Annotated in this window: 43 protein-coding genes and 1 riboswitch; of the genes, 27 read left to right on the forward strand and 16 right to left on the reverse strand. The window is 51.0% G+C overall.

From position 1 onward, the window contains the following. Window positions 1-71 precede the first annotated feature (71 nt). From ACTBZS_RS04815 to ACTBZS_RS04860, 10 genes are all read left to right on the forward strand, one after another. Window positions 72-5,270 (forward strand): DEAD/DEAH box helicase, encoded by a 5,199-nt coding sequence (locus ACTBZS_RS04815; RefSeq protein ID WP_463043430.1) that lies wholly within the window; start codon window positions 72-74, stop codon window positions 5,268-5,270. Beyond that, complete coding sequence (locus ACTBZS_RS04820; RefSeq protein ID WP_463043431.1) at window positions 5,267-8,056, forward strand: helicase-related protein; 2,790 nt, start codon at window positions 5,267-5,269, stop codon at window positions 8,054-8,056. Before ACTBZS_RS04815 ends, ACTBZS_RS04820 begins: the two co-directional genes overlap by 4 nt. A gap of 24 nt (window positions 8,057-8,080) precedes the next feature. Beyond that, on the forward strand, window positions 8,081-11,710 hold the full coding sequence (locus ACTBZS_RS04825) for an Eco57I restriction-modification methylase domain-containing protein (protein ID WP_463043432.1): 3,630 nt from the start codon (window positions 8,081-8,083) through the stop codon (window positions 11,708-11,710). Next, a complete protein-coding gene (locus ACTBZS_RS04830; RefSeq protein WP_463043433.1) occupies window positions 11,710-13,119 on the forward strand; it encodes a DUF3696 domain-containing protein in 1,410 nt (469 codons plus the stop codon). The genes ACTBZS_RS04825 and ACTBZS_RS04830 overlap by 1 nt, the downstream gene beginning before the upstream one ends. Then, window positions 13,100-13,633 (forward strand): hypothetical protein, encoded by a 534-nt coding sequence (locus tag ACTBZS_RS04835; protein ID WP_463043434.1) that lies wholly within the window; start codon window positions 13,100-13,102, stop codon window positions 13,631-13,633. Before ACTBZS_RS04830 ends, ACTBZS_RS04835 begins: the two co-directional genes overlap by 20 nt. Window positions 13,634-13,636: 3 nt before the next feature. Continuing rightward, a complete protein-coding gene (locus ACTBZS_RS04840; RefSeq protein ID WP_463043435.1) occupies window positions 13,637-14,341 on the forward strand; it encodes an RNA ligase family protein in 705 nt (234 codons plus the stop codon). After that, window positions 14,313-15,083, forward strand: coding sequence for an HNH endonuclease (locus ACTBZS_RS04845; protein ID WP_463043436.1), 771 nt, complete (start codon window positions 14,313-14,315; stop codon window positions 15,081-15,083). Before ACTBZS_RS04840 ends, ACTBZS_RS04845 begins: the two co-directional genes overlap by 29 nt. A gap of 124 nt (window positions 15,084-15,207) precedes the next feature. Next, window positions 15,208-16,470: a glutamate-5-semialdehyde dehydrogenase gene (locus ACTBZS_RS04850; protein WP_463043437.1), complete on the forward strand. Its 1,263-nt coding sequence runs from the start codon at window positions 15,208-15,210 to the stop codon at window positions 16,468-16,470. After that, entirely contained in the window at window positions 16,467-17,750 is a 1,284-nt protein-coding gene (locus ACTBZS_RS04855; RefSeq protein ID WP_463043438.1) for a DUF3422 family protein, read from the forward strand. Before ACTBZS_RS04850 ends, ACTBZS_RS04855 begins: the two co-directional genes overlap by 4 nt. A gap of 35 nt (window positions 17,751-17,785) precedes the next feature. Then, window positions 17,786-19,774, forward strand: a complete 1,989-nt coding sequence (locus ACTBZS_RS04860; RefSeq protein ID WP_463043439.1) for a methyl-accepting chemotaxis protein — start codon at window positions 17,786-17,788, stop codon at window positions 19,772-19,774. Between the two features lie 48 nt (window positions 19,775-19,822). On the opposite strand, the gene speB is transcribed toward ACTBZS_RS04860, so the two are convergent. The 4 genes from speB to ACTBZS_RS04880 all read right to left on the reverse strand — a co-directional run bounded on the left by speB (window position 19,823) and on the right by ACTBZS_RS04880 (window position 22,688). Then, a complete protein-coding gene (gene speB / locus ACTBZS_RS04865) occupies window positions 19,823-20,785 on the reverse strand; it encodes an agmatinase (RefSeq protein WP_460431193.1) in 963 nt (320 codons plus the stop codon). Between the two features lie 42 nt (window positions 20,786-20,827). Continuing rightward, window positions 20,828-21,205, reverse strand: a complete 378-nt coding sequence (locus ACTBZS_RS04870; RefSeq protein WP_460431194.1) for an oxidoreductase — start codon at window positions 21,203-21,205, stop codon at window positions 20,828-20,830. Between the two features lie 68 nt (window positions 21,206-21,273). Then, window positions 21,274-22,035 (reverse strand): class I SAM-dependent methyltransferase, encoded by a 762-nt coding sequence (locus tag ACTBZS_RS04875; protein ID WP_463043440.1) that lies wholly within the window; start codon window positions 22,033-22,035, stop codon window positions 21,274-21,276. Window positions 22,036-22,217: 182 nt separating this feature from the next. Further along, a complete protein-coding gene (locus ACTBZS_RS04880; RefSeq protein ID WP_463043441.1) occupies window positions 22,218-22,688 on the reverse strand; it encodes a Spy/CpxP family protein refolding chaperone in 471 nt (156 codons plus the stop codon). 194 nt (window positions 22,689-22,882) lie between these two features. On the opposite strand from ACTBZS_RS04880, the gene cydP reads away from it, so the two are divergent. The 5 genes from cydP to ACTBZS_RS04905 are packed head-to-tail and all read left to right on the forward strand — an operon-like array spanning window position 22,883 to window position 26,210. After that, window positions 22,883-23,071 carry a cytochrome oxidase putative small subunit CydP gene (gene cydP, locus ACTBZS_RS04885; RefSeq protein ID WP_463043442.1) on the forward strand — a complete coding sequence of 63 codons (189 nt, stop codon included), beginning with the start codon at window positions 22,883-22,885 and terminating at the stop codon, window positions 23,069-23,071. After that, window positions 23,064-24,617 carry a cytochrome ubiquinol oxidase subunit I gene (locus ACTBZS_RS04890; protein ID WP_463043443.1) on the forward strand — a complete coding sequence of 518 codons (1,554 nt, stop codon included), beginning with the start codon at window positions 23,064-23,066 and terminating at the stop codon, window positions 24,615-24,617. The genes cydP and ACTBZS_RS04890 overlap by 8 nt, the downstream gene beginning before the upstream one ends. Window positions 24,618-24,632: 15 nt before the next feature. Beyond that, window positions 24,633-25,781, forward strand: a complete 1,149-nt coding sequence (cydB, locus tag ACTBZS_RS04895; RefSeq protein WP_460431199.1) for a cytochrome d ubiquinol oxidase subunit II — start codon at window positions 24,633-24,635, stop codon at window positions 25,779-25,781. A 17-nt stretch (window positions 25,782-25,798) separates the two neighbouring features. Continuing rightward, window positions 25,799-25,930, forward strand: a complete 132-nt coding sequence (gene cydX / locus ACTBZS_RS04900; protein ID WP_463043444.1) for a cytochrome bd-I oxidase subunit CydX — start codon at window positions 25,799-25,801, stop codon at window positions 25,928-25,930. Beyond that, window positions 25,923-26,210, forward strand: a complete 288-nt coding sequence (locus ACTBZS_RS04905) for a cyd operon YbgE family protein (RefSeq protein WP_463043445.1) — start codon at window positions 25,923-25,925, stop codon at window positions 26,208-26,210. The genes cydX and ACTBZS_RS04905 overlap by 8 nt, the downstream gene beginning before the upstream one ends. A 60-nt stretch (window positions 26,211-26,270) precedes the next feature. Here the strand turns inward: ACTBZS_RS04905 and thiC are convergent, their stop codons facing one another. After that, window positions 26,271-28,181: a phosphomethylpyrimidine synthase ThiC gene (thiC, locus tag ACTBZS_RS04910; RefSeq protein ID WP_460431202.1), complete on the reverse strand. Its 1,911-nt coding sequence runs from the start codon at window positions 28,179-28,181 to the stop codon at window positions 26,271-26,273. Window positions 28,182-28,249: 68 nt separating this feature from the next. Next, window positions 28,250-28,352, reverse strand: a riboswitch (TPP riboswitch). A gap of 198 nt (window positions 28,353-28,550) precedes the next feature. Here thiC and hmpA point away from each other — a divergent pair. The 3 genes from hmpA to ACTBZS_RS04925 all read left to right on the forward strand — a co-directional run bounded on the left by hmpA (window position 28,551) and on the right by ACTBZS_RS04925 (window position 31,276). Beyond that, on the forward strand, window positions 28,551-29,756 hold the full coding sequence (gene hmpA / locus ACTBZS_RS04915) for an NO-inducible flavohemoprotein (RefSeq protein WP_463043446.1): 1,206 nt from the start codon (window positions 28,551-28,553) through the stop codon (window positions 29,754-29,756). A 59-nt stretch (window positions 29,757-29,815) separates the two neighbouring features. After that, complete coding sequence (locus tag ACTBZS_RS04920) at window positions 29,816-30,277, forward strand: RrF2 family transcriptional regulator (RefSeq protein WP_463043447.1); 462 nt, start codon at window positions 29,816-29,818, stop codon at window positions 30,275-30,277. A 150-nt stretch (window positions 30,278-30,427) separates the two neighbouring features. After that, entirely contained in the window at window positions 30,428-31,276 is an 849-nt protein-coding gene (locus ACTBZS_RS04925) for a transporter (RefSeq protein ID WP_463043448.1), read from the forward strand. Between the two features lie 118 nt (window positions 31,277-31,394). On the opposite strand, the gene ACTBZS_RS04930 is transcribed toward ACTBZS_RS04925, so the two are convergent. Genes ACTBZS_RS04930 through cobT form a run of 3 tightly spaced genes read right to left on the reverse strand, consistent with a single transcriptional unit; the run spans window position 31,395 to window position 33,831 of the window. Continuing rightward, on the reverse strand, window positions 31,395-32,168 hold the full coding sequence (locus ACTBZS_RS04930) for an adenosylcobinamide-GDP ribazoletransferase (RefSeq protein ID WP_463043449.1): 774 nt from the start codon (window positions 32,166-32,168) through the stop codon (window positions 31,395-31,397). Beyond that, a complete protein-coding gene (locus ACTBZS_RS04935; protein WP_463043450.1) occupies window positions 32,156-32,764 on the reverse strand; it encodes a histidine phosphatase family protein in 609 nt (202 codons plus the stop codon). The genes ACTBZS_RS04930 and ACTBZS_RS04935 overlap by 13 nt, the downstream gene beginning before the upstream one ends. Beyond that, window positions 32,761-33,831: a nicotinate-nucleotide--dimethylbenzimidazole phosphoribosyltransferase gene (gene cobT, locus ACTBZS_RS04940; protein ID WP_463043451.1), complete on the reverse strand. Its 1,071-nt coding sequence runs from the start codon at window positions 33,829-33,831 to the stop codon at window positions 32,761-32,763. The genes ACTBZS_RS04935 and cobT overlap by 4 nt, the downstream gene beginning before the upstream one ends. A 226-nt stretch (window positions 33,832-34,057) precedes the next feature. On the opposite strand from cobT, the gene ACTBZS_RS04945 reads away from it, so the two are divergent. Together ACTBZS_RS04945 and ACTBZS_RS04950 are read left to right on the forward strand one after the other, a co-directional pair. Further along, entirely contained in the window at window positions 34,058-34,222 is a 165-nt protein-coding gene (locus tag ACTBZS_RS04945) for a rubredoxin (RefSeq protein WP_022654759.1), read from the forward strand. Window positions 34,223-34,401: 179 nt separating this feature from the next. Then, entirely contained in the window at window positions 34,402-34,965 is a 564-nt protein-coding gene (locus tag ACTBZS_RS04950; RefSeq protein ID WP_463043452.1) for a hypothetical protein, read from the forward strand. An 8-nt stretch (window positions 34,966-34,973) separates the two neighbouring features. Here the strand turns inward: ACTBZS_RS04950 and ACTBZS_RS04955 are convergent, their stop codons facing one another. After that, window positions 34,974-35,687, reverse strand: coding sequence for a 16S rRNA (uracil(1498)-N(3))-methyltransferase (locus ACTBZS_RS04955; protein ID WP_460430637.1), 714 nt, complete (start codon window positions 35,685-35,687; stop codon window positions 34,974-34,976). Between the two features lie 115 nt (window positions 35,688-35,802). Between ACTBZS_RS04955 and ACTBZS_RS04960 the strand changes: the two genes are divergently transcribed. Next, window positions 35,803-36,597, forward strand: a complete 795-nt coding sequence (locus ACTBZS_RS04960; RefSeq protein ID WP_460430636.1) for an inositol monophosphatase family protein — start codon at window positions 35,803-35,805, stop codon at window positions 36,595-36,597. A 9-nt stretch (window positions 36,598-36,606) separates the two neighbouring features. Continuing rightward, complete coding sequence (locus tag ACTBZS_RS04965; protein WP_463043453.1) at window positions 36,607-38,754, forward strand: sensor domain-containing diguanylate cyclase; 2,148 nt, start codon at window positions 36,607-36,609, stop codon at window positions 38,752-38,754. Here the strand turns inward: ACTBZS_RS04965 and ACTBZS_RS04970 are convergent. Continuing rightward, window positions 38,717-39,607: a pseudouridine synthase gene (locus tag ACTBZS_RS04970; RefSeq protein ID WP_463043454.1), complete on the reverse strand. Its 891-nt coding sequence runs from the start codon at window positions 39,605-39,607 to the stop codon at window positions 38,717-38,719. The genes ACTBZS_RS04965 and ACTBZS_RS04970 overlap by 38 nt on opposite strands. Continuing rightward, entirely contained in the window at window positions 39,589-39,786 is a 198-nt protein-coding gene (locus tag ACTBZS_RS04975) for a Lar family restriction alleviation protein (RefSeq protein ID WP_463043455.1), read from the reverse strand. The genes ACTBZS_RS04970 and ACTBZS_RS04975 overlap by 19 nt, the downstream gene beginning before the upstream one ends. Before the next feature lie 117 nt (window positions 39,787-39,903). Here ACTBZS_RS04975 and ACTBZS_RS04980 point away from each other — a divergent pair, with 117 nt between their 5' ends. Next, window positions 39,904-41,352 carry a M48 family metalloprotease gene (locus ACTBZS_RS04980; RefSeq protein ID WP_463043456.1) on the forward strand — a complete coding sequence of 483 codons (1,449 nt, stop codon included), beginning with the start codon at window positions 39,904-39,906 and terminating at the stop codon, window positions 41,350-41,352. A 53-nt stretch (window positions 41,353-41,405) separates the two neighbouring features. Here ACTBZS_RS04980 and ACTBZS_RS04985 read toward each other — a convergent pair whose 3' ends face one another. From ACTBZS_RS04985 to rpmH, 5 genes are all read right to left on the reverse strand, one after another. After that, entirely contained in the window at window positions 41,406-43,391 is a 1,986-nt protein-coding gene (locus tag ACTBZS_RS04985; protein ID WP_463043457.1) for a TonB-dependent copper receptor, read from the reverse strand. Between the two features lie 152 nt (window positions 43,392-43,543). Further along, window positions 43,544-45,202: a membrane protein insertase YidC gene (yidC, locus tag ACTBZS_RS04990; protein WP_463043458.1), complete on the reverse strand. Its 1,659-nt coding sequence runs from the start codon at window positions 45,200-45,202 to the stop codon at window positions 43,544-43,546. Window positions 45,203-45,221: 19 nt separating this feature from the next. Further along, a complete protein-coding gene (gene yidD / locus ACTBZS_RS04995; RefSeq protein ID WP_081642694.1) occupies window positions 45,222-45,431 on the reverse strand; it encodes a membrane protein insertion efficiency factor YidD in 210 nt (69 codons plus the stop codon). Next, on the reverse strand, window positions 45,407-45,769 hold the full coding sequence (rnpA, locus tag ACTBZS_RS05000) for a ribonuclease P protein component (RefSeq protein ID WP_460431038.1): 363 nt from the start codon (window positions 45,767-45,769) through the stop codon (window positions 45,407-45,409). The genes yidD and rnpA overlap by 25 nt, the downstream gene beginning before the upstream one ends. 5 nt (window positions 45,770-45,774) lie before the next feature. Then, window positions 45,775-45,909, reverse strand: a complete 135-nt coding sequence (gene rpmH / locus ACTBZS_RS05005) for a 50S ribosomal protein L34 (RefSeq protein ID WP_022653334.1) — start codon at window positions 45,907-45,909, stop codon at window positions 45,775-45,777. A 332-nt stretch (window positions 45,910-46,241) separates the two neighbouring features. On the opposite strand from rpmH, the gene dnaA reads away from it, so the two are divergent. The 4 genes from dnaA to ACTBZS_RS05025 all read left to right on the forward strand — a co-directional run. Then, window positions 46,242-47,651 carry a chromosomal replication initiator protein DnaA gene (dnaA, locus tag ACTBZS_RS05010; protein ID WP_463043459.1) on the forward strand — a complete coding sequence of 470 codons (1,410 nt, stop codon included), beginning with the start codon at window positions 46,242-46,244 and terminating at the stop codon, window positions 47,649-47,651. Between the two features lie 45 nt (window positions 47,652-47,696). Beyond that, a complete protein-coding gene (dnaN, locus tag ACTBZS_RS05015; RefSeq protein ID WP_460431040.1) occupies window positions 47,697-48,809 on the forward strand; it encodes a DNA polymerase III subunit beta in 1,113 nt (370 codons plus the stop codon). Window positions 48,810-48,896: 87 nt separating this feature from the next. Continuing rightward, the gene (gyrB, locus tag ACTBZS_RS05020) at window positions 48,897-51,290 is read left to right on the forward strand and encodes a DNA topoisomerase (ATP-hydrolyzing) subunit B (protein WP_460431041.1); all 2,394 of its coding nucleotides are present in this window, start codon (window positions 48,897-48,899) and stop codon (window positions 51,288-51,290) included. 174 nt (window positions 51,291-51,464) lie between these two features. Then, window positions 51,465-51,746 (forward strand): Rpn family recombination-promoting nuclease/putative transposase (locus tag ACTBZS_RS05025; RefSeq protein ID WP_463043460.1); only part of this gene is annotated, 282 nt, incomplete at its 3' end.

Genomic DNA, 51,746 nt, shown 5'->3' on the forward strand with positions numbered 1-51,746 from the left:
ACAATATAGTTAAAGAGTATTCTCTTTTTTCAAAAAGTTTTGTTCGTATTGCTGCTCATGATATCCAGAAAGTGGTTGCTGAATCATCTGTTAATGGACGCTATTGGCCAGAACCCCTCGTCCAAATCAATCCAAACTATCAGCGCAAGGGGACGGTGCAGCAGTTGGTTGCGGAAGGCGTTTTGCACGGTGCTTGTGCAGATCTCTTTCAAGTGGGCAAAGCCGAGGGGTGCCCCCAGCCGCTGCATCTTTATGCGCATCAGATGCAAGCATTGGCCAAGGGCCAAGCAAAACAGAGCTATGTGGTTACAACGGGCACTGGCTCTGGCAAATCACTCTCTTTCTTCATCCCGGTCATTGATCGGATATTGAAGGCAAAAGAAAAGGACAAAATCGCACGAACCCGCGCCATCGTGATCTATCCGATGAACGCCCTGGCGAACAGCCAGCTCGAAGAACTCGATAAATTCCTTTATGGCTATCCAGTAGAACAAAAGCCTTTCACCGTAGCGCGGTATACCGGGCAGGAGTCAAAAACTGAACGTGATGCGATAGCAAACAACCCGCCCGACATCCTGCTCACCAACTTCATGATGCTTGAACTGATCCTGACTCGTTTTGACGAGGTGGATCGCCGCGTAGTGGATCATTGCCAAGGTTTGGAATTCCTAATTCTCGACGAGCTTCATACCTACCGTGGCCGTCAAGGGGCCGACGTTGCATTGCTGGTGCGTCGGCTACGAGAACGTTTACAGGCCGATCGCCTAGTTTGTATTGGTACATCGGCCACTATGTCGAGTACGGGAAGTCTGACTGATCGCAACAAAACAGTGGCAGAGGTAGCTAGCAAGCTTTTTGGTACGTATATCTCTGAGCAAGACATCATTGGTGAAACGCTTGAACGAGTGACAGATCCATCGATGGATGTTGCTGCTGTGCAGGCAAGTTTGGCAGAGGCAGTTACCCGTACCCTGTTTGAATGGAATGACTTTAAGGCATTTCAGGTCGATCCTTTAGCGATCTGGGTTGAATTGAATCTTGGTATTGAATTACCTAGCAACGAGCCCCCTCGCCGTGCAAAGCCAATGACTATTCAAGCTGCCAGTGAAAAATTGGCTAGAGATGCTGGCTGCGAAATTGAGACCGCACGAACCGCTCTACAGCAGTTCCTAGTCGCTGCACATGACATCAGAACACCTCAAGGACGGCCACCTTTCGCGTTCAAATTGCACCAGTTTATTAGCGGTCCGGGTAAGGTTCTCACCACGCTTGAAGGGCAGGGCATTCGTCATGTCACATTAGATGCTCAGCGTTTTGCACCAGGCCGGCAGGAAGAAGGCGCTCAACTCTATCCTGTCCATTTTTGCCGAGACTGTGGACAAGAGTACCTACCGGTTTGGCAATCAAAACGGCAGCCAATAAGTTATACACCGCGCGAAATTGATGACATTAGCGCAGAAGATAACGAAGACGTTTTTTATGGCTTTCTGTGTCCTGCCACCTCGAATTTGTCCTATCGTGGCGATCTTGAAACTCTGCCAGAAACATGGCTCGATCTGAGTCGCGACCAACCTAAGATCAAACAGAACTACAAAAAAGCGATGCCATGTCCCATTCAGGTTGATGTTCAAGGCAAGCAGGGACAAGGTGAATCATTTTGGTTCATTCCCGGGAAATTCCGCTTTTGTCTGAACTGTGGGCAACTGCATGAAGCGCACGGTAAAGATATTAACCGTCTGGCAAGTCTTTCAGGCGAGGGACGTTCATCTGCTACCACCATTCTGACATTAAGCGCATTGCGCCAACTCTTCGAAGACACTGAGCCAACGAACGGCCAACCTGATCCGCGCAAGTTGCTTGGGTTTACCGACAACCGGCAAGATGCAGCGCTACAGGCAGGGCATTTCAACGATTTTATTTTTTTGCTGACTTTACGCGCCGGTCTTATTGGTGCTTTGCAAGACAATAATGGCGTATTGTCTGAAGAACAATTATCGGATGCTGTTTTTAAAGCACTGGGCTTTGATCGAGTTGATGAGAGCATTTTGGTTGAATACCTACGCACCCCCAAGCTCATGGGGTTCGCGCAGAAAGAGGCACAACGCACCTTGCGTTATATTATTGCGTACCGTCTGTTGCGCGATCTCCGGCGTGGTTGGCGATTCAATAATCCTAACTTGGATCAATTAGGTTTACTGGCAATCAACTACCGCCATTTGGATGAGTTTTGTGCCGATAATGCTGTGTTTGCCAACACAAAAAATGGCACATTGGCTACTTTGAATGCTTCACATCGAGAACAGCTGTACCGACTGGTTTTCGATACGATGCGTCGAGGGCTTTGCCTTGAGACGCGCTATCTCAACCCCGACGAACAAGACAAGGCTCGAACCAGCGCCTTCGCATACCTCAATGATCGTTGGGCCTTCTCCGCAGATGAACAACTGGAAACCGCGAAATGTCTCATCCTTGGTAAACGACCCCAATCTAATAAAGGCAAATCAAGAACAGACTTGATCACTGGTGGGCCTCGGTCGCGCTTGTTACGCGATGTGAAAGCCGCCCCGTTCTGGAAAGAAACCGCTTTTGCTGGACAGGTTGCAAGCTGGAAAGATTCAGAGTGGGTTGAATTAGTCGAAGCCTTACTGCAGGCTGCTATGCTTTATGGCTATGTGCAGAAGCAGGCGCTTGATCAACAATTGGTAGGGTGGCGCCTGAATGCTGCTGTGCTTGATTGGGTGTTACCCAATACCTTAATGAATGAAGAAGATTCCCGTACTAATCCATTCTTCCGTTCCCTCTATTGGAATATCGCTGAGTTACTGCGCCAGCAAAATCATCCACTCTTCGATTTTGAGGCGCAGGAACACACAGCCCAAGTTGAGGCTGGACGACGTCAGCTACTTGAACAACGTTTTCGTTATACCGACAAGGATCGTAAGGAATGGGCAGAGAACCCTGCACATGAAGTGCCCCTTGAGCGATTACCTGTGATGTTCTGTTCGCCCACGATGGAACTGGGCGTTGATATTTCTGCACTCAATACCGTATATCTGCGCAATGTTCCGCCTACACCAGCCAATTATGCTCAACGCAGTGGTCGTGCGGGTCGCTCGGGCCAACAAGCTTTGGTGATTACCTACTGTGCATCGTTAAGTCCGCATGATCAATGGTTTTTCCAACACGCCAGCGATATGGTGCATGGCATTGTACGTGCCCCGACATTGGATCTAGCCAATCGTGATTTGGTCGAGAGCCATCTACAGGCGGTATGGCTGGCTAATACGCAGATTGCTCTTGATGTCAGTATTTCCCCTATGCTCGATCTTGATCAACCAGAAAAGCCATTACTTAAGTCTTACCATGATGCGCTAAACGATCCAGACGTGGCCCAACGTGCTCAGAAAAGTGCGATGCGTGTCATTGCCCAATTACAGGATGAATTGACTGGGAGTGATTGGTTCAAACCCGATTATGTCCAGAAAGTGATTGAACGAGCGCCTCAAGCTTTTTCCGAGGCACTTGAACGTTGGCGTGTGTTGTTCGATGCCACCCGCACGCAAATGAAGATGGCTGACCAGATTATTAGAAGCCATACGGCATCGCACAGTGAGCGCCAGAATGCACAACGTCGTTACGGGGATGCTGCACGGCAATATGCCGTACTGCTGAAAACAGGCAATAGCCAAAATAACGATTTTTATACCTATCGTTATCTCGCCAGCCAGGGTTTTCTACCTGGCTACAACTTCCCACGTTTGCCTCTAATGGCATGGATTCCTGCACACGCAGGGGCATCTGCTAATAGCAAGAATGATGAGGGCAGCATGGTCAGTCGCCCGCGCTTTTTGGCTTTGTCGGAGTTTGGCCCGCGCAGCTTGATTTACCACCAAGGGCGTATGTATCGCGTGGTGCGTGCCAAACTGAATGTCGGCTCGGCTGATCATATTTCTGGCAACAGCCAACTTGCCACCCTCTCCTCGCGGGTTTGTAGTCAGTGCGGCTATGGTCATCTAGGCACGCTCGGCGGTGGCGAACCCTTGGACAATTGTTGTGAAAACTGTGGTGCACTGCTGACTGACCATGATTGGGTGCGTGAGTTGTATCGTATTGAAACGGTTGAAACAGTCGCTGTAGAGCGAATTTCTGTCAATGATGAAGACCGCCAGCGTCAGGGATTTGAGTTGCAAACTACCTATCGTTTTCTGCCCGGTCCCGATGGCATGATTCAACAGCGCAAAGCTGAGGTGAAGCAAGGCGAGGAAATATTAGCTGAGTTGACTTATGCGTCTGCGGCACGTTTGTGGCGTATCAATCGTGGCTGGCGCCGGCGCAAGAACAAAGAGCAACTGGGGTTTTACATCAATCCCATCACCGGCACTTGGAGTAAACAGGATGAACCGGGCGGTGATGATGCCGACGGCACAGATGAAGGTCTTGTCGATAAAGTACCAAACCAGCGAATTGTTCCTTTTGTTGAAGATCACCGCAATTTGCTGATTTTGGCACCCATACATCCCTTATCAATTGAGGCGATGGCTACTTTGCAAGCTGCGCTCAAACGTGGTATCGAGATGACCTTTCAAATTGAAGAATCCGAGCTGGTTGCTGAACCGCTTCCTAGAATAGACCAGCGTCGTGCGCTGATGTTTTATGAAGCTGCCGAGGGGGGGGCTGGTGTGCTCACACGCATCGCCAGCGATCCCGCCAGCTTGGCGCAGGTTGCCAACAACGCACTCAAACTGCTGCACCACAACGCTCCGCAGGGGGCATGGAAGCTTGAGGACTTGCCTGCGTTGGAGCAAACCAATGATCTAGGTAACCGGATTTGTGAAGCGGGTTGCTATCAATGTTTGCTTTCCTATTTCAACCAGCCTGACCACGAGAATATCAACCGGCGCAATATCGATGCACTGAAGGTATTGGTAGCGTTGGCTAATGCTGAAGTGAAGCCGAAATCAGTTTCTCCAGCAGTGGCCGAAACGATACCAAAAAATGATCGTTTTCAGCACTGGCTTGATACTTTAACCACAGCAGGTTTACGCCTTCCTGAGGCTACACAAGTTCCTGTCAACGGAGGGACTGCCATTGCTGCTGGCCAATACAAGTCTGCTCGTGCATTGGTGTTTCTTGATCATATTGACCCTGATACGACTGCCCTGATGACCGATAAGGGCTGGCAAGTGCTGAACTTCTCCGACCCATCGCAATGGCAAGCGCAGTTTGCTGCGTATCCCGATGTGTTCGGCAACCATGAGAAAACACAATGACCCAGCTTGAACACGATTTCATGCCCGGCAACCTGGTTCGTGCCCGTGGGCGCGAATGGGTAGTGCAAAGCGAATCCCGCCGTGACTGGCTGCGCCTGCGCCCGCTCGGTGGCGCGGACGATGACACCATCGCCCTGATCCCTGAGCTCGAGCTGCAGCCCGTTGAACCTGCCACCTTTCCTTGGCCACAGCCCGAACAGGCAGGCAACCATGCGGCAGCATTGCTGCTGCGGGATGCCTTGCGCCTGAAGCTGCGGGCGGGCGGCGGCCCATTCCGTTCGTTTGGCAATATCGCCGTGGAGCCGCGTGGTTACCAGTTGGTGCCCTTGTTGATGGCGCTACGCCTGACCACCGTGCGACTTCTCATCGCCGACGACGTCGGTATCGGTAAAACCATCGAAGCCGGGCTGATCGCTCGTGAGCTGATGGATCGTGGCGAGATCGCCAGCCTCGCGGTGCTTTGCCCGCCGCACTTGGTTGAGCAATGGCAAAGCGAACTGGAAACCCGCTTTAACTTGCAAGCGGTTGCGCTGACATCGGCGTCGGCCGCGCGCATCGAACGCGACATTCCTCATGGCGTCAGCCTGTTCGATCACTACCCGGTCGTGGTGGTGAGCCTTGATTACATCAAGAGCGAGCGTCACCGCGAACACTTTCTGTTCATCGCACCGGAGTGCGTGATTGTTGACGAAGCCCACACCTGCGCCAGCAGCGGTGCCGGCAAACAACTGCGCTTCGAGCTATTGCAGCGCTTGGTCAAGGATGACGAGCGGCACCTGATCTTGCTCACCGCCACCCCTCACTCCGGTGACGAGGCGGCTTTTTATAACCTGCTGTCCTTGCTCGATCCGCGCTTTGTCGCACTGCAGAACAGAACCTCTGCCAGCGATCCGCTCCGCCAAGAACTGGCACGGCATTTTGTTCAACGTCGTCGTAAAGACATCGCCGAATGGCAAGCCGAAACCGGTGATGGCCGTGGCTTTCCCCGCCGCATGAAGACCGAGGTCACCTACAAACTGAGCGGGGACTGGGGTGCCTTCTTCGATTCAGTGCAGGACTATTGCCGCGAACTGGCTGAAAACATTGAGCGCGAAGGCGAAGGCCGTGGTCGCCTCATCTGGTACGCCACGCTCGCCCTGTTGCGTTGTGTCGCCTCGTCACCTGCCGCCGCCGTCAAAGCACTGACCACACGATTGGATGGCAGCTTCGACAGCATTCACTTGTTGGCTGATGAACGTTTACACGATGGCGAAACTGATGATCTGGACAGCAACGATTTAGAGCCACCGGCGCAACTGGAAGAAGCCAGTCGTCTGTTGACGTTGATTCAAGAAGCACAGCGTCTTTCTGGTCAAGCTGGAGACCCTAAGCTAGCTACGCTGATTTCTCACATTGCAACACTGCTGAAAGACGGTTATCACCCCGTTGTGTTTTGTCGCTACATTGCTACTGCTCACTATGTTGCCGAACACCTACGCAAAGTATTTCCCAAAGCCACTATTGAATCTATCACGGGTGAATTGATGCCCGAAGAGCGGCGTGAGCGAGTCGAAGCAATGGAAGAGGGCGAACCACGCATTCTGGTGGCTACCGATTGCTTGTCAGAAGGTATTAACCTGCAACATCTGTTTACCGCTGTCATTCACTACGATTTAGCTTGGAATCCCACCCGTCACGAGCAACGGGAGGGCCGAGTTGATCGTTTTGGCCAGCAGGCAGCCGAGGTGCGTTGCACCATGCTCTATGGGCAGGATAACCCTGTGGATGGGTTTGTGCTGAATGTGATTTTGCGCAAGGGCGAAACCATCCAAAAAGAGTTGGGTGTGTTGGTACCGATGCCGGAGGACGAAGCCCGCATCAATCAGGCGCTGGTCAAAGCGGCACTCATGAAGCGCAGCGACAGCCGTCAACCGGCTCAAGGCAGTTTTGATTTTGGTGAGCCAGAGCGTATTCTCGCGCCGCTACAAGCCCAGTGGCATGATGCACTAGAGAAAGCCAAAGCCAATCGCACCGTCTTTGCCCAGCGTCGGATTCGGCCAGATGAGGTATTACCAGAATGGCAAAAACAGCAGGAAGCATTAGGTACCCAAGCCGACGTCCAGCGTTTTGTACAAAGTGCCTGCACCCGCCTCAATGCCCCGCTGGAACCTACACGAAAGCAGCAGTATCGCTTTTTGCCGCAGCACTTGCCCGAAGCTCTGCGCCAACGACTGGCCGATGACGGCATCGACAAACCCCTGTTGCTCAATTTCAATGAGCTACACCGCAGCCACCCGCTGGTCTGTGTGTTGGCTGAACATCTGCTGGAGACCAGCCTAGCCACCGATGGCCAAAGCGCTGGCATTGCCGCACGCTGTGCCGCCACCCTCACTGATGCGGTCGAGGTGGTTACCATCATTTACCTGCTGCGCTTGCGTCATCAATTGGGCTATGTGCGCCGCCGCCAACCTTTCCAGATGATGGCCGAAGAAACCGTCGCGCTGGCTGTTGTTGGCCGCAACAATCCGCAATGGTTGAGTGACGACAGCGTCAGCCGTCTGCTCGAATGCAAGCCCACTGGCAACCTGCCACCAGAAACCATCCAACGCGAAATCCGTACCGCGCTGGACTTTCTGCAAAGCCACCCACAGCAATTGCAAACCTTGGCTACTCAGCGTGCCGAGACGCTACTGGCCGACCATCAGCGAGTACGACAAGCTGCCCGTGATGTGGGGCAATACAGCGTCAAGGCGTGTTTACCTGTGGATGTGATGGGCGTGTATGTGTTGCTGCCTGACGAGTTGTAACCGGCGGCCACAAGAGATAAGAACATGAGAAAACTCCGTAAAAACCAAGCCGCGCTCAACCTGCCAACCTTGACGCTTGAAGGTGGCTTGTTTCTGCCCGATCAGTTAGAAAAAGCCGCACTCGGTAGCGCACAATGGCAAACCGAAGCTGACTACAGCATACCCAAGGGGCTCAAGCTTAAAGACGACTATAGCCGTGCCTTTCAGATTGCTTGTGCTCAGTGGAGGCATTTTGCTGCCCAACTTGAGCGAACAGATATCAATGCCGCTGAACTGACACATACCTTTGTGAAGGAACTGCTGCGCGACGTCTTCGGCTATACCAACTTGCAGCCTTGCACCGGCATCGCCTTGGGTGAAAGACATTATCCGATCAACCTAATAGCCGGCAGTGTACCGGTGGTCGTTGTACCTCATACCTTGGCCTTGCATGAACCCGACCCCCGCTTTGCCATCATTGGTTCGGGTAGTCGTAAGAAGTCTGCTTTTATGCTGACTCAAGAATTTCTCAATGCCAGTACCGATCATCTATGGGGAATGGTCTGTAATGGCAAAACCCTGCGCCTGTTGCGTGATGCGGCCACACTGACCCGCCCCAGCTTTCTGGAAATTGACCTTGCTGATTTACTCGGTGGTCAGCGTTATGCCGAGTTTGCCAACGTCTGGCGCTTGCTACATGCCAGCCGATCCGCAGGTAACCCCACGGAATGTGTCTGGGAAAAATGGCGGGCGGCTGGACAAGAAGAAGGCACCCGCGTGCGCGACGGCCTGCGCCAAGGCGTAACCGATGCTTTGCTGATTCTGGGCGAAGGTTTTATCCAGCATTCGGCCAACGATGCTTTGCGTAGCGCACTGCACAACGGTGAATTGACCAAAGACGCCTATTTTCAACAACTGCTGCGGCTGATCTATCGCTTAATTTTTATCTTTAGTGTTGAAGAGCGTGGTTTGTTACATCCGAAAGACGAGAGCCCACAAGCTCAAACTGCCCGCCGTGCCTATGCCGAAGGCTATGCTGTGGGCCGTTTGCGCGATTTATGTCTAAAGCGCCGTGCCCGCAATCGTTTTGACGATCATTGGCAAGCGCTGCGCATCGTCTTCAAGGGCCTGAGCGACGGTGAGCCGCGCTTGGCATTGCCCGCCCTCGGTGGACTGTTTGCCACTAGCCAGTGTCCGGCACTCGACGCCGCCAGTCTCGATAATGCCCACCTGTTGGCCGCCATGCAAAACCTGCGCTGGGCCAGCCACAAGGGTGTGCTCGCGCCGGTGGACTACCGCAATATGGGGCCGGAAGAACTGGGCAGCGTCTATGAAAGTCTGTTGGAGTTGGTGCCAGAGATTGATTTGCCAGCTCGCAAGTTCGGTTTTGTTGGCTTGACCAGCGAGGGTAGCACCGCCGGTAATGCTCGCAAGCTCACCGGCAGTTATTACACCCCTGATTCGCTGGTGCAGGAGCTGATCAAGTCTGCACTCGACCCGGTGATTGAACAGCGTATTGCTGCACAACCCGAATCACCCGTTGAAGCCTTGCTTGCTATTCGAGTCATCGACCCTGCCTGTGGCAGTGGTCATTTTCTGTTGGCCGCCGCACGCCGCCTGGCGGAAAAGCTCGCACAGCTGCGGGCAACCGATGGCGAACAAACCGAACAGGACTTCCGCCACGCCCTGCGCGAAGTGGTCAGCCGCTGCATTTTTGGTGTGGATCGCAACCCCATGGCTATCGAGCTGGCTCGAACTGCACTGTGGCTGGAAGGCTTTGAAGAAGGGCGCCCCTTGGGCTTTCTCGACCACCACCTGCAAGTGGGTGATGCTCTCTTGGGGCTGACTGACCTCAAGGCGCTGGAGCTGGGCATTGCCAAAGATGCCTTCAAGCCGCTTTCGGGTGACGATAAGGAAGTCTGCAAACAGCTCGCCAAGGCCAACGCTGCGGCGCTCAAACAGTTTGATAAAGACTTCCAGCGCAAACAAGCTTTGCTGGATTTGAGCGATGCCCAATTGCTTAAAGGGCTACAAACGCTCGAAGCCCTACCGGAAAACAGCACAAAAGAGATTGCCACTAAAGAAGCTGCCTACCGTAGGTTCCTAGAGCAAGCCAAAACCAGCCGACTGGCACACGCTGCCGATTTGCTCGTCGGTGCCTTTCTATTGCCAAAACGAGAAGGAGATGAAGCGCTCATCCCCACTAGCGCCACGCTATATCTCACTTTGCTGGGTGATGCCTTATCTAGCCAACAACAAGACGCTCTTGTTGATGCGCGAGCAGCATGCACAGAAGCGCGGGTGCTGCACTGGCCCTTGGCGTTTCCGCAGGTGTTCGCCAGTGGCGGTTTTGACTGCGTGCTGGGTAATCCACCGTGGGAAATTGTTCAAAATCGCGACGATGCTGCGGATGAATACTTGCACGAACGCCAGAAAAAATGGTTTGCCGTAGGAATCTACTCGGTGCTATCTGGGCGTCGTGACTTGTACAAACTTTTCATAACGATTATTCCCTCCCTCTTGAATAAATCTGGTCGATGTGGGTTCGTGCTGCCTATTGGTTTTATGTTTGAAGATGATTGCGGTGATCTCAGGAAAAGCCTATTCGATTCTGGTTCGGTAATATCCGTTTTGCATTTACAGAATGCTCAGAAGAAATTCTTTCCAGATGTCCACGCAAGCTATAGATTCCTTGCTTTGACCTTTTCTCGGGAACAGGTACGTCACCATAAATTCAGTACGGTTGTGAAATCCCCAGCTGAACTTGAGGCAGTACCATGGTGCGAAATTACACGCGATCAATTTGACGCGGTAATTGGCAAAGAGAGGAGCGCTGTTATATTTAACAGTCAGGCTCAAGCCAATGTTCATGGCGTACTCGTATCGAAATTGCTGAAGCTCAAGCAGCTTGGTTATCGAGTTGTCGCTGAGTTTCATGCGTCGTCAGACAAAGAGTTACTTGGTGTTCGTCGCCAATCGGAAGACGACTGGACATTATTGAAAAATGGAAGCTTCCATCACTTCAGTCCAAGATTTGGACCCACAGAAAAGTGGGTCAGCAAAATCAATGTTCAAGAGCGTCTATTGAGGAAGGGGCTAGACCCTGAGGTCTGGATTGACCACCCAAGATTGGTCTTTAGAGATATCGCCCGGAATGATGACACGAGAACTTTAATTCCATGCCTTGTTCCGCCTGGCTTTGTTTCAACTTATGACGCGCCAATGATTGTTCCTGTAGATACGAAACAGCAGACAGATTTGGCGTTGGCATTCTACGCAGGATATTTAACATCATTTTTTGCTGATTTTATTATTCGCCCTTATGTGGATAAGCACATAAAAGGGTATGTGCTGGCTCATGTTCCGATCCCTGAGTTCGTTCCAGATAACCCGCTTATGTCTAGTGCCGCAGAGCTTGCTCTCTCCCTTGCAAGGGATAGTTGGCTTACTCATGACCAGGACCCGCCTTCGGTTTCAATATATAGCCATCCACATAGAGTCGCTCTCGAAGCAATGTACTTGCAGTTAGTTGGTGTGGCACGTGATGAAGTCCAGAAAGTATTTTCTGGATTCGGCAGCATCCAAGCTGATGAGATGGCCAGGTACAAGGAATACCGCACGCAACGGCTGGTGCTGGAAGCGTGGGATAAATTGGAAACAGGAGAATTGCACTGATGCTGACTTCTTTGCACATGAAAAACTTCAAGGCCTGGAAGGATACCGGCCCCATTCAACTGGCACCTCTAACGGTGATCTTTGGTGCCAATAGCGCGGGCAAGAGCAGCTTAGGCCATCTGTTGCTGGCGCTCAAACAGACCACTTTATCGGCAGATCGAAAACGCCCGCTTCATTTGGGCGACGATAATGCCTTGATTGATTTGGGCACATTTGCTGAATGCTTACACAATCATAATTTACAAAATGCGTTGGAGTTTGAGCTTGGATGGAAAATTCCCGGAAAGGAACTGGAAGCGCGTGATCCACTCAGTAATAAAAAATTTACGGGTGATGAATTAACGCTTTCGGTCACTATTTCGGCGGATGCGAAAGAGCAGCCCAGAGTGGACAAGCTGACTTATCAACTCTTGCGTAACTGTGAAAATCAACTCGCTGTGGCTTACAGCCGGGACGAGAAAGGGCGACATGAAATTACTTCTGGCGAATATAAATTCGTGCGCAATACTGGGCGTATCTGGCCGCTAGATGACCCCGATAAGTTTTATCGGATTTCTGACCAAAGCCGTGCTCGATTCCAAAATGCTGAATTTTTATCTGACTTTGCACTTAACACTGAATCCGCATTGAACAGCCTTTACTATCTCGGCCCCCTGCGAGAGCACCCTAAACGTATCTATTCGTGGTCTGGCGAAACGCCAGAAAGCGTTGGTCAAAAAGGTGAGTTTGCCGTTGCCGCCATTCTGGCGGCTAGTGCGCAAGACCGGAAACTTAATCGTGGGCCTAAAAAGCACCTAACCCGCTTTGATGTCTTTATCGCGCAGTGGCTTAAAGATTTGGGGATCATAGAAAGCTTTGAAGTGAAGCCTGTAGCTGAGGGTCGAAAGGAATATGAGGTCGTGGTCAAAACCCACGCCACAGCAAGCGAAGTAAAAATTACCGACGTCGGCTTTGGCGTGTCGCAGGTTTTACCTGCTCTTGTTCAGGCTTTCTATTGCCCCCCAAACTCGACCATTTGGATGGAGCAACCAGAAATTCATTTGCATCCTCAGGTGCAGGCCGAGCTTGCTGATGTGTTTATTTCCGCCACACAGGCCCGCGAAAATGGCAAAGAGCGCAATGTACAGCTAATTGTCGAAAGTCATTCCGAACATTTTCTCAATCGCCTGCAACGCCGCATCGCCGAAGGCATCGTGGCACCGGAAGACGTGGCTGTCTACTTCTGCCGTCGCGCAGGTTCCGCCACCGAACTGGAGCCGCTACGCCTGAATATGTTTGGCGAAATCGAGAATTGGCCTGAAAACTTTTTCGGCGACGAAATGGCGGATATTGCTGGCCGTACCCTGGCGGCGATGCAGCGTAAGAAAGAACTCGCCAAGGAGGCTGCCAATGATGCGGGCGGTCATTGATACCAATGTGCTGTTGGTTGCCAACGGACAGCATCCCGATGTATCTGCCGATTGTGTCACCGCCTGCGTACAACGCTTGCAAGCCATGGAGAAGGCTGGCACAACCGTCATTGATGATGGCTTCCGCATTCTGGGTGAATACCAAAACAAAACCAGCCTCAATCCACCAAAAGGTGTTGGCGATGTGTTTCTGAAATGGTTGCTACGCCAAGCTGGAAACCCGGCGCGAGTGGAGCAAATTTGCCTTACCGAGTTAGCCGAAAATGAGTTCGTCGAATTTCCGGATGCAGCTTTGCAACCCGCGTTTGATGCACCAGATCGGAAATTTGCGGCAGTCGCTCACTGCCATCCAGAAAAACCACCTATATGGCAGGCAGCAGACTGCAAATGGTTGGACTGGTGGCCTGCCTTGCAGGCCAAGGGGGTTCGTGTGGAATTTCTTTGTCCCGAGGATGCTTGCGGGTTTTATCGCAATAAGTTCCCCGGTAAACCACTGCCTGCATTGCCGGATTGAGCCATGACCGACTTCTTCCGTTTCCCCCATACACCCCACCTGGCCTGGCTGGGTGAAGGTTCGCCGCGTGACGACAAGGTGCTGTCGCCCAATGAGGTGACGGCACTGCTGGCGGGTGATGTGCTGGTGGAGGAAAAGCTGGATGGGGCGAATGTGGGATTTTCTCTCGCCCCAGATGGCAGCCTGCGTGCGCAAAACCGGGGGCAGTATCTGGCGGAGCCCCACGCCGGGCAGTTCGCCCGTTTGCCTGCGTGGCTGGCGCAGCATGGTGACGCACTGCGTTCAGCACTGACACCCAACCTCATTCTGTTCGGCGAATGGTGTGCCGCACGCCACTCGCTGGATTACGCGGCATTGCCGGACTGGTTTCTGCTCTTTGATGTGTATGACCGTGCGGCAGGCCGGTTCTGGAGTAGCGCACGGCGCAATGAACTGGCAAGTGACGCGGGTTTGGTGACGGTGCCGAAAGTACAGCATGGCAAAACCACCGTGACTGCACTCAAGCAACTGGTCGCCACAACACAGAGCCAGTACCGCGAAGGCTCGCTGGAAGGGGTGGTCATCCGTCGAGAATCAGTTGACTGGTGCGAAGCTCGCGCTAAACTGGTTCGCCCCGATTTCACGCAAGCTATCGACACTCACTGGCGAAAGCGGACGATTGAGTGGAACCGAATCGAATATGAATCTATTACAACGCGCTTTAATTGAAAAAGCTGGCAACGATAACGGATTTGAACACGTGCTCGAATCTGATGGCGACACTGTCCTTCTGGCCTCTGCTCGTCATCAAAGTCGAGCTGCCGTTGTATTAGAACCCGGAGGTGGCTATCAGGTTCATTTTCACACTCCCTGCCGTGCTGTGTTGTCCCAATTACCCCCTAATTTTTCTACGGCGTCGTCAAAAATAGATTCATTCGAGATGACCACAGAAGCAGATTTGGCAACTGCCTTACGGTATGTTGCCGATGCTTCTCATGCTTATACCTTTCATCCCACAACCAACGCGTATCTACAAAGTACCCCAGAAATCACAGGTGGGCTTTGCTCAGAAACCGAGGTCGAACGACTTGTACGCCAGCGCATCGGACAAAACAAATTTCGTGATGCGCTGATAGCCTATTGGGAAGGGGCTTGCGCTGTAACGGGGGTTGCCATTCCTGAAGTTTTGCGTGCCAGTCACGCCAAACCGTGGGCGCAGTGTGACAGTGATGCCGAACGTCTCGATGTATTTAATGGTTTTCTACTCAGCGCCAATTTAGATGCACTTTTCGATCGTTTTCTGATTAGCTTTGATTCCTGTGGTGTTTTGTTGGTATCTCCTCGATTCACTCCACAAGATTTACATGCCCTTGGCTTGTTTGCAGGTATGAAACTGCGTTGGATTGAATCATCCCATCAGCCCTACCTCGAATTTCATCGTACCCAGTTTCAGCGGGTTTTTGATAGCTAAAACTTGTCTGCTGCTTCCCCCGATACAGCCCTCTTGCCTTTCGCAATAGGGCTTTTTTATTGCCTTGGTCACTGGTTTTTCGTTCGTGGAACGGGGAATGTTTCACGTGAAAGAAATAATAGAGATGGATATCCAAGAATACATGCGTGGAATTGGTGAGGCGGCGCGGGCGGCCAGTCGTGAATTAGCGCGGGCTGATACCAATCGAAAAAACCAAGCTTTACATGCGATTGCCGATGCGATTGAACGGGAACGAAAAAGTTTACTTGATGCCAATGCCGACGATGTGACGGCTGCCTTGGCTGAAGGCTTAGCACCAGCAATGGTGGATCGGCTGACATTGAACGACAAAATCATCAGTTCAATGGCCGAAGGCCTGCGGCAAATTGCAGCCTTGCCTGATCCCATTGGCGAAATGACGGATTTTGCTTATCGTCCTTCGGGGATTCAGGTTGGCAAAATGCGGGTGCCACTTGGGGTGATCGGGATCATTTATGAAGCACGCCCTAATGTCACGGCGGATGCAGCAGGGTTATGCCTCAAATCCGGCAACGCCACCATTCTGCGCGGCGGCTCTGAAGCCATTCGTTCTAACCGTGCGATTGCGGCTTGTGTGCGAGAAGGTTTGACTAAGGCAGGTTTGCCTGCGACAGCGGTGCAAGTGGTCGATACCACCGACCGCGCCGCAGTGGGGCAACTGATTACCATGCCTGAATATGTCGACGTGATTGTGCCACGCGGCGGTAAGGGCTTGATCGAACGCATTAGCCGCGAAGCTAGAGTGCCAGTGATTAAGCACTTAGACGGTAATTGTCATGTGTATATTGATGACACTGCTAACCCAGAAAAAGCAATTCGGGTGGCGGTAAATGCAAAAACACAGCGTTTTGCACCATGTAACACCATGGAAACGCTATTGGTGCACGAGGCGTTTGCTGCTTATCTCCTGCCAAAATTAGCGCCAATGTACTGGGAAAAAGGCGTTGAATTGCGTGGTTGTCCGCGTACCTTAGCGATTTTGGTCGATGAGCGAATGAAGGCGGCAACGGAGGAAGATTGGTTCACTGAATATGCGGCACCGATTCTTGCGATCAAAGTGGTGAAAGACTTGGACCATGCGATTGAACATATCAATCACTATGGCAGCCACCATACCGATTCGATTATCACCGAAGACTATAGCCGTGCTCGTCGTTTCTTGCGTGAGGTGGATTCTTCCAGTGTGATGGTCAACGCCTCGACACGCTTTGCCGATGGCTTTGAATATGGCCTTGGTGCAGAAATTGGGATTTCCACTGACAAGATTCATGCGCGTGGCCCAGTCGGTTTAGAGGGATTAACCAGCCAAAAATGGTTGGTATTTGGTGATGGGCAAATCCGCGAATGACACCTTTGGCTGCACATCCTTTACGCCAACTGTTAAATGATGAAGCCCACGCACGGCCGGCGCTGCCTATTGCAGGGCCGGCGCGTTTATCTTCCATCGTATTGTGGTCGGATACGGTGGGCGAAGCGGAATGGCTTGATCTGCAACAGTTAACCCAACGATTGGGATTGCCCAATCCCGAACCTCATGCAGTGCAATATCAAGCCCGTGTTGGCCCTTTGACGCTCAATTGGAGCCTACATACCGAGTTTGTGCGCTACACCTTTATCTTGCCCGAAATAGGCTGTAATCCATTTAGTGATACTGCTTTGGCCGCGGTGCCTGCCGATTGGCTAGCCGAGCTGCATGGTGAGCTATTGGTGGGGTTACATGCGGTGATTGTCCCTGCCCATCCCTCAGAGGATTGGCGGACACAGGTAGGGCATTGGTTTGATCCTCAAGACCTGATTGGGGCAGAAATTGGCGATCAGAGCGGGGTGGCATTAACCGACTTACGCTTACATCCCGATCCAAACTTAGGATTGGGGTTTACCCGTTTGGCGGTGTTAGACCGTGGCATGGGAGAGCGTCAGTGTGGCCGGATGGTAAGCCGACTGATTGAAATTGAAAGCTACCGCATGTTGGCATTATTGGCGTTACCGATTGCTAAAACAGAAATGCGCCGATTGGATGAGTTGGGCATGGCGATGCGTGCTATTACCGCCCGTCTTGATGATGGACAACGCGAAGATGGCAGTTTATTGGCCGAATTAACCTCTCTCGCGGGTCGATTGGAAGATGCGATTGCTTCATCACAATATCGTTTTTCTGCCGCACGCGCCTATTATGCTTTAGTAGAGCGGCGGATTGATGAACTGCGTGAAAGCCGTATTGCCGGCCTACAGCCATTTCATGAGTTTACCGAACGCCGTTTGGCCCCCGCGATGGCAACCTGTGACACGGTATTGGGGCGACAAGATCGGCTGGCGATGCGGCTGACCCGCGCCACGGCCCTGTTGCGGACTCGGGTTGAGATTGAACAAGAAAAGCAAAACCAACAATTACTCGCTTCAATGGATAAACGCGCTGCATTACAACTGCGCTTACAAGAAACAGTTGAAGGGTTATCGGTTGGGGTGTTGAGTTATTACGCAGTGGGTTTGTTGAGCTATGGCTTTAAAGCAGCGAAAGCGGCAGGTCTGCCGATCAATGCAGATTTGGCGACTGGATTGGCAATTCCTGTGGTGTTAGCGACCTTCTGGTTGGGTATGCGTCGCATTCGGCGTCACCTCGGTCACTGACAAACCTTTGCCCACTTTCCACGAGGGGAATTACTTTGAAAACAACTGCTTGGTTATCGCGTTGCTCGGTTTTTACCAAACTCGCTTTATTAGTTGGCCCACCGATTATTGGTCTAACTTTATTAACTGGCCATAGCACATGGCAACGCTATCAAGAGTGGCAAGTCAGTGTCAGTGCAGCGATGGAAGTCGAAACCGTGCGCGCTGCCAGTCAGCTGGTCCACACGTTGCAAGCCGAGCGTGGTTTAAGTAATGGCTATTTGAATGGCAAGGCGGAAACCTTGCCTGAACCGTTGCGCCAAGCACGTGCTGCAACTGATCAGGCGATTGCGGCTTTTTCCGCTGTGGCAAAACATCCAGCGGCACAACAAGAAGCACAAGCGGTAAGTGCTTTGTTGGCGCGGCGCGGTGAAATTGAACAACGCCGTCGCCCTGCGCCCGAAGTCTTCACCGATTACTCAAACCGGATCGATGGTTTATTTACCCTGTTGGCCAATCTAGGCAACCAAGTGGGCGATTTAACCTTCTATCACAGCACGGTCAGCTTATTGGCGTTATCCTGTGAAAAAGAATTTGCTGGTCGTGAGCGTGGGTTTATCAATGGCGTATTGGCTGCCGGCAGTTTTACCACCCCAGCGTTAATCCAAGCCAGTGGCTTTGTGGCACGGCAAACGCAATGTGCTGCTGATTTTGCTCGCTATGCTGATCAAGACATCATGGTGGCTGCTAAGACGCTACAAGACAGCCCAGTCAATACGCAGTTTCTACAGCTACGCAGCCAAGTGTTTGCCATCGGCCCTAATGAACCACAACAACTGGCTCCGCCACAGTGGTTTGGTGCGGCTTCGGCTCGTATCGATGCCATGAAAGCGTTGGAAGGGCAGCTATTAGACCAACTGGCACAACAGCTATTGAGCAAATCAGAGCGTATTGAACGCCAGATGTTGTTGAACGGCCTTGGCAGCCTCACCGCCTTGGCCTTATTGCTGTGGTTGAGCTGGGGCATTATGCACAATCTCCGCAGTCGCCTCCGCCGCTTGGAGCAACTGATGCGAACCATGAGCCAAACTCTCGATCTTGCGCCACGGGTGGATGTACGCGGTAAAGATGAAATTGCCTCGATGGGACAAGCCTTTGATGTGCTGGTGGATAACTTTGGTCGGACGTTATTTGAAGTGAAACAAAGTGCACATCAACTTGCTACCGCTGCTGGGGATATGGAGCATTTATCCGAGCGTGCTGCTCACAGTGCATCGGTGCAAAGCGATGCCTCAAGTAGCCTAGCGGCGGCTGTCGAAGAAATGACTGCTGGTATTCGTTCGGTGCGAGAAAATGTCCATGAAACGCGCTTAGTGTCTGAGAAAATGCAATCGCATACCCAAGCTGGAGAGGGAGAAATTCAACACTTGGCCGCCGCCTTGGCCAGCACGGCGGTGGCAGTGGAAACTGCAGCTAAACGGATTGAAGCCTTGGAAGGTCGCTCGCAGGCGATCAGTCAGATTGTGGTGGCGATTCATGATATTGCGGATCAAACCAATTTATTGGCTTTGAATGCGGCGATTGAAGCTGCACGGGCGGGTGAGCAGGGACGTGGTTTTGCTGTGGTGGCGGATGAAGTGCGTAAATTAGCCGAGCGAGTGAGCAAAGAAACGGTGCAGATTTCCACTCTGATTGATGCTATTCGCGGTGATACACAGCAAGCAGTGACAGAAATGAGTGATGTGCGGCAACGACTCAACGAAGGCACGGCATTAATGGGCAATTCGACGTCGTTGTTACAAGAAATTCGTGACCAAGCCACCGATACTGTCGAGCGCAGTGTGAGCAATGCTGCTGCAATGGATCAGCAAACTCAGGCCAGTTCGGATGTGGCACAAAACGTCAATCAAATTGCTGGTTTGGCTGGTGAAAGCGCCCAGATTGTAAAAGAAACGGCGCTGGTCGCTGATACGCTTAACCAAACGGCACAACAGCTAGCACAGTTGATCGACCGCTTTACACACACTTCGTCGCGACATCATTAACGCTTGTTGCCCCGTTTCCAGTATGGCGACGGGGCAAGCTTGGATCTGTTAACGGCCTGCCAATTTTTGATTACGTAGCAAGCACAGTAAATCACAGGCAATGTGCGCTGCGGCAATGGCGGTAATTTCGCTTTGGTCAAACGGTGGCGAGACTTCGACCACATCCATGCCAATTAGATTAACTTGGCCAAGTTGTCGCACAATACCCAACGCTTGGGCACTCGATAGGCCTCCGGGGACGGGGGTGCCGGTGCCGGGGGCAAAAGCGGGGTCGAGACAGTCAATATCAAAGGTGAGATAAGTGGGGTGATCGCCGACAATTTTTTGAATGCGGCGTACTGTTTCGGCTACCCCAATCTCATGCACCGTTGGCGCATCAAGGCGCGGGATGCCCATAAAATCATCGTTCCATGTCCGCAGTCCCACCTGTACCGAACGTTCAGGGTCGATTAGCCCTTCTTTGACTGCTTTGTAAAACATGGTGCCGTGGTTAAGTGAGTCGGGGTTGTCATCGGCCCACGTATCACAATGGGCATCGAAGTGAATCAGGCTCAGCGGTTTTCCATAGCGTTCACAATGTGCCACCAACAGCGGATAGGTGATGTAATGATCACCACCGAGGGTTAGCATTTTGGCACCACTGGCGAGGATCTCGCGCGCATGTTGAATAATGCTGTCTTTGATGGTCAGTGGATTGTGTGCATCAAACCAACAATCACCATAATCAATGACTGCTAAATCTTCAAACGGATCAAAACCCCAAGGAAAGGGTTTCAATTCGGCAAGTTGGACGCTGGCAGCTCGGACGGCTGCTGGGCCAAGACGGGCACCCGAGCGAAAAGTTGTGGCGAGGTCGAGCGGGATACCGCTGACTGCAACATCGACACCGTTGAGGTCGCGGCTGTAGTTGCGCCGCATAAAAGACAAAACACCTGCGTAGGTGTTTTCAATAGAGGATCCGTATAACGAGGGGCGACGGATAGCCCCGTCCCCGTACAAGGTTTGGCTCATGGCTGTTCCTCGGTGAAAAAGAACAGCCAGTGTGCCAGAAAATCAGATGTATTCCAGATCGTCGTGTTTTGGGCTGACCAATTTGCCGCAGGAAAGCGACATTAAAAACAGCGCAATCCGTTCGTGCATAATCAAGGTGTGGTTATTTTGCGTTTCAATCATGTGATAGCGCAGGCTTTCCCGCACCATGGAGGCGCCGGTGACATCAATCAAAATATCTACCTCTTCGCCCAATGCCGCCAATTCCATAAAATCTTGCGTGACAAAGACGCCATGTTCTTTTGCCAATGTAATCCCTGGCTGGTTGAGATCGAGGTCAGCCACGCCCAACACGTCGACAAAATCACATGACAGCATTTGTTTTAACAATGGGGTGCCGGTTTCCCCCGCCCCGATCATGGCAATACGAAATGCGGACATCAATCACTCCAAAGACAAAAGAAAAAACTGACCGTAACATAAAACTTTTGTCATGAAATTGATAGCTGTCAAGGTTTGCTGTCCGGATTTGGCAGTCGTCCCACGCGTAAGGTTAACGGCCAGCGTAAAGTGCGGCTGCTGGCATTACCCCATGCCTGTTCGAGTGCGGGTTCGATGATCAGCAGTGGGTCGCTGTGATGGGTGTCTTGATAGCGGCGGCTGGCCGACCACGTTGATAGATAGCCCCGTAAGCCGGCTAAAGTCCATTCAGCGGTCAGGGTAAATGGCATCGCGGGGTAATCAATAAATGGCCATTGTAGTTGGCGATAACCACTTTCCACCCACTGCCGTTGGGGTGGCCAATAACGGCCTACGACCTCGTGATAATAGTGTTGTAACACCTGATTTAATTCACCATCAGCCTCAATGTTTTGATAACACCATACAGCAATTAGGCCGTTGGGCTTGAGGACACGTTTGGCTTCAGTAAAAAACCCTTCCATATCAAACCAATGTAGCGCCTGCGCCACGGTGATTAAATCAACCGATTGATCAGCCAGCGCGGAGGCTTCGGCATGTTCGCACACATACTCGACATTATTGCGGGCGGTGGCATGGGCAAGCTGGGCGCTGCTGGCATCGGTCGCGACGACGCGCACAAAACGTTCAGCTAGCGCAATCGCGGCTTGTCCGTTACCGGTGGCAACATCCCACGCTAACTGGCGGCTTGGCGCAAGGGCCGCGAGCCAATCGAATAAAGCGGGGGGGTAGTGAGGCCGGTAGCGGGCATAATCGGAAGCTAGCGGGGAAAACTCGTCGCAAAATGACATAAAACACCATGAGCGCCAAAATAAACATGGGTATGTCATACAAAGATTTTGTCATCAGGTCAAGAAATTTGTGCGTTGAAGTCTATTTTTCTCAAAAAAAATCAAAAAAACAAAAAAAGCCGGCACTCTAGTAAAAGAGAGCCGGCCATCAAAACACACTCCGTGTCTTGCTTAAAGCAAAATCAATGCCGTTTTTGGTGATGGCGCATCATCGGGTGTTGTTGGTCGAAGATGGCTTTTTGTTCGGTGCTTAATGTGTCATAGAAGTGACGGGTTTCCGCGCTGGCTTTTTCCATGTGCGCTACATGATCGCGGGCATGTTCTAACATGTGTTCCATTTTTTCCGGTACGGTTTTTGGTTGTTCTGCATTACGCCATGCTTTGATTTTTTCTTGTTTGGCTTTGCTGTGTTCCAACATAAAGTCGGCGTAGCGTTTCCAATCGGCTTCTTGTTTGTTGCTCAATTTCAACGCGGTTTTCAATTTGTCCAACCGAGCTTGTACGGCCTCGGGTTGCATCATTTTGTGCATTTTCTCACTGTGCATCCCTCCTGCCATTGGGCCATGTTCCATTGGCGCCGCGATGCTATAGGCGGCGGGTAGGCTTAGGCCCAAGGCCAAGGCGGATGTCAGTAAGAATTGTTTGGTCTGCATGATTAAGGTCCTCCTGTTTTGTCGTGAAGATAAATTTGTAGACGAGGCCAAGCGATAAAAGTTCATTGCAGTGCGACATTTTGTCACTTCACAAATAAACATAATATCTGCCACGATATGCCAGTCTAAATGGTCATACCTTATGACCTAAAACGAAAAAATCTTGATTTATCAATGCGTATAGGACAGCTGTTATGGCAAAACCGCGCAGCTTACTGCAAGAAATCATGTGGATTGTGGTGATCAAACTGGTGGCACTGTCCATCATTTGGTGGTGTTTCATCCGCGATGTGAAGGTCGAAGTCGCGACCACCGACACCGCACAGCATCTTCTTGCTTCTCCTTCTTCCTCGGCTCAGCAACGGAGCACCCACCATGACTGAAGAATTAGTCAATCTCTCGCGGCTGCAATTTGCCGTGACTGCGATGTATCACTTTTTGTTTGTCCCGCTGACTTTGGGTATGACATGGCTGTTGGTCATTATGGAGTCGGTGTATGTCATGACAGGTAAGGTAATTTACAAAGACATGACCCGCTTTTGGGGTAAGTTATTTGGAATTAACTTTGCCTTGGGGGTGACCACTGGTATCACATTGGAATTTCAATTTGGTACAAATTGGGCGTACTACTCGCATTATGTCGGCGATATTTTCGGTGCGCCCTTGGCAATTGAAGGTTTGATGGCGTTTTTTCTCGAATCTACTTTTATCGGCCTGTTTTTCTTTGGCTGGGATCGTCTTTCGAAACCGCAACATCTGTTGGTCACGCTATTGATGGCGGTAGGCACCAATCTTTCTGCACTGTGGATTTTGATTGCTAACGGCTGGATGCAAAACCCCGTTGGGGCTGAGTTTAGCTATGAAACCATGCGAATGGAGATGGTGGATTTTGCTGCAGTGTTGTTTAACCCTGATGCACAAGCCAAGTTTGTCCACACCGTCAGTGCGGGCTATGTCACGGGGGCGATGTTTGTTCTATCGATTTCAAGCTGGTATTTGCTGAAAAAACGTGATGTGGAGTTTGCTAAAAACAGTTTCCGCATTGCAGCAGCCTTTGGCTTTGCTTCGGTGTGCTCGGTGATTGTGTTAGGCGATGAATCGGGTTATGTGGTCGGCGAGGCGCAACAAACCAAATTGGCGGCGATGGAGGCGATGTGGGAAACCGAACCAGCGCCGGCATCGTTTAACTTGATTGCGATACCCAATGAAGCAGAGATGAAAAATGACTTTGCTATTCATATCCCGTGGTTGATGGGATTGATTGGGACACGTTCGTTGGATCAGCAAATTCCCGGGATTAAAGACATTGTTGCGCATAACCGAGAGCGAATCGTTTCGGGTATCTCTGCTGTGAAAGCATTAGAACAACTGCGCCAAGATCAAAACAATGTGGCTGCGAAAGCCGTGTTTGAAAAACATAAGGCAGATTTGGGCTTTGGTTTGTTGCTGCGTAAATACACCGCAGATGTGAGTGCTGCTACGCCCGATATGATTGATCAAGCTGCGCGTTCAACGATTCCAAAAGTGGCACCGATGTTCTGGAGTTTCCGTGTCATGGTGGCCTTGGGTTTTGCCATGCTGCTGCTATTCGGTTTGGCCTTGTGGTACTCCATCAAAGGCAATTTTGCCGAAAAAACCGGCTTTTTGCGGACGGCAGTATGGTGTTTGCCGATGCCGTGGATTGCATGTGAAGTGGGTTGGTTTGTGGCGGAGTATGGTCGCCAACCGTGGACGATTTATGGTGTTTTACCGACACATCTTTCCGTGTCTACGCTGTCTCCAGCATCGTTGTATGGCTCCTTAGCAGGGTTTATTGCCTTCTATACCGTGCTCCTGATCGTGGAGATGTACTTGATGATTCGGTTTGCTAAGCAAGGCCCCGGCAGTTTAGGCACTGGGCGTTATCTCAATGAAGCAATTGCCCATTAACCACGGAGCGACAATATGGACATGGTTTTGGATTACCCAACCTTAAAAGTCATTTGGTGGCTGTTGGTGGGCGTGTTATTGGTTGGCTTTGCCATCATGGATGGCCACGACATGGGGGTGGGGACTTTGCTGCCCTTTGTGGGCAAGAATGATGTTGAGCGGCGGGTGGTGATTAACACCGTTGGTCCACACTGGGACGGGAATCAGGTGTGGTTTATCACCGCAGGCGGGGCAATTTTTGCTGCATGGCCTTTGGTCTATGCCACTGCCTTCTCTGGATTTTATTGGGCAATGTTGGCGGTATTGTGGGCATTGTTCTTCCGTCCTGTTGGGTTTGACTATCGTTCGAAAATTCACCATCCGACATGGCGTAAGGTGTGGGATTGGGGCCTGTTTATCGGTGGTTTTGTCCCCCCATTGATCTTTGGCGTGGCATTCGGGAATCTGTTGCAAGGGGTACCTTTTCATTTTGACGATAACCTAGTGCCTTACTACACCGGCTCGTTTTGGGGATTACTGAATCCTTTTGCGTTGTTATGTGGTGTCGTGAGCTCTGCCATGGTGACGTTTCACGGCGGGGTGTATTTGATGCACCGGACAGAGGATGAGGTATATCAACGCAGCCGGCGTTGGGTCAATGTGACAGGTTTGTTGACTGTGGTGGCGTTTTCTCTGGCTGGGCTGTGGCTCGCGTGGGGGATTGATGGCTTTGTGATCAGTTCGGTGGTGAATCCTGCTGCACAACCCGATCCCTTGGCGAAAACTGTGGTGAAACAAGCCGGTGCATGGTTGGCTAACTATCAACAGTGGCCGTTGGCGATGGCATTGCCTGCGCTGGCCTACATTGGCTTTTTGGCCGCGTTGTGGTTAGCGAATCGAGGTCGGACATTGGCTGCTTTTGTAGCGTCTTCTCTTGCTATGACCGGCGTGATTGGTACGGCAGGCATCTCGATGTTCCCCTTTGTGATGCCCTCTTCCACCGATTTGCGTTCAAGTTTAACCGTGTGGGATAGCGTTTCGAGTCATAAAACCTTGGGAATTATGTTGGTAGCAGTGGTTATTTTTATGCCAATTATTATTGCTTATACCCGCTGGGCGTATGGCGTGATGAGTGGCAAGGTGACTGCAGCCTATATCCGTGAAAATGAACACTCGGCTTACTAATCAGAGGGGGAGATAAGATGTGGTATTTTGCGTGGATGTTGGGAATTGGTTTTGCTGTGCTACTGGCTATCCTCAATGCACTGTGGGGGGATAATGAGGCGGCTCGCCAGCCTGTCGTCGATACCAGAGCGAAGTCGGATCATGTCTGATAGTGCTAGCTCTGTTCGTACTCGCACTCACTGGCCGCTGTTGTTATTGGCCCTGACTATTTTGGTGGTGACCACGGTGTGGCCGCACAGTTTATCGAATGAGGCAGGACAGGCCGATCATTTATTGGCGATGTTGGTCTTTTGGGCGATGTGTGCGAGTTTTATCCGTGGAGTGGGGTTTATTCCCCATCATCGTCTGTGGCGTGCGCTGTTTTCAATCCCTGCGGTAGGTGTTGCCCTGTTGGCGGCCATCGTGCGGGGTGGCGGTGTGTTGAATTAAACCATGCAAAGACCGTGTGATTGATATGGAGCGCACTGTCGTGCGCTCCAGACAACTCAGTTAGGCTTTGCTATACAAAGCTTCTCCGCTTTTCACAAACTCAATTGACTTGACTTCCATGCCTTTTTGCAAGGCTTCTTGCTCTGATAAACCTTGTTTTTCGGCGAAATCACGTACATCTTGCGTGATTTTCATTGAGCAGAAATGGGGGCCGCACATTGAGCAGAAGTGTGCAACTTTTGCACTGTCTTTAGGCAATGTCTCGTCATGGAATTCCCGTGCGCGATCTGGGTCTAGGCCAAGATTAAATTGATCTTCCCAGCGGAACTCAAAACGCGCTTTTGACAACGCATTATCACGAATCTGGGCACCGGGGTGGCCTTTGGCTAAATCGGCTGCATGGGCGGCAATTTTGTACGCAATAATGCCCTCGCGGACATCCTGTTTATTTGGCAAGCCAAGATGCTCTTTCGGTGTGACGTAACACAACATGGCACAGCCATACCAACCAATTTGTGCCGCGCCAATAGCCGAGGTGATATGGTCGTAACCGGGTGCAATGTCAGTGGTTAATGGGCCCAAGGTATAGAACGGTGCCTCATCACACCATTCCAGCTGCAAGTCCATATTTTCTTTAATCAGCTGCATCGGGACATGCCCCGGGCCTTCGATCATCACTTGTACATCATGCTTCCACGCAATCTGTGTCAGTTCACCTAAGGTCTTTAATTCACCTAACTGTGCTTCATCATTGGCATCCCATACCGAACCAGGGCGCAAACCATCACCTAAGCTAAACGATACATCATAGGCCTTCATGATCTCGCAGATGTCTTCAAAATGCGTATACAGGAAGTTTTCTTGATGATGTGCCAAGCACCATTTCGCCATGATCGATCCACCACGGCTGACAATCCCTGTCATGCGATTCGCGGTCATGGGCACATAGCGCAACAACACGCCGGCATGGATAGTGAAATAATCGACCCCTTGCTCAGCCTGTTCAATCAACGTGTCTTTGAAGATGTCCCATGTTAAATCTTCTGCCTTACCGCCGACTTTTTCTAATGCCTGATAGATTGGCACTGTCCCAATTGGCACTGGGCTATTGCGGATAATCCATTCGCGGGTTTCATGGATATTCTTGCCGGTAGAGAGATCCATAATGGTGTCAGCACCCCAGCGGATACCCCACAGCATTTTTTCCACTTCTTCTGAAATGGAAGAAGTCACCGCTGAATTGCCAAGGTTGCCATTGATTTTGGTCAGGAAATTACGGCCAATAATCATCGGTTCCAGCTCTGGGTGATTGATATTGGCAGGAATAATCGCCCGTCCGCGTGCCACTTCCGACCGCACAAACTCAGGCGTGATTTCTTCTAACAAAGTCGCACCAAAGCTATGACCCGGGTGTTGGCGTGTCATCATCGCTGCCATTTTTTCACCCTTGGGCCCACCCGCTTTCAACGCCGCTAAATACTCACTGCGGCGTTGATTCTCGCGAATGGCAATATATTCCATCTCAGGGGTAATCACACCCTGTCGCGCATAGTGCATCTGTGTCACATTGCGACCGGCTTTGGCTCGTAGCGGTTTGCGTGTTAATTCAAAACGCAGTGCATCAAGAGCAGGATCATTTGCGCGTTTCTGACCATATTCTGAGGTTGGTCCCGCTAGCTGTTCGGTGTCTTGGCGCTCCGCAATCCAGTTGGCCCGTACAGGCGCTAACCCTTTGGTGACATCGACTTGTATCGCTGGATCGGTGTAAGGGCCGCTGGTGTCATAGACATAAATCGGCGGATTTTTTTCAGCACCAAATTGGCTGGGTGTATCGAACTGGGTGATTTCACGCATCGGCACTTGGATGTCAGGCCGGCTGCCGGTGACATAAATTTTGCGTGAATTGGGGAAAGGTTGAATCGACATTTCTTCAGCCGCGGCTGAAGGTGGGGTGGTATGGGGGGCATTCATGGTGGTGTTCTCCTTGCTGAACAAAGCAGGGCACAAGGAGCGGAAGCCAGAACGGCCGCCTATTCGGCCACAGTGGGTTTCCGCTTCCCTACGCCGGTATCAACCGGATCAGGTTCAAAGGGTATGTCTCATCTCTATTCATCACTGAACAGAGAACCCCTAGCGGGAAGCGAGAGTCACTTTTTGATTTACGTCAACTCTCGTGCTAAGTCGCAGCAAGTTAAGATAATCGCTCAATAATTGCAAGCAAAGGGTTGCCGAACCAAACATTTCTCCCTAGACTGCAGCCCAACCCGTCAGCTTTCTCTCTCGCTGTCGGCTTTTTTTGGCATCAAAAGATGTATTTTTAATCTATCTTTAAGAGGCAATATGGATCAGCAAACCGTCCACCAGTTGGTGAAAGCCACGATTCCCGTGCTGCGTGAACATGGCGTGGCACTCACCACCCATTTTTACCAGCGGATGTTCCACCACAACCCAGAGCTGCTACAGATTTTTAACCGCAGCCACAATGCGACAGGTAAACAACCGATGGCCTTGGCTGGTTCGGTGTTGGCCTATGCAGAAAATATTGATGATCCTTCGGTATTGGCACCGGTGGTCAATTTAATTGCACACAAACATGCCAGTTTGGGGATTCGCGCCGAACATTACCCGATTGTCGGCAAGCATCTGTTAGCGTCGATACAAGAGGTGTTAGGCGATGCCGCTAGCCCCGAGTTAATTGAAGCATGGGCCATTGCCTATCAAAAATTGGCGGATATTTTTATCCAAGCCGAAAACCAACTCTATTACGATGCCACCAATCAAGAAGGAGGCTGGTCAGGATGGCGGCCATTCAAAATCAGCCGTAAAGTGATTGAAAGCGCAGAGATCACCTCGTTTTATTTGGTGCCCAGCGATGGAGGCGCTTTGCCACGTTATCGCGCTGGTCAATACACCACCGTTCGCGTTTTTGTGCCTGCTTGGAATGTGGTGCAGCCACGCCAATACACTTTATCCGATGCACCAAATGGTGAATATTTCCGTATTTCGGTCAAACGTGAAGCTGGCAATAACGACACTCCCGCTGGCCAAGTTTCCAATCGGTTACATGAGGCCTTTCATGAAGGTGACATGATCGATTTAGCACCGCCTTTCGGTGATTTCTTCCTCGATGAAGACAGCACGGCACCGCTCTTGTTAATCAGTGGAGGTGTGGGTATCACACCGATGATGGCTATCTTAAACCGCCTGTTAGCCCTAAACAGCACACGGCCAGTGCATTTTATCCATGCTTGCCGCAATGCTGATGTGTTCGCTTTTGGTGAGTCGTTACAACAACTGGCCGCGACGCATGCCCATCTACAGTTACATCTTTTCCACGATCAAGCACCGGTTGGCAGTACATCAGCTCAAATCGCCCCACTGCAATTATCCGACTTAGCCCCCGTTTTGCCCTTGGCAGAGGCCGAATGTTATCTATGTGGGCCTGTTGGTTTTATGCAAACCCATATTGCGGCGTTACAACAACTGGGTGTGAGCAAACAGCGTATCCATGCCGAACTATTTAGCACGGGTGGCATTCACATCTAATTGCCAGCTAGAGCCAGAACAGGCATGCTGTCTGGCTCTTGTTGTTTGGATGAGACGTTATGCACATCACCCACTTTACTGATCTTGGGCTGCGCGTTTTGATGTATCTGGCGATTGGTCAACGCAACGAACCTGTCACCATCAGTGAAATTGCTGAACAGTTTCATGTCTCACGCAATCATCTTGTTAAAGTCGTACATCGGCTTGGTCAATTGCAGTGGGTTGCCACCACCCGTGGTAAAGGCGGTGGGTTAGCATTAGCTGCCCCACCACATCACTATCGGCTTGGGACAATTATTCGTACCTTGGAAGAGTGTGATTCTTTAGTCGATTGCCAACAACCACCCTGTGTTTTGTTAAGTGGCTGCACTTTGAAGCAGGTGTTAGACGAGGCGTTGCATCTGTTTTATCAACAGCTCGACCGCTATACCTTGGCCGATGTGATGAAAAACCAAACGGCAACGACCATCAGTGAATTACAGCGTGGCACAGTGGTGCATTGGCTGCAGGCTGTTGGCTAACTTGTTGGCTTAAACCGAGTGGGCTGTCGCCAGTGGCAAAAATAGAGTTAATGGCAAATCGGGCAGCGCAATAAAGCCGCTGCTCAAAGTTTGTCGCGTTCTCGCCTTATCTTTAGAATAAGGCCCTATTCTTTTCTTGCGCTGCATACCATGTCGAAATCGTTGTCAGCGGCCATCGCCGTGCTGTTCGTTGCTCCGCTTGCCCAAGCCGCTGTCAACGATGTCTATCCGGCCGATTACTATCCCCTTGATCCTGGCACTCAGTTATTCACGTTGTACAGTGCCGATCGTGATGTGCAATTACCTCACAACAATACGCTACACATGCAAACTCTTGCAGTGCGTGGTTCGTATATGACCGAACTGTGGGGAAAAACCGCTAATGTCATGGTGGTCTTACCATGGGTGAAGTCATCGCTTGAATTGGCCAATGGTGTTGAATATCAACAAAATAGCGCCATAGCCGACCTGCGCCTAGGTGCCACCATTTGGCCAATCAATGACAAAATCGCGGAACGTTATTTAGGTCTCACAGCAACCATCATTCCGCCTACCGGCAGTTACGATAAACATCGGGTGTTAAACGCAGGTGAAAATCGTTGGCGTGCTTTGCTCACCCTCGGCTGGCAACAAACCTTGGCACCAAAATGGGTATTTGAGTTATCACAGGAACTGGCATGGTATGGTGATAACACTCACCACAGCAGCGGCTTGCATTATCAACAAGCCGCCACCTATGCCGCTACCAGCTATCTGCGTTATCGCGCTCATGCAGATTGGCATGTTCACCTTGGTGGGCAAATTAACCGAGGCGGGCGGATCAGCCTAGGTGGGCAAAGCCAGACCCAAACCAGCTTTCAAGATCGGGTGACAGTCGGTGTGACTTGGATCGACCCTTTGAAACAACAATGGATCTTGCGTGTGGGACGCGATGTAAACAATAAAAATACTAGCAAAACCGATCACGAAATTGCCTTGCGGTTTTTGAAGGCGTTTTAATATGAGGCAATATCCCTCGGCTGTGATCCAAGTGGCTGCGATTTAGACCGTCCGCCCTTGCTCTAAATCTTCTTTCGTTAACAAGAAGACAAACCTAGCACCTGCTGAACGGCTTTGCTTATGAGCTGAGCAGGCGTGTGGCGACCGTTGGGCCGACACATGCCAGCGTTAACAAGCCAATTTCCACAATTTCAATGCCAGCGCCAAGGCAATCACCACTGACACCGCCTAGCCGCCGCCATAAAAATTGGCGCCATCGCCATCCTAATAATGGTGCCAGACATAACCACGGGTTAATCCATGCCGAGGCCAACCATAACAGTGCAGTGCTGCCATAGATTGCTGCGCGGTCGAGTTGCCAACGAAAAGGATCCACACTGCTGTCTTGACTCAAAGCCGGTAGGCTGTGTGACCAATAGACCGTAAACAAACGCGCCCAAGCAGGGATCAAGCACAGCGTACCAGCAAATAACAGCTTTTCCTCCGGTGCGCTCGGTATCTGTTGTATCCATAGCCATAACAGACTCCATTTGCTCAATACCGCCAACACCAACGCTAATACACCAAAACTGCCGAGGTGAGGGTCTTTCAAGACCGCAAGAAAACGCTGTGGATCGCGATGGGCGGCACCAAGACCATCGGCTAAATCAGCCAAACCATCTAAATGCAAACCACCGGTGACCCATACCCATACGACGACTCCCACCAGTGCGGCAAAAACAGGATCAACATAGCTGGCTGCGACAGTGGTGACGGCCAATATTCCACCTATCATCAACCCAACCACAGCGAACCACTTGGCCGATTCAGCCAACCAAGCGGGGTCAAAATGCGTCAATTGTGGCGTTGGTAAACGGGTGAGAAATTGAATCGCCAATATCAAACCACGCATGGCGGCTCCAATCGCGTGAGATAGGCGGGTAAATCGGTTGGGGACGCTGATTGCAACATCAGTTGCACCATTCCTCCCCGCGCAATCGCAATCTGTTTTGCTTGCTGGCGCGAGATCTGTAGCAGTGTGGCAAGGGCACAATGAATCACCCCTGCATGAGTGAGTAACACACGGTGAGGGCCCGTCGTTTGTGCTAACCAACTGAATAAGGCCCGCTCAACCCGTTGCTGCATCGCGGTCAGCGTTTCGCCTCCTGTTGGCGGCAAGGGTTGATGAAGCTGTGCCACCCAATCAACGGGTAATTGGTCGACAGGGGTATTTTCCCAACAGCCAAAGTCCATCTCGGCAAACCCAAGGTCAATGGTCGTATCTGATAGCGGTAGGGGGTGCAATTCAGTCAAGATGGCCCGACAGCGTTGTAGTGGTGAACAGGCCAACGCAGAGACCGGCGCCAATTGTTGCAAGCGTTGCCACATCGCTAGGCTTTGTTGCCAACCTAGCGTGGTCAACGGTAAATCGGTCTGCCCTACTAGCCGATTGCCGCTGGCAATCTCACCATGTCGCCAAAGGGTCAGGGTAAAACTGTTATCGCTCATGACTGAGGAATCGCAGCTTCGTCAAAAGTCGCTATTTGTTTGTGTAGTTGAATCGCTAAGTTGAGCATTGGAACACAGATTGCTGCGCCGCTTCCCTCACCTAAACGCAATCCCAAATCTAATAAAGGTTCTAAATTCAGAAAATTCAGTGCAAGCTGATGGCCTTGTTCTTGTGAGCGATGACTGGCAAGCAGCCAATGTTGAATATTCGGCTCCATGGCATGGGCAACAATCGCTGCAGCCGTGGCAATAAAACCATCTAATAACACCGGCGTTTTCGCTTGTGCTGCCCCAAGATAAAATCCCGTCATGGCGGCAATCTCTAGCCCACCAAGTTCTGCTAAAACAGCCAGTGGAGATAAGGGCGGACGTTGTGCCAGCCGTGTTAAGGCATCATGCACTACCTGTTGTTTATGCAGCCAAGTGGTTTCATCAATACCTGTTCCGCGACCGACTACCTCGGCGGGAGAATGACCCGTAAAATAACAAATCAAGGCAGCTGAGGCGCAAGTGTTAGCAATCCCCATTTCCCCTGCAATCAATAGATTGGCGCCGCCATCGATTTGTCGATTTGCTGCTTCTTGTCCCAAATGAATAGCGGCCAAGGCTTCATTGACACTCATCGCCGCTTGGTGGCGTAAATTGGCCGTACCATGACGAATACGGGCATGAATAAGCTGGTGCTGACAGACGGCTGGCAGTGGAATCGGGTGTGCTACACCGACATCAATCACCTGTAACGGCGCGTGGAGCTGTCGAGCGAGCACATTGATTGCTGCACCACCGCTGAGAAAATTACTGACCATCAAAGCCGTGACTTCGGCAGGGTAGGCTGATACGCCTTCGGCACTGACGCCATGATCAGCAGCAAAAACGGTGATTGCTGGTTGTAATGCCTCAGGGCACACTTGACCTTGCCAACCGGCAAAGCGAATCGCAATATCCTCTAACCGCCCCAAACTACCGTGTGGTTTGGTGAGTTGATTTTGTCTAGCCTCGGCAGCGTGTTGTGCAGCAAGATCGGGCAGACAAATAGGGGGCGCGTAGGGTGAATAATGCGACATCATTGGCAGTTGTAGCCTGTCCTATTGACCATATCCTATGAGCAATGGAGCAGTGCAGCATGAAAAAATGCTATTTTCGCTGCAGTTGTAACAGAAACACAAGAAATCTCGCGCAAAACCTTGCCAGACTGTTTTAAGGATAGCGTTTAAGAAAGGAGAAATGGGCATTAGGGTGTTTTCCACACCAAGCTATCCCACTCTGTGAAAACAGAGTTGCCCGAGTTGTCAGATGAAAACATATATGTGTTTGATTTGTGCTTTTATTTATGATGAAGAAAAAGGTCGTCCCGAAGACGGTCTTCCCCCCGGTACACGTTGGGAAGATGTGCCGATGAATTGGACCTGCCCTGACTGTGGGGCACGGAAAGATGATTTTGAGATGGTGCAAATCTAAGCCGATAGAGCAAACTGCAGCCCTTCGTCCATGTTGGATTTAACGACAGATTCACTGTTTGGCATGGCGAGGGCTGTTGCAACGCTGCCCTGTGGTATCCCTGTATCACTCTCTGCGCTAGATTTGGCCGCTTTTGCCTTCTCTGCTACCATCCCGCTTGCTTTTTGTGATGATGTGCTATGCCTAAATACGCCAAAATTTCCCGTTCTCTGCCCATTACCTTTGCCAATGGTAATGCCGTGCGACAATTCGCTAAACACTGTGTGCGTTGTCGCCAATTGGTCTCTGGTGAGCATATGTATGGTGTGATGACTTTGGTTCAGGACAGAATTGTCCTTGCGGCAGAAGCACAATGCCCACATTGTCAGGCCAAATTTCCGGTCACGTGTGTGATTACCGACGACAAAAAAGTCCATCGTGTCGTGTTACCGATGACCATTTTGCGCTGGTGGTTAGCCTCGAGCCAAGCTGGTCGTCCCCGCCCTACGCCAACACGAGCGGAAGATTGGGAATACCCGACTCCCGTGGCCCCTACCCCCACTCCGCGTGTTGTCCGCCACACCCAACCCGACCAACGCTCGGGAGAGAGCATTGGTCGTTTTCAAGATGTTGCAATTCCCGCGTGGGTACAAGTTGACGGTATCCGCTATGTGTTTGCGCGGCCCGTGGTGGATAACGCCTCGCTATCACTGGCACCCCATGAATTGTTAATTGATGGTTGCCTAATTTTTACGCCCGAATAGTGTTTCGCTTAGAAATCTCCCCAACAGGCTTGCATGGCGGAGATGGTCGCTAAAGCAGCGGTTTCTGTCCGCAAGATGCGAGGCCCAAGTCGTAACGCTTGCCACCCCATCGCGAGGCATTGTTGTTCCTCTGCGGCAGAAAATCCCCCCTCGGGCCCAACCAACAACACAATTTCACTGGGTGGCTGAACAATATCGCGTAGGGCGTGCTGTCCCAATGGCGAGAGCAAAAAGTGCTGGCCGGCACCATTGACCGTCAATTCGTGTAAGTGGCGGGGTGGATGAATAATTGGCACCGTATTGCGGCCACACTGCTCACAGGCGGCAATCGCAACCCCTTCCCAATGGGCGCGTTTTTTCTGTTCACGTTCCCCTTGTAGGCGAGCTGCGCGTTCGCTGTGAATTGGGGTGAAGCTGGCAATCCCCAACTCGATGCCTTTTTGTAAGGTGAAATCCATGCGCTCGGCACTGGAAATGGCCTGCAATAAATGGATGGTTAAGGACGATTCGCGGCTGATGGCTTGGCGTTGCTGCGTTGTGACCCACACCTGCCGCTTTTCTAGGCGCACAATCTCGGCCACCACCTCCCCCCCCCGTCCATCAAATAAAACGATGGTTTCACCAAGACGTAAGCGCAACACCTGAATATGGCGCACGATGGCTTCGGGGAGGGAAACAAGTTGTTGTTCTGGAATCAGATCAGGAAGGAAAAATCGCGCCATTGTCTTGAAAGTCGTATTCGGAGAGGGTATTTTCTGTTGTCTGGTATTTTTTCTCCACCCCAATTTTCTTTACATGCTGCAGTGCGATCCGCTGTAGCGTGCGTCAGGAAGCCTCATGCAGGTTGTCGATCAGGTCATCCAAGCACTACGCACCATTGCACAAACCGAGGTGATGCCTCGTTTTTTGCGGGTGCATTCCACACGCAAACACGATGGTTCGCAGCTCACCGAAGCCGATTTGGCAACGCAAGCTGCTTTGGCACGTGATTTACCCAAAATTTTGCCCTATCCGGTTCTTGGTGAAGAAATGACCACCCAAGAACAAGAAGCCCTGTGGGCACAACATGCCCAAACCGGTCTGTGGGTGGTCGATCCCATCGATGGCACCACCAATTTTGTGCATGGCCTCCCCTATTTCGCGATTTCGGTGGCCTTGGTACAACAAGGCCGCAGTATATTAGGGGTGATTTATAACCCTGCCAGCAATGAAATGTTTTATGCCCGCAAAGGGGATGGCGCTTATCTCAATGGGACACCTCTGCCGCTGAAAGCCTCGCCAGCGGTGTTGTCTGACACCATCGCTTCAGTCGAGGTGAAATATCTGCGTAGCGGTAAGCTCTCGACCCGTTTGGCTTCATTGGCCCCTTGTGGCAGCCAACGCAATTTGGGCGCTTCTACGCTAGATTGGTGTTATGTCGCAGCCGGCCGGTTTGATCTCTACCTTCACGGTGGACAACGGCTATGGGATTACGCCGCAGGCTGTGTCATCTTAGAAGAAGCCGGTGGCAAGATGTGTACGTTAGAACACGATGAATATTGGGATGGTGCCCTGTGGCAACGCTCGGTTGTCGCCGCTTTAGATGCCAATTTATTTGAACAATGGCGAAAGTGGGTACGAGCGAATCGCTAAGAGAACATCATGGATGCCGATCTGCTATGGTCTTTGTTATGTCCCGCCTGTCAACAGCGCCTGCAATATGGCAGTGCTGATGCCTCTTTACCGATGATTCACCCCACCCGCCCCGCAGAAGGGGCGGCGTTGGATGTCTTGTCGTTGTTGGCAGAAGGTGCCCCTTTACCATTGATTTTAGAGACCATCGTTCTCGGGATCGAACAAGCCAACCGTGATGTGTGGTGCAGTATTTTGCTGCTGGATGAAGAGGGCAAGCGATTGCGCCACGGGGCCGCACCGAGTTTGCCGACTTTTTATAATCAAGCGATTGACGGCATTGAAATCGGACTCGGTATCGGAGCCTGTGGTGAGGCAGCCTATACTGGGCAGCGTGTGATTGTAGAATCTGTCCATGAGCATCCCAATTGGCATGGCTACACCACATTGGCCGAACAAGCAGGGTTGGCCTCCTGTTGGTCTGAACCGATTATCTCAAGCACAGGCCAAATTCTCGGTACCTTTGCCCTCTATCATCCTTTTCCCGCGACACCAACCGCCGCTGATATTGGTTTGATCCAGCAGGCGGCTAAATTGGCCGAAATTGCTATCGAGCGTTTTCAGGCTTTAGAAGCCCTACGCATTAGCGAAGAACGCCACCGGCTGTTAGCCGATCATGCCCAAGATGTGATTTGGATTATGGATTTGAAGGGGCGTTTTACCTACGTCAGCCCCTCGGTGGAGCGTTTACGCGGTTACACCGTGGCCGAGGTCATGGGGCAAACCTTTGACGAGCGCTTAGCCCCTGCTTCTCGTGCTTTGGCACAAGCTCACCTCAATCATGCACTATCAGAGGTCGCACAAGGGCGACCGTTCCCAGCACAATCGGCTGAATATGAACAACTGTGTAAAGACGGTTCAACTGTTTGGGTCGAGGTCAGTACCTCGGGAATTTATGGCAGCAAAGGGCAGTTTATTGGTGTACTTGGTGTATCGCGTAATATTTCCGAGCGTAAAAAACAAGAAGCCTATCTATTAGCACTCAATCGTTTTCACCAAGCAGCGGGTGAATTGGCGTTGCTCACGGCACAACTGCGGATTGATGATGTTGACAGTGGTTTGTTGGGCTGTTTAGAAATTCTCGGCCGTTTTTTACGCGCAACACGCGCCTATATTTTCTCGAACGATTTCACCGCCTGTACGTGGTCAAACACCCATGAATGGTGTTTACCGGAGGTGTTACCACAGCAAGAGGAGCTACAAGGGGTGCCGTTTGAGGTGTTTCCCGGCTTGATTGATATTTTCTTGCAGGGAGAGCCGCTGGTGGTACCAACGTTGGACAATCTGCCGCCTGCCATGCAAGGCTCGGGGCGCGAGATTTTAGCCAGCCAAGGCATTTTATCGTTGATTATGCACCCGATGCGGGTGGATGGCCGCTTAATTGGTTTTGTCGGCTTTGATGATACCGAGCAAGAACGGCAATTCAGCGAGACTGAGCAGGCTTTTTTGCGCCTTGCTGCCGATAATTTCGCTGCCACCCTCGCCCGTCACCAACAATATCTGCAAGAACAAGCGGCACGACGTCAGCTCGAAGCGGTTAATCAGCAATTACAACAGGCCTTAGCACAACGCGAACATATCCAACAGCGGATGCAATATTTGGCACAGCACGATGCCCTAACTGGTTTGCCAAATCGCACTTTATTTGCCGAATCGCTGCAATATGAGTTGGATGCGGGTCAGCCTTGTGTCTTGATGTTTCTCGATCTTGATCACTTTAAGCCGGTTAACGATACCTATGGTCATGCCATCGGTGATGTCTTGTTGCAACAAGCCGCAGCGCGGATGCAAGTTTGTTTACGGCTCGGCGATATGGTGGCACGGATTGGGGGGGATGAGTTTGTGGTGTTATTGCCGCATACCCAGCAAACCGAATTGGCGACACAGATGGCTGAACAGATTTGCCAACAGTTGGTACAACCGTTTGTGATCGATGATCATACGCTACGCATTTCCTGTAGCATCGGTATCGCCCTCTCGCCCGAACATGGCACCACTGAAATCGAACTCTCAAAACAGGCTGATGCTGCGATGTATCACGCTAAGCGGTCGGGGCGAGGTCGTTGGCAACTCTATTCCCCTACACTGGCGGCAACAGCAATGTCTGTTGACTACTAAAACACCGAGCTTCATTGGTATACGGGTCGATAAAACGGATTTCCTTGGCTAATAGTTGCAACGGTTGGCTAAAGTCATCGCTCACCGTTGGGTGAAGCGTGGGATACCAACGGTCGTGGCGAATCGGTATCCCTAATTGCGCCATGTGCAGGCGCAGTTGGTGTTTTTTTCCGGTTAAGGGTTGCAACTGATAACGCGCCCACTGATCGTTATGTGCCAATATCGCCATAGCCGTTTCACTGTTGATTTCACCCGCTACCTCTTCCATTAAAAAAGAATCAGCGCGCTCTTGTAGATGGCTGCGGTAGTGACGTGGGAAAGGCAATTCTGGCCGAAATCGAGCGATGGCATGGTAAGTTTTTTGTACTTGCCGCAGTCGAAATAACGCTTGATAGGCATCACGACAGCGGGGGTCGATACATAACAACATCACACCAGCCGTTTCACGGTCTAAGCGATGTAAGGCACTGAGATTAGGCAAGTTTAAGCGGTGTTGCAGACGATAGAGCAAGGTTTCGCGCTGGTGTTGCCCAGCAGGCATACAGGCTAAGAAATGCGGTTTATCGACCACCAACAAGCGTTCATCACGGTATAACACCTGCTCACAAAACGGCACTGGTGTTTCTTGTACTTCCTCTCGTTGATAAAACAACGCCAACCCGGGACGATAGGGCATATCAGGATGACAAGGACGTTGTTCACTATCCCAGACTCGCCCCTCAGCAAAACGCCCTAACCACACTTCACGGCTGACATGGCGAAATCGACTCAGCAAAAAACTGAGTAAGTCTGGCCAGTGGCCAGCAGGTAACACTAGGCGATGTACCATCGGGTTTAGCGACTGCGATTCCATAACAAAATGGCCTCTTTGCGGTTATCCGCTTGGGCACCAATGGTGCTGCAATTTCCCTGCTTGGGATAACGGGAACATTGCACCCAAAAGCGGCGTGATCCAGCTTTCACCACTTCAGCAGGAGAGCCACATTTTTGGCAGGGTTTAGGGACGGTAGGTTCGGGCGTAGCAGAGGTCATGATTATTTCTCAACGAAAAATGGCAATATGCCCCAATCCGGCAAGCAAGACAAACCATGATGGAACTTGCTGCCTAATTGGGTTTCTGAAGATGGATATTGTGGTGGAAGGTTTGATATGTCGGTGATTGCGCGTTATCTGCTGCTTGCCTGTCTGTGTGGCAACATGCTCCCCGTGTCTGCACACACTGCAGCCTTGCCCGATTTAGGTGATTCGGCACGGGCAGGATTCTCGGTACAACAAGAACGGGCGATTGGACGACAAGCGATTGCCAAGATGTATGAAGTGGGTGCCTTGGTGGATGATGTGGATGGCCAACAGTACCTGCAACAGTTGGGACAACGATTATTGCAGCACAGCCCGATGTCTGAGCACAGTTATCGTTTTTTATTGATTGACGACAACAGTATCAATGCTTTTGCAATGCCGGGAGGCGTGATTGGGATTCATAGCGGTCTGCTGTTTGCTGCCGAGAATGAATCGGAATTGGCCTCGGTATTAGCCCACGAAATGGCGCATGTTTCACAACGCCATATTGCGCGCATGGTCGAGCAACAAGGCAACAACTCATTATTGATGTTTGGCACGTTGTTAGCTGCCATTCTGGCCGCCAGTGTGTCAGGTAATCATCAAGTTGCCGCTGCGGCTGCTAATGTTGGCCCCGGTTTAGCAATTCAAAACCAGTTAGCCTACAGCCGTGACTTTGAACGTGAAGCCGACCGTCTTGGCATGGAGATTTTACTCAAAGCAGGGTTTAATCCGCAGGGCATGAGTGACTTTTTTCGCCGCCTACACCAATCCACGCGCCTCAATGATAACAATGCCCTTGCTTTCTTACGCACTCATCCAATGAGCAGCGAACGTCTGACCGAAAGCGAAAGCCGCGCCGCCAATCTGCCAAGCAAAATGGTAGCCGACTCGCTGGATTTTTTGCTGTTGCGGGAACGGTTGCGGGTGAAACAACACGGCACGCTGGCTGCGATTGGGTTTTATGAAGAGGCACTCAAACAGGGACGGTTTCGCTCGGAGGCTGTCACGCAATATGGCTTGGCTTATGCCCAAGCGCAAGCCAAACAATGGTCAGCGGCACAGCTAAGTTTGCAGCGTAGTGAAAAACTGGGGCAGCCACATCCGGCGCTCACTCAACTGGCGGCGACCATTCAATTAGGGCAACAGAACACACCGACCGCACTTGCCATCTTCCAACAGGGCCGGCAACGTTGGCCAGCACATCTTGGATTGATCTATGGCGAGATTGATACCGCTTTGTTGGTCAAAGACCGCCCTCGTGCGCAGTCGTTGTTAGAAGCGGCATTAAAACGCTGGCCAGAAGATCCTGCCCTGTGGCAAAAACAAGCCAAGTTATACGCCGATCGTGAACCGTTGCGTTATCACTATGCCCTAGGCAATGGCTATTTCTACCAACACCGTTTTGGCCCAGCGTTAGAACAATATCAACTCGCCCATCACAGCCAAGGTGAGGATTTTTACCTACGCTCGGTTTTAGACGTCCGTATGCGCGAAGCACAACAACGCTTGCAAGAGGAAAAAAATGCGAAGTCGTAAAAGGTTGGGCTACCTGTGCTTGGCAACCCAACTTACACGGGTTCTAATTTAGATTAGAACTGGTAACGACCTTTTAACCACCAAGTCCGACCCGGTTCATTGACCCGCAGGGTTTGTTCATAGCCGGCGGGTTGTGCCATACCGCCGGGCATGCCGCGACTGATTGGTTCGGCATAGCTGCGGTCAAATAAGTTATCTACCCCAGCGATCAACGACAATGATTTTTCTGGCTTCCAACCACCATACAGCGACACGGTGCTAAAGCCGGCAGCAGGTGTGGATAAGTCCATATTGAAGACATTACCGCGTGTCGGATCAAGACGGGTTTGTCGTGCAACAGCACGCACTGAAGCACCAGCAGAGAAAACGCCATCATCGTAATCAATCGCTAAGCGGCCTTCGAGCGGTGGTGTTTGTGCCAAGGGCCGACCGCTGCTGTCATTACGACCATACACATAGGCAACACTGGCTTGTGCTTGCCAATGTTTGGCAAACCGCCAGCTAATGTCAGCCTCACCCCCTAGACGGGTTGCATCAATATTGGCCGCGCTTGCCATCGAGAAATGAGGGGCATTCGGGTATTGTGCCAAAATAAAATCATCAATCTTGGCGTAAAATACACTGGCATTCGCTCGCCAATCCCCTTGCCGCCATGACAAGCCAAGATCCAATTGTGTTTGTTTCTCTGGATTCAGCAAGAAGGCGTTATTGCCTTTGGTACGCTCCCAATAATCTGCCGCGCGTTCGGTATACCCTACCCCCGCAAACCATAACCATTGTGGCGTAGTTTGTTGCTCAAATCGGATAAAACCACCGTGTAACGTGTCACGATCAGTGACCCCTGCAGTTTTTGAAGCACTGTTAGCACGTTGATCGGTCGCTTCGTGCTGATCGACACGCCATCCAGCCAAAATTCGACTTTGTTCCGACAGCGTATATTTGCCTTCAAGATAGATCCCTTGGCGGCTAAAGCGCATATCGGGAGTTCGTGCTTGTTGTTGATAGTTCACTCCACTACGGGCAGTGTGCCAATCATGTTGTATATCAGCACCAAGATTCAGGGTGAGTTGATCAAAACTCAGTTCTGCATCCACTTTGGCACCTTCTACTTCACGATCGGGATTACTTAATGCCCACGCTGATTTCATCGCGGGAGGCCGACGCAAAGAGAAGTTGTCCATCACATGATCAACGTAGCTGTGATAGTAAGACGCCGAGACCTTATTTAACCAAGGCGTGATCTGACGGCGTTCAGCCTTAATCTGCCACGCATCGCGGTCAAACTTTGCGCCATCCATCATTCTGTCAGCGTAAGCGCCTTCGCCACGGCTCCAGTCATAAGAGAATTCCAATAAGGTCTGACTGTCTGGTGTCCAACCCACAGTCGCGGCTGCGCTATGGCGACGGGCAGCAGAATTGACCCGCACACCCTCTCCATCACGATAGTCACCGCTTTCATTACGTTGACCTGATAAGCGAATCCAACCTAACTCCGAGCCCGCCAATAGATTGAGTGATTGGTCATTACGATCAAAACTGGCCACTGTCGCTGAGATATCTCCACTCACACTCGGGCCGGTAAAAGTGGGCGTATCACGTTCAAAACTGACACTACCGGCTAATGGCACTGGGCCATGTTGCACACTTTGAGGGCCTTTGCTGACAACAACTCGATCAAACATATCTGGATAGATATAGGCTGTTGGAGGATCCATCCGCATCCCACAGCCACCAAAGGCACTGCTGCCATCAATCAAAATATTTAAGCGGCCTGCGCCTAAGCCACGTAACAAAGGATCGCCCCCCGAGCCCCCTTTACGGGTCACGCTAAACCCTGGAATACTCTTGAGCAACCCCGCACCGTCTGCCGCTGGCAAAGGTTGGCGTGGCGCTTTCGCATCGGTGATGATCGTCAACGGATCCCGCATGGGGGTGGCAGTCACCACAATCGGCTCAAGTGTGGCGGGATCGGTATTAGCATAAACGGTACTGGCACTGCTGAGGGCACAGGCAGCGATGAAGAAGGAACGGGGATTCATCGGTCGGTGTCGCTTTATTGGAAAAAATAAAGCTGCAATGATAAAGACATGAAATTATCTTGCTAATGTGGCAAAACGTCGCACCTGTGACTCCAGTGCATAAAAAATACCCCACCTTTTGGTGGGGTATTTTTGTTTCAACCTAGTGCAAATTAAGAATTCAGCGCCAAAGCCGACTGTTTCTCAATTTGTTTGTTGACATACCACTGCTGCGCCATCGACAGAATATTGTTGACGACCCAGTACAACACCAAACCAGCAGGGAAGAAGAAGAACATCACCGAGAAAGCCAATGGCATGATTTTCATCATCTTCGCTTGCAAAGGATCGGGTGGAGGTGGGTTGAGGAAGGTTTGCGCGAACATCGTCGCAGCCATGATCACAGGCAGAATGTAGAACGGATCAGGGCGCGATAAGTCTTCAATCCAACCTAACCAAGGCGCTTGACGCAGTTCGACCGAAGCCAACAATGCCCAATACAAACCGATGAACACCGGAATTTGAATCAAAATCGGTAAGCATCCACCCAAAGGGTTGATCTTCTCGGTTTTGTACATTTCCATCATCGCTTGCTGCATTTTCATGCGGTCGTCGCCGTATTGCTCTTTCAAGCGTTGTAGGCGAGGAGCCACCGCTTTCATTTTTGCCATCGAGCGATAGCTGGCGGCAGACAACGGATAGAAAGCGGCTTTAATTAACACCGTCAGCAAGACAATCGACCAACCCCAGTTCCCCACCAACTGATGCAAACGATCCAACACCCAGAACAGGGGCTTGGCGATGATGGTGGTCCAACCATAGTCTTTGGTTAAGTCCAAGCCCGGTGCAATCGCTTCTAAGGTACGCGTCTCTTCAGGTCCAGCATAGAGCGGTATCGAGAAGCTGCTGGTTTGACCGGCGGCAATGGCAGGTAAGGTAACAATCGTACCCGCTGAGTAAAGACCATTGCTTGCAGGCTTCAACTCAAAACGACATGCGGTTGCTGTTTGGCACAGGGTTTTACCGTCATTGGTTTTTAAAATCCACGCTGTAGCAAAATAATGCTGCAACATGGCAACCCAGCCGTTATCCGCCTGTTTAACGTATTCAGCCTTATTCTTGTCTAAATCTTCAAACTTAACCTTTTGAAACTTGCCTTCTTCGGTGTAAACCGCTGGGCCGGTAAAGGTATAAGCTAAAGAATTTTCCCCCTCTGGGGCTTGACCATCACGCAAGAAGCGATAGTAAGCCTCGAGCGACAAGGGCTGATTGCTTTGGTTGACCACCTCGTGGCGAACATCAATTAAGTAGCTACCACGGGTGAAGCGATAGACCTTGCGAACCTCGACACCATTCACTGCTGGCGCGGTAAGAACCACATCCACATGGTCTTGCCCTTGTTGCAGTTGATAGCGAGTTTTGCCAGCTTGGAAAATCGTTTTGTGTGATGGCAGGTTAGGATGTTGTGCCGAAATCAAACCGCTTTGAGCGATATACGTCCGGCCTCCGTCATCTTGTAGCAGCAAGAAAGGCTGTTTGGGATCGTGCACAGCCCCTTGCTTCAACAACTCCATACGCCGGATATCCCCGCCTTGGGTGTCAATCACCACCCGCAACAAATCGGTTTCGACTTGAATGCGCTGTGCTTTTAACAACTGCCCCGCAGCAGCAGGCTCAACTGTTTTCGTCGCTGTGGTTGGCGTTGGTGTCGGGGTGTCTGTGGAAGCCGTCACTGCCGGTTTAGGTGGCGGAGGCGGCGCGAAAAATTCTTGCCACAACAGCAAGATGCTGAAGGACAGAATGATAAAAGCGATGAGTCTTTTGGTATCCATCTCGTTTCCGGGCTGGAGTCTAAGGAACTGGATCGTAACCACTGCCCCCAAGGGGGTGGCAACGACCTATGCGTTTTAGGGCCAAATAACCGCCTTTGATCGCACCATGTTTTTGGACTGCTTCGAGCGCATAGCTAGAACACGTCGGCTGATAGCGACAGCGCGGTGCAAGCCAAGGACTGATGGCGACTTGATAAAAGCGAATCAGGAAGATGAAGATGCGTGACATCGTGCCAGTTTCGTGAAAAGACTGCGTAAGGCCGAGCGGACCTCGGCAGCATGGCGACGGTCGAAAGGTTGACGCACTCGAACCACAAAGTCAACGCTACCTAGCCGTGCAGCACACAACCGAAAGGTTTCGCGTGTGGTTCGTTTCATATAGTTGCGTTTGATAGCGCGTTTGGCCACCTTTTTACCCACAACCAAACCCAGCCGAGCCTGACCCACTGTGTTGGGGCACGCATAGACTTGCACCCACTGATTGCTGCGCAAACTACGCAAACGAAAAACGGATGAAAAATCATCCGTTTTCAAAAGACGCTGTGTGCGGCGGAAGGAAAAAGCCAAGGCTATCAGACAGCCAAACGCTTACGGCCACGACCACGGCGTGCGTTGATCACAGCGCGTCCACCACGGGTTTTCATACGAACGCGGAAACCATGAGTGCGTTTGCGGCGGGTGACGGAAGGTTGGAAGGTGCGCTTCATGAACTAAGTTCCTATTCTGCAACAGAAAATAAACGTGAGATTACAACGCGTCCTAACAAAATTGTCAATGGCAATTTTTAGGGTGGGCTGTGGATAACTTTTTGGAAAACGAGTAGAATCGCCGGCTTTAAGCCAAGTTATTCACAACCCGCGCTGTGTATTTTCTCATCGAACAACCACTTGCTAGTGGTGTTCCTCTTGTTGGATGTTGCTGTAATCGAATGGTTAATGACCCCAAACGTCACAGCGAATAAAGCATCCGTTCTCCCTCCACCGTGCAGCAAACTTTGGGATTGAGCTCGCGGATCTGTTAACGTGGACCTCGCCGCATCATGACCGACTTTGATCAATTTTGGCCTCTGTGTCTGTCTCGTTTTCAGACAGAACTCTCGGCCCAACAATTCAACACATGGATCAAGCCGCTGCACTGTGAAGTGAAAGAACAGGGTTTGGTGTTGTACGCGCCCAATCGCTTCGTCTTGCAATTTATCAAAGAGCGTTTTTTCGCTCGGATTGAAACCTTTGCCGAAGAAGCAGGGATGGCGGGGGTTGAAATAGAGTTGCGGATTGCCACACCAGCCAGTGCCCCCAAAACACCGCCCTCGCGTCTTGCCCCTGCTCGGGTGGTTGCGGCGCCGGCGATTTTAACGCCGCCCCCTTCACCAGCCAGCATCACTGCAACCAAACCAACCAGCAAACCAATTGGTAGCGGCCACGAAAGCACGCGTCTGAACCCAGCGTTTACTTTTGACAGTCTGGTGACCGGTAAAGGTAACCAGCTGGCACGCGCAGCGGCGATGCAAATTGCCGAGCATCCTGGCGACCCGACTTACAACCCTTTCTTTGTGTACGGCGGGGTGGGGCTGGGGAAAACTCACTTAATTCAAGCGGTGGGAAATTTGGTTTATCAAAAAAACCCCCACGCTAAAATTCGTTATGTTCATGCCGAACGTTATGTGGCAGATATTATGCGTGCCTATCAGCATAAATCGTTCGATGACTTTAAGCGCTACTACCACTCTCTCGATTTGTTGCTGATTGACGATATTCAGTTCTTTGCCGGCAAAAACCGCACCATGGAAGAATTCTTCTATGCCTTTAATTCACTGTTAGAAAGTGGTAAACAGGTGATTATGACCTGTGACACCTACCCCAAACAGATTGAAGGGATGGATGAACGCCTGATTTCGCGTTTTTCATGGGGTTTAACGGTGGAAATTCAGCCACCAGAACTTGAAATGCGGGTGGCGATTTTGATGAAAAAAGCCGAAGCCGATCATCTTAAACTCGAACACAACGTGGCCTTTTTTATTGCCCAAAACGTGCGCTCGAACGTAAGGGAATTGGAAGGGGCACTCAAGCGGGTAGCGGCTTATGCGCGCTTTAGCAATCTGCCCATCACCCTACCGTTAGTGAAAGAATCGCTTAAAGATTTACTGGCGGCAGGCAATCGGCAAATCTCTATCGACAATATCCAAAAAACCGTTGCTGAGTATTTCAAGCTGAAGTTGGCGGATATGTACTCACAAAAACGCAAACGCGAAATTGCTCGTCCACGGCAAATTGCGATGTGTTTGGCCAAAGAACTCACCGAATTGAGTTTGCCTAATATCGGTGATGCGTTTGGTGGTCGTGATCACACCACGGTGATGCACGCCTGTAAAACCATACACAGTCTGCGAGAGAGTGACGCCGAACTCGCCCGCGACTACACCACCCTACTCAATATGTTGCGCGGTTAACGCCGTTTCCAACTGAGAGCGACTACAGTGATTGAGGAATAAGCCATGTTGATTTTGCAAGCCGACCGCGACGATCTACTCAAACCTTTATCTGCGGTGACCGGCATTGTTGAACGCCGCCACACCCTACCGATTTTGGCCAATGTGTTAATCCAAAAACGGGGCAATACCGTCAGTTTTCTAGCCACCGACCTTGAGATTCAAGTCACCACCGCCAGCCCCGATACGATTGTCGGGCCAGATTTTTCTTTGACCACCTCGGCAAAGAAGCTGCAAGACATTTTGCGAGCGATTCCCGAACATTCGACCGTGTCGTTTGAACATGAAGACAACCGGCTGAGCGTGAAAGCCGGACGGAGCCGGTTTCAATTACAAACTCTGCCCGCCGATGATTTCCCCTTGTTAGCGGTCAATCAACAAGCCCAAGCCCAACTCACCCTGTCACAAAAAGTGTTCAAAGATTTGCTGTCGCAAGTGCAATACGCGATGGCAGTGCAAGACATCCGTTATTACCTCAACGGGATGATGTTTATCATGGCCGGCGATCAGGTGAAATTGGTGGCAACAGATGGTCACCGTTTGGCGTATGCCAACACCACTTTGCAAGTGGATTACCCCACTTCACACGCTGAAGCGATTTTGCCGCGCAAAACCATCTTGGAATTGACCAAACAATTATCCGACCATGACGAGCCACTGTTGATTGAATTATTGGGCAATCAAGTGCGTTTTAGCTTTGGTGCCAGTGTGGTGGTGTCGAAGGTTGTCGATGGTAAATTCCCCGACTACAACCGCGTCATCCCATTAGATAACGACAAAATTTTCTTAATCGACCGCCAAGCATTACAACATGCTCTGCAACGGGCGGCGATTTTGGCCAATGAAAAATTCCGTGGTGTTCGCCTGATGTTAGAACCCGGAAAATTATCGGTGATGTGCAACAACAGCGAGCAAGAAGAAGCGCAAGAAGAACTCGAAATTGAATACGAGGGCGATACCCTAGAGATCGGTTTTAACATCAACTATCTGTTAGATGTGTTGAACCATGTCTCGGTTGATACGGTGCAAATTGCCTGCGGCGACCCAAATCGCAGCGCCTTATTTACCATCCCAGACAATCCCAATTTCAAATACATTGTGATGCCGATGCGAATTTAAGCCGCGTCCCGACAGTGAAGGGAACAATGTTTCACGTGAAACATTGTCGGTTTTTCCATACATGGCGATTAGACAGAAAGAATGCTCATGAGTGAACAGCAAGAATACGATTCCAGCAGTATCAAAGTGCTAAAAGGCTTGGATGCAGTGCGGAAGCGTCCTGGCATGTATATCGGCGATACCTCGGATGGAACAGGTTTACACCACATGGTGTTCGAGGTGTTGGACAACGCCATTGACGAGGCCTTGGCTGGGCACTGTGACACCATTCGTATCACCATTCACCCCGATCAATCGATCTCGATTGAAGATAACGGCCGTGGCATCCCAACCGACATTCACCCCGAAGAAGGCCGGTCGGCGGCAGAAGTCATCATGACGGTGTTACATGCTGGCGGTAAGTTTGATAGCAATAGCTACAAAATTTCTGGTGGGTTGCACGGTGTTGGGGTATCGGTGGTGAATGCGCTGTCTGATTGGTTGCGCCTCAAAATTTGGCGTGATGGTCATGTGCATGAAATGGAGTTTCGCCGTGGCGAACCTGTCGCTCCATTGCGGGCCACAGGGCAAAGCCAACACCGTGGCACCGAAGTCACGTTTATGGCCAGCCAAGAAACGTTTGGCTTGATTGAATACCACTATGAAATTTTAGCGAAACGGATTCGCGAGCTGTCTTTCTTGAATAATGGTGTGTCGATTATTCTTTCGGATAAGCGCACTGGCAAAGAAGAAAACTTTGCCTTTGCTGGTGGGGTCGCTGGGTTTGTGGAATACATGAACCGCAACAAGAGCCCGCTGCATGGCAAAATTTACTATGCCCAAGGTGAAAAAGAGGGCATGACAGTAGAAGTCGCTATGCAATGGAACGACTCCTATCAAGAATCGGTGCAATGTTTTACCAACAACATTCCACAACGTGATGGCGGCACCCACTTGACCGCATTACGCGCTGTCTTAACTCGCACCCTCAATCAATACATTGAGGAACACGAGTTTGCCAAAAAAGCCAAGGTGGAAACGGCCGGTGATGATATGCGCGAAGGTTTAACCTGCGTGCTTTCGGTGAAATTGCCTGATCCAAAATTCAGTTCACAAACCAAAGATAAACTGGTGTCGAGTGAAATCAGTCCGGTGGTGCAAGAAATTATCGGGCAAACGCTGCACGATTTCTTACAAGAGAACCCCAACGACGCCAAAATTATCTGTAGCAAAATTGTCGAGGCAGCACGTGCACGAGAAGCAGCGCGCAAAGCCCGTGAAATTACCCGTCGCAAAGGGGTGATGGATGGTTTGGGCTTGCCCGGTAAGTTAGCCGATTGCCAAGAAAAAGACCCTGCTTTGTCTGAACTGTATCTGGTGGAGGGTGACTCTGCTGGTGGGTCGGCAAAACAGGGGCGTGATCGTAAATTCCAAGCCATTTTGCCGTTAAAGGGCAAAATTTTGAATGTGGAACGGGCACGCTTCGACAAGATGATTGCTAGCCAAGAAGTCGCAACATTGATTACTGCAATGGGGACTGGCATCGGCAAAGAAGACTACAACCCCGAGAAATTGCGTTATCACCGCATTATTATCATGACCGATGCCGATGTGGATGGCGCGCACATTCGCACGCTGTTATTAACTTTCTTCTACCGGCAAATGCCGGAGCTGATCGAGCGTGGTCATGTCTATATCGCGCAGCCGCCGCTGTATAAGATGAAGCACGGTAAAACCGAGCGTTATCTTAAAGATGAACATGAGTTGAATCATGCGTTATTGGAGCTGGCTCTGAGCAACGCACAGATTATTCCTCGGGCAGGCGCAGAACCGTTGCAAGGCGAGGCTTTAGCCAATATTGCACGGCAATATATGGTGGCTCAGGCGGTAATTGAGCGTGAAAGTCGAGTGATTGATCCGTTGGTATTACATGCTTTGTTGTCTTGCCCACCGTTGCAGTTGGATAGTCAAGCTGCCGCGCAGCAGGCATTAGATACGCTCTCGGCACAACTCGACCCCGCATTGTTGCAGTTCAGTTTGGTGCATGATGATAAGAACGATCAATGGCGAATTCGGATTGTGCGGCAACAGCATGGTAATAGCACGGTGACGTCGATTGATGCCGATTTCTTGAACAGTGTGGATTATCAACATATCAAGACAACGGCAGGGGTGTTGTTAGGGTTGTTAGGGCCCGATGCGACAGTGCGCCGTGGTGAACAAGGCCGAGTGATTGCACATTTTGGTGAGGCGTTAACGTGGTTGTTGCAAGAGGCCCGTCGTGGTCTGAGCATTCAACGTTATAAAGGGTTGGGTGAAATGAACCCCGGACAGTTGTGGGAAACCACGATGGATCCGAATGTCCGCCGTTTGTTGAAGGTGCGGATTGAGGATGCGATGACGGCAGATGATGTGTTTACCACACTCATGGGCGACCACGTCGAACCACGCCGTGCTTTTATCGAAAGCAATGCGCTGATTGCACGGAATATCGACGTGTAATTTCGTTTCACCGCCTACACAAAACCGGCTACCAGATGGGGCCGGTTTTTTTATCTTTCTAACAGGCAATGCTGTCACCCCGAAGTTCGGTATGGAGGGCATAAGAGGTTCCCACCATCCTAGGCTTATCATCCACAAGCTATAATCAACTGTTACCTTAGCCCCACCTCAATCATGCTGCCGCTGCTCGATCCAAAGAACGATTACATTTTCAAACGTCTCTTTGCCCAATCACCCGAATTGCTGTCTGATCTCATCAACAGCATCCGCTACGATCAACCGCCGATTACCATCACCGATATTCTCAACCCCAATATCTCCGGTGAAGACCTCCACGCCAAAGAAATCGTGTTGGATGTCTTGGCCAAAGATGGGTTTGGCGTGCAATACAATATTGAAATTCAGGTGCGGAAACAGACGTATTGGGGAGAGCGAAGTTTGTATTACAGTTCGCGT

The organism is Aquaspirillum sp. (assembly GCF_055136605.1).

Bases quoted from the DNA above. Each gene is read 5' to 3' on its own strand.
- cydP (WP_463043442.1), top strand. From the start codon at position 22,883: ATGGCAAAACCGCGCAGCTTACTGCAAGAAATCATGTGGATTGTGGTG.
- ACTBZS_RS04935 (WP_463043450.1), bottom strand. From the start codon at position 32,764: ATGAGCGATAACAGTTTTACCCTGACCCTTTGGCGACATGGTGAGATT.
- ACTBZS_RS04855 (WP_463043438.1), top strand. From the start codon at position 16,467: ATGACACCTTTGGCTGCACATCCTTTACGCCAACTGTTAAATGATGAA.
- cobT (WP_463043451.1), bottom strand. From the start codon at position 33,831: ATGATGTCGCATTATTCACCCTACGCGCCCCCTATTTGTCTGCCCGAT.
- ACTBZS_RS04950 (WP_463043452.1), top strand. From the start codon at position 34,402: ATGCCTAAATACGCCAAAATTTCCCGTTCTCTGCCCATTACCTTTGCC.
- cydB (WP_460431199.1), top strand. From the start codon at position 24,633: ATGGACATGGTTTTGGATTACCCAACCTTAAAAGTCATTTGGTGGCTG.
- hmpA (WP_463043446.1), top strand. From the start codon at position 28,551: ATGGATCAGCAAACCGTCCACCAGTTGGTGAAAGCCACGATTCCCGTG.
- ACTBZS_RS04905 (WP_463043445.1), top strand. From the start codon at position 25,923: ATGTCTGATAGTGCTAGCTCTGTTCGTACTCGCACTCACTGGCCGCTG.
- ACTBZS_RS04850 (WP_463043437.1), top strand. From the start codon at position 15,208: ATGGATATCCAAGAATACATGCGTGGAATTGGTGAGGCGGCGCGGGCG.
- ACTBZS_RS04890 (WP_463043443.1), top strand. From the start codon at position 23,064: ATGACTGAAGAATTAGTCAATCTCTCGCGGCTGCAATTTGCCGTGACT.
- gyrB (WP_460431041.1), top strand. From the start codon at position 48,897: ATGAGTGAACAGCAAGAATACGATTCCAGCAGTATCAAAGTGCTAAAA.
- ACTBZS_RS04880 (WP_463043441.1), bottom strand. From the start codon at position 22,688: ATGCAGACCAAACAATTCTTACTGACATCCGCCTTGGCCTTGGGCCTA.
- ACTBZS_RS04845 (WP_463043436.1), top strand. From the start codon at position 14,313: ATGAATCTATTACAACGCGCTTTAATTGAAAAAGCTGGCAACGATAAC.
- ACTBZS_RS04975 (WP_463043455.1), bottom strand. From the start codon at position 39,786: ATGACCTCTGCTACGCCCGAACCTACCGTCCCTAAACCCTGCCAAAAA.
- cydX (WP_463043444.1), top strand. From the start codon at position 25,799: ATGTGGTATTTTGCGTGGATGTTGGGAATTGGTTTTGCTGTGCTACTG.
- dnaA (WP_463043459.1), top strand. From the start codon at position 46,242: ATGACCGACTTTGATCAATTTTGGCCTCTGTGTCTGTCTCGTTTTCAG.
- ACTBZS_RS04840 (WP_463043435.1), top strand. From the start codon at position 13,637: ATGACCGACTTCTTCCGTTTCCCCCATACACCCCACCTGGCCTGGCTG.
- rpmH (WP_022653334.1), bottom strand. From the start codon at position 45,909: ATGAAGCGCACCTTCCAACCTTCCGTCACCCGCCGCAAACGCACTCAT.
- ACTBZS_RS04945 (WP_022654759.1), top strand. From the start codon at position 34,058: ATGAAAACATATATGTGTTTGATTTGTGCTTTTATTTATGATGAAGAA.
- thiC (WP_460431202.1), bottom strand. From the start codon at position 28,181: ATGAATGCCCCCCATACCACCCCACCTTCAGCCGCGGCTGAAGAAATG.
- ACTBZS_RS04985 (WP_463043457.1), bottom strand. From the start codon at position 43,391: ATGAATCCCCGTTCCTTCTTCATCGCTGCCTGTGCCCTCAGCAGTGCC.
- ACTBZS_RS04830 (WP_463043433.1), top strand. From the start codon at position 11,710: ATGCTGACTTCTTTGCACATGAAAAACTTCAAGGCCTGGAAGGATACC.
- ACTBZS_RS04835 (WP_463043434.1), top strand. From the start codon at position 13,100: ATGATGCGGGCGGTCATTGATACCAATGTGCTGTTGGTTGCCAACGGA.
- ACTBZS_RS04955 (WP_460430637.1), bottom strand. From the start codon at position 35,687: ATGGCGCGATTTTTCCTTCCTGATCTGATTCCAGAACAACAACTTGTT.
- ACTBZS_RS04980 (WP_463043456.1), top strand. From the start codon at position 39,904: ATGTCGGTGATTGCGCGTTATCTGCTGCTTGCCTGTCTGTGTGGCAAC.
- ACTBZS_RS04870 (WP_460431194.1), bottom strand. From the start codon at position 21,205: ATGTCCGCATTTCGTATTGCCATGATCGGGGCGGGGGAAACCGGCACC.
- ACTBZS_RS04820 (WP_463043431.1), top strand. From the start codon at position 5,267: ATGACCCAGCTTGAACACGATTTCATGCCCGGCAACCTGGTTCGTGCC.
- yidD (WP_081642694.1), bottom strand. From the start codon at position 45,431: ATGTCACGCATCTTCATCTTCCTGATTCGCTTTTATCAAGTCGCCATC.
- ACTBZS_RS04930 (WP_463043449.1), bottom strand. From the start codon at position 32,168: ATGCGTGGTTTGATATTGGCGATTCAATTTCTCACCCGTTTACCAACG.
- dnaN (WP_460431040.1), top strand. From the start codon at position 47,697: ATGTTGATTTTGCAAGCCGACCGCGACGATCTACTCAAACCTTTATCT.
- ACTBZS_RS04875 (WP_463043440.1), bottom strand. From the start codon at position 22,035: ATGTCATTTTGCGACGAGTTTTCCCCGCTAGCTTCCGATTATGCCCGC.
- ACTBZS_RS04920 (WP_463043447.1), top strand. From the start codon at position 29,816: ATGCACATCACCCACTTTACTGATCTTGGGCTGCGCGTTTTGATGTAT.
- ACTBZS_RS04825 (WP_463043432.1), top strand. From the start codon at position 8,081: ATGAGAAAACTCCGTAAAAACCAAGCCGCGCTCAACCTGCCAACCTTG.
- ACTBZS_RS04925 (WP_463043448.1), top strand. From the start codon at position 30,428: ATGTCGAAATCGTTGTCAGCGGCCATCGCCGTGCTGTTCGTTGCTCCG.
- ACTBZS_RS04965 (WP_463043453.1), top strand. From the start codon at position 36,607: ATGGATGCCGATCTGCTATGGTCTTTGTTATGTCCCGCCTGTCAACAG.
- speB (WP_460431193.1), bottom strand. From the start codon at position 20,785: ATGAGCCAAACCTTGTACGGGGACGGGGCTATCCGTCGCCCCTCGTTA.
- ACTBZS_RS04970 (WP_463043454.1), bottom strand. From the start codon at position 39,607: ATGGAATCGCAGTCGCTAAACCCGATGGTACATCGCCTAGTGTTACCT.
- ACTBZS_RS04960 (WP_460430636.1), top strand. From the start codon at position 35,803: ATGCAGGTTGTCGATCAGGTCATCCAAGCACTACGCACCATTGCACAA.
- yidC (WP_463043458.1), bottom strand. From the start codon at position 45,202: ATGGATACCAAAAGACTCATCGCTTTTATCATTCTGTCCTTCAGCATC.